The organism is Hyphomicrobium sp. LHD-15, from assembly GCF_031157355.1.
Lineage (GTDB): Bacteria > Pseudomonadota > Alphaproteobacteria > Rhizobiales > Hyphomicrobiaceae > Hyphomicrobium_C.
Genome location: NZ_JAVIFT010000002.1, coordinates 653192 through 709484 on the forward strand (window position 1 = coordinate 653192; position 56293 = coordinate 709484).

The following is a 56293-nucleotide window of genomic DNA, read 5'->3' on the forward strand; positions in this document are numbered from 1 at the left end:
CGAGGTTTGCGAGCACGAGGCCGATCAACGAGCGGCGCAGGGAAGGTCCAACGATTGCGATCGCGGCCAAAGCCAATGCCCCGGCTAGCAGCAGTGGCGGAAAGCTCAGAGACAAAGAGATCGCCGTCACCATCGTGTCGTCCGAGATCCCCCTCAATCCGGTGACGGAAAGAATGGAGAGTGCGATCAGAATAAATCCGGCAAAAGCGAGAGGCGCAATGCGATCGGACTTGCGGAGTTCGATACGTTCGAGCCCGAGCGCGGCCAGGAGTGCGACGGCGGGGAGCAGCGGGATCAGATAGTGAAGCTGCTTGCCGCTGACGAGGCTGAGGCCAATGAAGGCGGGCGCTGCCCAGGCCAGAAGGAAGTTCCTGGCGGGGCTTGCCTCGCCCAAGACATTGCGAAGACTGCTCAGGGCGGGACGCCAGAGCAGGATTGGCGTCAGGAGCATCAGGATGATCGGTAGATAGAACCAGATCGGGCGCGCATGCGCGAATGAGGAGGTGATGCGTCCGGCAGACTGCTTCCAGAACAGCATTTCCGCAAACTCCGGTCCGCCGAGGTAGGCGGCGCGGAGGGCCCAAGCCAATGCGATCGCCACGCCGAAGCTGACGGAGAGCGCGATGCGCCAAGTCCAGCCCCGCTTTTGCGTGGCATCGATCCACACCGGGCCGAGTAATGCAGCAGGCAGCGTGAACAACAGAGCGACCGGACCTTTTGCGAGCAAACCCAGGCCGACGCAAATCGCATACCCTACGAACGCGCGACGCGAGCCGGTGCGCCCGGCAATCCAGAGTGCGAGCATCGCTCCGGTCACGGTCGCGGTCAGCAGCATGTCGAACATGATCGAGAAGCCGAGCGCGACGAACAACGGCAGAGCGAGCAGCATTAGAGCGCTGGCCGCTGGCCCCGCGGCCGAGCGGGGGAGGAGCCGCTTTTCGAGCATGTGGGTTAGTACCAGAACGGCTGCCATCGACAGCGCGCCGATCAAGCGGGCGGGCCAGACCGCGAGACCGAAGATGGACCAGCTTGTATTGATCAGCCAGAACAACAGCGGCGGTTTGTGGGAATAGGGCTCGAAGTTGAGGGTCGGAAGGCTCCAGTTTCCCGTCGCGCGCATTTCCCACGCGACCGTAAGGTATCGGGTTTCGTCGATCGGCACGGCAGGGAGCAACGCAACGGCGACGCAGAGCGCCGCGAACAGGATAACGACGGCTGCGCATGTCGCGCGCGCTAGGACGGCCGGATCGCGTGCGAGCAAGGGACGGCTCAAGGGATCAGCCTGTCGCGGCGACTGTCGGTTGGGACTGCCGCCCGGCACCGGAAACGAAATAGAGATTGCGGCTATAGATGCCTATTCCGGAAGCTTGGCCGAGGATGAAGATCGGATCGGCGCGCCACACCGCGTAGGCCAAGAGAACCAATCCACCGGCGAGGCTGAAATACCAGAACGCCGGCGGGATCACGGATTGGCGCTTTCGCTCCGATGCAAGCCATTGCACGAAGAAGCGCATGAAGAACAGGCTCTGGCCGACAAGACCGATGCAGAGCCAGATGGTTTCGGACGATGGTTTCATAGCACGTCCTCCAGCTCCACATTGGCGATCTGTCTCCTGATCAGCCATTGCACGCCGATCAGATCGTGAATTCCGACCCACAGACGGTCCCACAGACCATACTTCGAACGCCCCGCCTTGCGGGGTCTGTGGCTGACCTCGACCAGCGCGACGGCGACGCCGGATGCCTTCATCATCGCTGGGATAAAGCGATGGATGTGATCGAAGAACGGGAGCGCGAGGAAGTCTTCGCGGCGGAACAGCTTCAGGCTGCAGCCGGTGTCGCGGACATTGTCGTTCAGGATGCTGGCGCGCACGCCGTTAGCAATGCGCGAGGAGAGGCGACGGACGAAACTGTCTTCACGCCTGGCGCGCTGACCGGCGACGAGAAGTCGGGGATAGCGTGCCTGACGGGCGCTGTAGGTTGCGAACAGCTTGCCGAAATCGGCGGGATCGTTCTGTCCGTCAGCGTCGAGCGTGACGATGAGGTCTTGAGAGGCGGCTTGGATGCCCGTGAGAAGCGCTCGGCTCTGGCCGAGGCGGCGGACATGGCGAATGATGCGTAAGGTCGAGTTGACGCCCTTCCATTCGGCGATGGCGCGCGCAGCTGTGGCGTCGGAGCTGCCATCGTCGACGAGGATGATCTCACGCACGGGAAGCTGATCGAGCGCGTTGCGGATTTCGCGCAAAAGAGCGCCGATGCTCTCTTCCTCGTTGTAGGCGGGCAAAACGACGGTCGCGTACATGTCTTCCCCCCGGACAGGCTTTTGCCTAATCGGGTTATCGAGTGTGAAGCTGAAAACAACCTGACAACGCGGACGCGCCGGTCTGTTCGCGTTGGAAAACCAGAAGCGCTCAGATTGCGCCTGGAAATGTCAGAGAAATCTCAAAGCCGTCGTCACGGTTCTCGGCCGGAGACCGCAGCGTCACGGTACCGCCGGCCTGCCGCATGATGGTGTCGATGATGGCGAGCCCAAGGCCACTGCCGGGCCCGTTCGGAAGAGCGCCGCGGCGAAAGCGGCCTTTGAGATCGGCGAGCATATCGGGCGCGATTGCGGGACAGGCGTTGACGACCTTGACCGTACAATTGCTCGCAATGTGCACTTCTATGAGTTCGGTTGCTGCTCCGTGGTTAACAGCGTTTTCGATGGCGTTGCGCAAAACAATCGCGAGCGCGTCCTGATCCATGGCCACCCAGCAGCTTTCGTCGCTTGCCGTTTCCAACCTCAGGCGTGGGCCGACATCCGAACGCCGCCGGTAGTCTTCGACCAGCAGAGTCGCGATGGCGAACAGATCGCTGCGATCGCGAGATTGACCGAGGCCAGCTTCGGCGCGCGACATTTGCAGCAGCTTCTCGATGCGGCGCCCAAGCTGGCCCAGCTGTGAAGCGATGTTGTCGGCGCGGGCCTGCTCGGGTGTGCCGAGGAGATTGTCGGCGAGAACCTGGATCTGCGCGCGCGCCGACGCGATGGGATTTCGCAATTCATGCGCCGCGTTGGCAGCAAAGGCCCGTTCGTTGTCGAGTGCGGCCTTGAGCCGGCTCATCAGCGTGTTGATGGCATCGGCGACAGGAGACAGCTCACCCGGCAACCCGGTTCCGTCGATCGGTTCCAGATAATCTCCGCCGCGCGTTTCGAGCTCGTGCGATACGCTGTTGATCGGGTCGGTCGCACGGCCGACCGTGCGCCAGATCGCGAAGGCGGCGATCGGCAGGAGGGCCAAAAGGGGTGAGGCGAGCGCGAGCCAAAGCCCGAACGCGGTTTCACGGCGCTCGTGCAACTCCTGTGCGACCTCGATCCACTTGCTCTCGGTGGGCAAGAAGCGTGCGTAGTAGCGAAAATTTCCGCGATTATCGAAGCCGTTCCGCGTGGGTGGGGGTAGTTGGTCTTTCGGCGCGCCGGTGGAGGCGACGAGGATCGTGCCGTCCTTGTCGCGCAGCAGGAAATGCATGTGCCCCCTGCTGAATGACAGGGATTGCTTGGCGTCGCCGAAAATGGCGGCCTCGCTGGATCTGCCGATCCGGTACTCGTGAAGTGCGATGGGAACGACCTGCCCGGTTGTTTCCCTCAACGCGCTGTCGAAGACTTCGTCGACCTCGTGGCGGACGACGAGGCCGGCGATGACGACGCCCGCAATCCAGAATATGGCGACGAAAGCGATGAGCGACTTGAGCAGGCGTCGCTTGATGGTCCATTGGGCCATGATCTAGCGATCCATCCGGTAGCCCAATCCGCGAAGGGTGCGGATCACGTCGCTGCCGAGCTTCTTTCTCAGGCGGCTGACGTAAACTTCGACTGCGTTGCTTTCGATGTCTGAGCCGAAATCGTAAAGCGCTTCTTCGAGCTTGGCCTTGGAGACGATGGTGTCGAGGCGATGGACGAAGCACTCGAGCAAGGCCCACTCGCGCGCGGTGAGAGTGACTTCCTCGCCGTCGCGCCAGACCTGGCGGGTGGTCTGGTCGATCTCGAGCCCGCGGATGGTCTGGCGGGGGTTCGGCATGGCGGTTGCGCGCCGCTGCACGGCCTGGATGCGGGCGGACAATTCGTCGAGGTCGAAGGGCTTCACGATGTAGTCGTCGGCACCGGCATTGAGGCCGTCGATGCGATCGCGAACCTGGTCGCGTGCGGTGATGACGATGACGGGGAGCGATTGCCCTAGCTTGCGGACCGCGCGCAGGAGGTCGAGGCCATGGCCGTCCGGCAGGTTGAGATCGAGAAGCAGAAGATCGTAGGCGACCGTGCGCATGGCTTCAGCGCCGTCATCCAGCGATTCCAGCCAGTCGACCGCATGTTGCCGCTTCAGATGGGTGGCCACCGCTTCGCCCAGCAGCGGCTCGTCTTCGATCAGGAGAATTCTCATCCGGAAAGCCGGTTGGAGGATTTTGGTCGCCGGGGACCTATTCAGCCCAAGCTTACAACCAGCTGAATGATCCTCCGATAGGGCCAAAAGGGGGCAAGTCGGGTCTCCCGGGGAATTTGCAAGTCTGACAGGGCCGCTGATGCCCGGGCGGGCGATCCGCTCGATCGCCCGCCCGCGCTTTTGTCAGGCCGTCATGTGTTGGGGCGTGCGCCGGGCCTGGTCTGGCGTGGCCGCCTCCGGCGCCTTGACTCTCGGCGCCTCGCGCGGAACGCGAATGTTCCACCACTGCCACTGCTCGGGATGCTCGCGAATCCAGGCCTCAAACTGGCTGAAGATCATCTGCGTTGCGTGGCAGGCGTCCTCGCGCTTGTCATCGCTGGTTGGGAGATCGAGCTTCCTGGCGTCGATCCGGAAGCGGCTCTCCGTTCCGATGCGTATGGTTCGTGCCACCCAGACTTGCGCATTGGTGTGACGCGCGATGAGGGCGGGGACATGGGTGACGCGAATGTCCTGGCCGAGGAAATCGACGGGAATACCGCGCCGGTCGACATGGTCCGCGACAAAGCCAAGCCAGCCTCCGTTGCGCACGAAATCGATCATCACCTTCGCGGCGCGCGGCCCTTCTTCGGGGCCTTTCGCAAACAGGCCGCCGCTGAACAGCGCCGATCTGCGGGTCCGAACCAGGCGATCGATAAGGGGGTTCGAGAGGGGGCGATAGACCCCAGCCGGATCGCCACCCAGCTTCTTCACCGGCCAGATCGCAAGCTCCCAGTTTCCGGCGTGCAAGGTCACGCCGACCTGCGGCTCACGGTTTCTCACCGCGGTTTCGAGTTCTTCCGTGCCCGTAATTGCAACGCGTGCAGGATCGGCAAGGATACGATCGAGCAGGATCAACTCGGCGGCGACCCGCCCCATGTTGTCCCACATCGCAAGAGCAATACGCGCACGTTCGGTGGCGCTCTTGTGGGGGAATGCGATCGCAAGGTTTCTCAGGCTCTGCTGGTGTCTTCTGGTGCGTGGTCCGATCTTGCGGCCGAGCCAGGCGAATGCATGGGCGGAAGCGTCGATGCCCGCCATCCGCATGACCCCGATGGCTAGTCTCGACAGGGCATATTCGACCCAATGCCTTAGGGTTTTGAGTGGCACGTCACATCCTTTCGCGACCTGATGAGGTCTGCGTCACGTTTGATGGTCTCCTCCCGGTTCGACGCGCACGTCGGCATGCGCTCACTGCCCCCAGAAAAGGGGCAAGCGTAACGGCGAGAGGAACTGAACTGACTAGGCGCTCAGGGTGCGAGAGGGCGGCGCGCGCGGTGCGCACGAGTGAAGAAACACGACAGGTTTCAATAAAGCCCGCCGCGGCGGGGCTATCGTGATCGCGAGTGATGCGCTGTGATGGTGCTGTGGCGCGGCTGCGCCAAGGTCGAGAGCTGCTTTGCCACCGCCACTCCGGGCGCTGACGCAGGGCTGGCGTTCGACGTCTTCAGTATCCTGGCCCTGATGGGCGGGCGCTGGTTTGAAAACCTTGGCGGCTTGCGCAACGTGTTGGGCCAGCGCCATGCGCTCCGCGCCGGAAACCGCCGCGGATGACACGAGGACTGCTAAGATCAAGGCGAGCAACGCTCGCAACATCGGCCTGATCCTTCGAAGCTGGCGTCGCGGAGATCTTAGCAACAATCCAGCGAGTCCAACGAGCAAAAGGACAGATGTTTCCACAGTGGACTGAAAGAGCGCGGCGATATGATCGCTGTTCGGCTTTCCGTTCTCCGGCGAGCGAGTACTCGGGCGCGAGGGAGGCCTGTCTTGCCAGCAGGCGTGTTAGTGCGCGTAGCCGGGCAGACGCGCTGCCATCCGCGACTTGCACAGCTTCAGTGCTTGCCTCACGGCTTCCTTCGGATCGCGGCGGATCGTCGACTGCGCGATGTGATCGCGGAAGAAGTTTGCCCAGCGGAATTCGGCATAGGGCTCAGAAACTTTGTGAAAGCCTTCCGCCTCGCGCACCTCCCAGGCGAGATCGCGATAGGGATCGTGTCGCAGCGCGTGGAGAGAGGGCGGCAGCAACGCGGGTTGGATGCGCCGGCCGAATTCGTCGTACAGATAAAGGCGGCCAGCGTCTTCCATGCGCCGCCAGAACGCCGCGCGCGAGAGGCTGGAAATATCCTCGATGACGCGGACATAGGCGGTCTCGACTTCGGCCAGACACAAGGCCATTCCGAAATGGTGGTGGTCGACGATGAAGAAGTCGCCGCCGGGACCGCAAACTGCCGGGATCGGCCGATTGAGAAGCAGCTTCTCGAACTTTCGGCGTTTGCCGACGCGCCGCTCGACCTTGCGCATCTTACGCGTTACCGAGCGCATGCCGACGGTCATTTGGGTCGGCCGCAGGGAAGCCAGGGGAGCTTCGATAAGGATGGCATTGCGACTGCTGCGATGAGATCCACGATCATCTCGCGCTTCCGCATCGCGCATGTGCATCCCCCGTCTCGCGCCGATTGTTGTGGCAACTCCCTAAAAACTAGCGAGACTTTGGTAAACGCGAGGTAAATTTTGCGGTGATGTCCAGGGCTGAGCAGAGCAGGGGTGCGTGTCTCGGTCGTTCCGCTCGGGTTACCTGCGGATCGGCTATTCGGACTCCACGGTGGCGGCAATCGGTACCCGCAAGACTTCCGTGTTGTTCGTGCCGACAACCAACAACGACCAGCCTTTCCATTTTTCGAGCTTGCTAAGCTCACGCGCTGCTGCGGTGGCGTGATCTTTCATGCTTTTGGCATCCGGAAATTCTTGGCCCATGTGATCCAGGTGGACACTGGTCGCGTGTTCCAAATGAAAATAGTAGCGCATGATCTATCTCGATCTTGGTTGTTGTGTTGATGATCCCAACGGCAGCGCTCGCCCTCACTTGCACGGAAATTTGCAAGGTGATGTTCAATGCGCGGACGCTGGGGAAACTCGGCCCTTCGGGACGGCGCTCAAGGACGCGATTTCGCGTCCGGCGCTTTTGGATGCGTTTGCATCCGGAGGTCGTGCTTTGCCGGAAACTCGCCGACTGCGAAAGTTTGCGGAAAGTAGGCCAACTGATCGTAAGCCGGGTAGTATGACACCGTTAAATACCGTTACATCCGTCGTTACGTCGCGATGGGCGGTTCGATAAAATCTCTATACGTCAATAGCTTGTCCGGCCTGCTCCTATCGGGTGGCCGGCACAGTGTATTTTGCCCGTGGTGGGTTGGGTTTCGATCGGATCAAAGGGGAAATGGCTCCAGAGCGCGCCGCCATCGAAGAGCAGCTTGAGGCGATTTTCGCGTCGGAGGCCTTTTCCTCGGCGCCGAAAATGAGATCTCTTCTGCGCTATCTGGTCGATGCAACGCTCGCCGGCGATGTGGATCGTCTCAAGGGGTATGCCATCGGGGTTGATGTGTTCGAGCGCGGCGAGGCGTTCGATCCGGGAACGGATCCGATCGTGCGCGTGCAGGCCGGCCGCCTGCGCAAGCTGCTCGAGGCCTACTACCACGCACATGGCGGAACCGATTCCATCCGGATCGAGATTCCGAAGGGTGGCTATGCCGTCGAATTCCTGACCTCAGGGGCGGAGCCCGCGACGGCTGCAGTGTCCGCTTCCGAAGGCCCTATCCAGCCCAAGACAAGTCGTTGGAACGTGTGGAGTAGGGCTGGGCATTTGCCGCTCGCCGCTCCGATCGGCGTATCAGCGCTCGTCCTGCTTGTTTTCTTGTCTGTTTTCTTCGGCAACAAGGATGCCGCCGAGCGCGGCTCGCCAAGCAAAATGCCGGCCGACTACACCGCCAATACGGACGCCATTACGTTCGCGGTTCTGCCCTTCGCGAACATGTCCGAGGACGCGTCGAAGACTGGTTTCGCCGATGGTTTGACAGATGCGCTCACGACCGCATTCGCGCGGGTCAAATCCATATCGCTCGCGTCGCGGACATCCGCGTTCCAGTATCGCGCGGCCGCCGATCTTCGCCAGGTCGGGCGGGAGCTTGGGGTGAGGTATATTCTCGAGGGCGGCTTGCAGCACGACGGCGAGCGGATGAGCGTGAACGTTCAGCTGATCGACGCTCTGACAGGCGCGCATCTCTGGGCGCAGAAATTCGATCGGCCGGCAGGAGACGATCTGATCAATCAGGGCGAACTTGTCGCGATGATTGCGGCCGAGGTTCGCCCACAGCTGTTTGGCGCTGCGAAGAGGGCGATACGGGCAAATGCCGGTCCACAGGCGACAGCCTGGCAGCTCTATATGCAATCGACCTGGATGCCGGGCGAGGCGCGAAACAGCCTCGCTTGGGAGAAGGAGCGCGTGGCGCTTGCGACGCGGGCTCTGGAGATCGATCCGGATCTCGGGGCGGCCAATTCGGTTCTTGCCGACAAGCTTTCCTACCTGGCGAATGTCGATCCGCCGTCGGATACGGAGGAAGCTCGTAACAAGGCGACCGAGCATGCGCGCCGTGCGCTGGAGCGGGCACCCGCTGACGCCGACGTGATGTTCAATCTCTCTGTCCATCATTGGCACGCAGGTCGTATCAAGGAGTCGTTCGAGGCGACGCAACGGACGCTCGAACTCGATCCTAATCACGTGCTTGCGCGTTTTCTCGTCAAGGCCATCCCGTTCACGTGCTCGGATGCGCCCCAGGGCGTCATCGACGAACTCGTCGCTTTCGATGCGGCGATCTCATCCGACAATCCGGTGCGTTGGGTTACGCTGACCTGGATTAGTCTCCTCTATTTGAATAATGGAGATTTCGCCCGTGCAGCCGACGCAGCCCGGCGCTCGGATCAGGTTTTCCGCACTCCCAATACGTTTTACCGGCTCGCCGCCATTCTCGTGCAGCTCGGCGAGGTCAAGGCGGCCGTCGAGCAGATCAAGCAGCAGCAGGACAACTGGCCCAATCTCAGTCCGCGCCATTACGCCGACGTCGTCATTCCGAGGCGCTGCGGGGATGCGCCGAAGGCTGCGTTTCTCCGGCGCGTTTATGGCGATCTTGCAGATGCGTTCGAGGCGGCTCGGCGCGGAGGGTAGGGCGTATGGCGCAAATGCTCAGAAGAATGTTCGGCGCTTGCGCTCGATGAGCTGAAGGATCATCGGCGTCAGGATGAGCTGCATCGCGAGATCCAGGCTTCCGCCGGGGATTACGATCGAGTTGGCGCGGGACATGAAGCTGTTCTTGATCATCGACAGCAGATAGGAAAAGTCGATGCCGCGCGGGTTTTTGAAACGGATGACGACCATCGATTCTTCCGGCGTCGGAATCCAACGGGCAACGAACGGATTGGACGTGTCGACGGTCGGGATGCGCTGGAAGTTGATGTCGGTCTCGGTGAACTGCGGGCAGATGTACTTCACGTAGTCCGGCATCCGGCTGAGGATGACGTCGGTGATGGCTTCCGGTGAATAGCCGCGTTCGTCCTTGTCGCGATGGATCTTCTGGATCCATTCGAGGTTGATGACCGGCACGACGCCGATGCGCAGGTCCGCGTGGCGGGCGATGTTGACCTTGTTGGTGATGGCTGCGCCGTGCAGGCCTTCGTAAATCATCAGGTCGGTGCCGTACGGAATTTCTTCCCAGGGCGTGAACGTGCCGGGAGGGACATTGTAGATGTCCGCTTCCGCCTGGTCGTGGACGTAGTGGCGCGCGCGGCCGGTGCCGATCTCGCCGTAGGTTTTGAAAAGCTGCTCGAGCTCGGGAAGAAGGTTTGCTTCCTCGCCGAAGTGGCTCAGCCTTTGGTCGCCTTCGGCAGTTGCGGCGGCGGACGCGGCGATCATCTCGGCGCGGTTGTAACGATGAAACGCGTCGCCCTCGATGAAGACGGCGGTGACCTTCTCGCGCCGGAAAATCTGTTCGAACGTGCGGCGAACGCTCGTCGTTCCTGCGCCGGAGGAGCCGGTAACGGAGATGATGGGGTGCTTGGCGGACATTTAATTAATTTGGCCTGGTTCGCGTTCTGATTGTTGAGTGCGGGCGCTTTCGGATCAGGTTCTGAAGAGGCCACGGCGCCCGAACAGAGGCGAACGCTCGCCCAAGCCATGCGGATCGTGGTGGAGACGCGCAAGATACTCCACCTCGGTCTTCGATCCGCCAATGAAAGGCGTGCGTTGGTGAAGAGCGGTGGGCTCGTGGTCGAGAATGCGCTCGAAGCCTGAGGTGGCTGCGCCGCCAGCCTGCTCGATGATCCAGGCGAGCGGATTGGCCTCGTAGACGAGGCGCAAGCGGCCCATCGTGTAGTTGTCGCGGAGATCTCCCGGATAAAGGAAAATGCCGCCGCGAGTCAGGATGCGATAGATGTCGGCCACCGGGGAGGCGGTCCATCGCATGTTGAAGTTCTTGCCGCGTGGGCCCTCGCGGCCGCGCAGGCAGTCGTCGATGTAGGTGCGGATGGCCTCGTCCCAATAGCGATAGTTCGAGGCGTTAATCGCATACTCGCGCGTGGAGGTGGGAATCTCGACGTTGGGGGCGGTGAGAATGAATTGCCCGGCTGTCCGTTGCAGCGTGAAAATGTGCGTGCCGTTGCCGACGGTAAGAACGAGTGTCGTGTACGGCCCGTAAAGCACGAAGCCAGCCGCAAGCTGGGCGCTGCCCTTTTGCAGGAAGCTCGACGTGTCCACGCCGTTGGCGCGGGCGGGAAGCACCGTGAAGATGGTGCCAATCGAGACGTTGCAGTCGATGTTGGACGAGCCATCGATCGGATCGACGGCCACGGCCAGGGGTGCGCCCGGATTGATCGGCAGGGCCCACTCGAGTTCCTCGGACCCGAGCGACGCGACCGGAGCCTCTTTAAGGGCGGCGATGATCAGATCGTTGGCGCGAACGTCGATCTCTTTCTGGGCGTCGACACCGCTCTGGCGGCCGGTTTCCGAGCCAAGCGCGCCCGCGAGCGATCCAAGGTTTATCAGGCTGCCGATGCGGCAGCACGCTTCCGACAGGCGAACGACTGTAACGGCAACATCGGCTCGGGCTGGATCTGCCTGTGCCCAGCGATCAAGAAAGGCCCCTAAATCAATGGGGTCAGTCATTCGTCTTAATCCTCCCATGGCACCGCCCGGTCGTTGCGTGGGTCGTGAAGACCGCCGCGCGTTGTGCCTGTCGACATTCGAGGGGTAGCCGGACCTTCGCGCAAGGTTGAACTTTAGTCTGCCCCCTCCATAGCCTCCATCTGATGAACATTTCTTAGCAAATGCGCGCTTATATCCTTTGGCGTGTATATTTATTTCTTATGCAATTAAAGGATGTATATCTATGGAGAGCGCCAGACAGACCGGGTCGATGGGCGGTGTCCCGGGTTGGATGCCGAGCAAAGATGCGGGCGGGTATGAGCCTTTGGTGCGGGGAGACAGCGACGGGCTTGGCGTTTGGACTTCACTGCTCTGGCCGATGCTGGGGCTGTCGGGGATGCTCAACGGGCTTCAGCTCTCCGTTTCTCTCTATGTGATCGGTATCTACGATCACGTGCTGCCGACGCGGAGCCTTACTGCGCTCGCTCTCCTGACCGGCGCGGTGCTCGCGCTCCACGTCTTGTTCGCGCTGCTGGACTGGTTGCGGTCGCTCGCGCTGTTTCAGGCGAGCGCTTGCTTCCTACGGGTGCTCGATGGATATGCGCTTGGCGTGATCTGCACAGGTGCGCCGCGCCGAGGTCTCGCGGCGGTTCGCGATGTGGAACGAGTGGGGCGCTTTCTGATTGGCGGCGGTCCGGCTGCGTTTCTCGATGTTCTCTGGACGCCCATTTTCCTTGGTGCGGTGTTTTGGCTGAACCCGGCGCTCGGGAGTTTCGCCGGTGCGGGGTTTCTCCTCGTCGCGGGGCTCGGCATCGCGGCGGAGCGCCGATCGCGGGGTACGGCGCGAAGGATCTCCCGAAAACACTATCTGCGTTTTGCAGTGGCGCGCGATGCAGAGGCCGCGAAAGCGTCACGCAGCCGCGTGCCTGTGTCCCAGGTCTCGTCTCGCTGGAGCGCCGCGTCTCGATCCTACTACGTTCACAGATCGCGCGGCGCTCTTCGGGCGATGCAGTCCGCAGCGCTGGGAAAGGCCCTGCGCTTGATGTTTCTGTCGGGCGGGCTTGCGCTCGGTGCGTTGCTCTTCATCGAGGGGGCGATGAGCGCGGGCGGATTGGTGGCGTCGTCCGTCCTCATGGGACGGCTATTCATGTCGCTCGACGCCGCTCTCATGCATTGGCGCTCGTTCGTTGGGGCGCGGACGAGCTACACCCGGCTCGTGACAAAAACTAGATCTTGAACTCTTCGATGTTGGCGAACGCTCCGCGCAGAGCGTCGGACCACGACGAGGACAGCTTCTTGAAATACTCGTCGTCCTGGTAGATGCGCTTTTCGCGCCGGACGTCGAGGCTATCGCGATCGTAGATCAGGATGTCGATCGGCATGCCGACCGAGAGGTTCGAGCGCAACGTGGAATCGAATGAGAGCAGCACCAGCTTCGCGGCCTCTCCGAGCCGCATCTCCGGACGCGCAACGCGATCGAGGATCGGCTTGCCATACTTGTGCTCGCCGATCTGAAGGAAGGGCGTATCGTCGGTTGCCTCGATGAAGTTGCCTTCGGCGTAGATCTGATAGAGACGGGGGCGCTCGGCGCCGATCTGTCCGCCGAGAATGAAAGACGCCGCAAAGCCCGCCTTGCTCATCTCCAGCGCGGGGCCATCCTGACGGCGCACATCGCGCACGGCATCGCCGACGAGGCGCGCGGCGCGGTACATGGATGGGACGTTGAACAACGTCGTCCCGGTGTAGTCGGGCGTGGCGAGCTGTTCGTTCAAGTTGCTCACGACCGACTGGGTGACAGCCAGATTGCCCGCCGACAGCAGCACGATCACTCTGTCGCCGGGCTGGCGCCAGAAGTGGAGCTTGCGGTACTGGGCGATATTGTCGACACCGGCGTTGGTGCGGGTGTCGGCGGCAAACACGAGGCCGCCGTCCAGTCTCAGCGCGACGCAATAGGTCATCGCGAGCATTCCTTCTTTTGGGGCCGCAGGGCGCTTAAGCCCCCAGGAGCTTCGGTACCCCGATTTTTCTTTTTTGGCGGTCTTTCGTCGGAGGGCCGATATTTACCCTTCGCGGCACTCATTGCTGTTGCTGAGCGCCTTGCTGCTCAACTTCGACCTTTACGTCAAGGGCTTCGTTCTCGCCGCCGCGCTGGGTGCCTCGAATGGGGGAGGCCGATCCGGCGTCGAAACCGCAGGCGAGGCGCACGTAACGCTCGGTCGGGCACATGCCGTTGGCAGGATCGAAGCCGACCCAGCCAAGCCCGTCGACCCAGGCTTCCGCCCAGGCATGGTGGGCTTCCGACGGGGCGAGGGTGCCGGACAGGAAGTAGCCGTTGACGTAGCGCGCCGGGATGCCGATCACGCGGGCCGCCGAAATGAACACATGAGCGTGGTCCTGGCAGACGCCTTTTCCCTCGGCCAGCGCCTCGGCGGCGCTGGTGTGCTCGTGGGTGGCGCCGATCTCGTAATCGACGGCGTCGCGAACGGTGCGCATCAGGGCATGCAGGCAATCGAGGCTATCGGTCGGGATCTTGCCGTTGCTGACGCTGCGGGCAAGCTCGCGGATGGCCTTGTCGGGTGCGGTCCTCGGGGTCTCGCGGAGAAAGACGCGGCGGGGTGCCATTTCGCTCAGGCCGTGGATGATGCCGCAGGTGTCCTCGGTGTCGACTATCCCCGATGCCTCGATGGTGATGCCGTCGTGCAGCGCCCCTAACGAGGCGAGGTGGACGATGTTGCCGAAGCCGTCGCGATATTCGATGTGCTTATCGAAGCCCGGTGCGGAGATCGCCCAGCTCAAGACGTTCTGTCCCTCGAACGACGGCGGCGTCAGGCGCAGGCTTTGAATCGAATAGCGCGCCGGCGTGTCGTAGCTGTAGGTCGTTATATGGCGAATTTCGATCAGCATCCGCCCCTCACGAATTGAAGTGGTAAGCCTCTGAGATCTCGTGCGCGACCCTGTTGTTGCGTGCGATGAACTCGAGCAGGAATTCGTGTAGGCCCGACTGGAAAATTGTGTCGATGTCTCCCTTTTCGAGCAGGGCGAGGGTCGATCTCGCGGTCTCGGCGCAGGGCTCCTGCTCGCCGTAGAGACCCGAAAGATCGTCCAGCGTGTTGTCGATCTCGGTGTAGCAGGCGCGCAGCGAGCGCGGCATGGCGCGGTTGAGGATCAGATAGTCCGCGATCCGCCAGGAGCGATAACTGTCCTTGTAAACCCAGCGATAGCTACGGTGGGCGGATACCGAGCGCAGAATGGCCTCCCACTGCGCGTTGTCGACGCCGCTCCCGATCATGCTCGTGGAGGGCAGCAGCACGTAATATTTCACGTCGAGAATGCGCGCGGTGTTGTCGGCGCGCTCGAGGAAGGTGCCGAGCTGGCTGAAGAAGAAGGTGTCGTTGCGCAGGATGGTGTTGAGAAGCGCGCCGCGATATCCGGCCGAACGCTCCTTGATCCAGTCGAGGATGCGGGGCAAGGCATCTGGCCTGAGCGTCTCCGGGCGAATGGTCTGGAACTCGAGCCAAGAACCGTTGAGGCTTTCCCACATCTCGCGCGTCAATGCCGTGCGCTGGGCGCGCGCGTTGCGGCGCGCGGTTGCGAGGCACGTGTGGATGCTGGAAGGGTTGCTGGCGTCGAACAGCAGGAAATCAACGACGTTGCGTGTGTCGAGGACGCCGTGTTTGGCCTTGTACTGCTGCGTGCAGCCGGCGCTCTCCAACGTCGACGCCCATTCCTGATTGCGATCGTCTCCGGCTCTCGGCAGGAGCGCGATGCGATACCCCGCTTCGATCAGGCGGGCCATGTTCTCGGCTCGCTCGATGTAGCGCGATAGCCAGAAGAGATCGTTTGCCGTGCGCCCTAGCATGTGTTTCGTGCGACCTGTCTTGTTCTCGGACTTTTGATCTTTTGTCGGCCGTGCGTGTTGGTTGAAAGCGCCCCTAGTCTTGGAGCACCCACGTGTCTTTGGTTCCGCCTCCCTGGCTGGAGTTGACGACGAGAGATCCTTTTTTGAGCGCGACGCGCGTCAAGCCGCCGGGGACGAGGCGGACCTCGTCGCCGATCAGCACGAACGGCCGCAAATCGAGATGGCGGGGCGCAATGCCTTCGTCGACGAGCGTCGGGCATGTCGAGAGGGCCAGCGTCGGCTGTGCGATGTAGTTATCGGGCTTGGCTCTGACGAGTGCCCGGAATGTCTCGACCTGCTCTTTCGTCGAGGTCGGGCCTACCAGCATTCCGTAGCCACCCGAGCCGTGGACTTCCTTGACGACAAGCTCGGCCATGTTCTCGAGCACGTACTTCAAGGCGTCGGGCTTGCGGCAATTGTAGGTGGGCACGTTCTTCAGGATCGGCGGGCGACCCATGTAGAACTCGATGATCTCTGGGATGTAGGTGTAGATCGCCTTGTCGTCGGCGATGCCGGCGCCTGGGGCGTTGACGATGGTGACATTGCCGGCGCGATAGACGTCGAACAGACCCGGCACGCCGAGAACGGAACTCGGATCGAAGGTCAGCGGATCGAGGAAGGCGTCATCGACACGGCGATAAAGAACATCGACGCGGCAGAGCCCCTGCGTCGTCTTCATGTTCAGGTAGCCGTCCATGACGACGAGATCCGATCCCTCGACCAGCTCGACACCCATCTGGTCGGCGAGGAACGCGTGCTCGTAATAGGCGCTGTTGTAAATTCCCGGCGTCAGCACCGCGATGACCGGATCCCCGTCGAGCTTGTGAGGCGCGACGCTTTCCAGCGTCTTCAAGAGATTGTCCGGATAGGTTTCGACCGGAGCGACGCGGTTCTCCGCGAACAGGTGCGGGAACATGTGCATCATCGTTTCGCGGTTCTCCAGCATGTAGGAGACGCCGGACGGCGTGCGCGTGTTGTCCTCGAGAACGTAGAACTCGTTCTCCGCGGTTCGCACGATGTCGATGCCGATAATGTGGGAGTAGATGCCGAGCTCCGGCTCGACGCCGATCATCTCGGGCACGAAGGCGCTGTTCTGGATGACCAGCTCTGCCGGGATGCGCCCGGCTTTGATGATCTCCTGCCGGTGGTAGATGTCGTACATGAAGGCGTTCAAGGCTTTCACGCGCTGCTCGATGCCGGCGGAAAGGCGCCGCCATTCGGCGGCGGCGATGATGCGGGGCACGACGTCGAACGGGATCAGCCGCTCGGATGCCTCCGCGTCTCCATAGACGTTAAAAGTGATGCCGGTTCTCCGAAACAGGAGTTCGGCTTCGGCGCTCTTTTTTCGAAGATCCTCGACCCGGACCGAGTCGAGCCATCCTGAAACTGCAGAGTACGGCTCGCGGACGCCCTGTCCGAAGCCGTTCATTTCGTCAAACGCTGGCTTCAATTCGGCGGCCCTGATTTGCTCCATGCTTCACTTATGGCAAGAGACGGGCCAATCGGGAGGCACGAGAAAAACCAAGCATTGCCGTGCTTTTCTCCAAGAGGTCCTGCCTATCCGATGATCATGTGCCCGGTGGCTGAGCGCGACGTGATCAATCTGTGGTCAATCGTATCGGCTCAACGCGGCTTGCCTCGCGCGGAGCATTGAATCACGAAACCCGGCTGTGAGCCACTGGCCGCGTTCCGTCGGTGCGGAATTTGTTGCGGGCAACCGGGGCGGGCGTCGAGCGTCTTTCACAACGGGGCTTTGGCGGCGCGTCGGTGCACCTGCTCGTGCGGGTTGCACCTTTCTGTCCGTGGCGGGAGCATCCTGGCGGGTGCCTCTTGACGCGGGCGGGTTTCTGTTCTTTTATTTCTGTCATGACAGAAATAACAGTAAGACAAGAACCGCTGCCTCCCGCGATCGAGCGGTTCGTGGTGGCTTGGGGCGAGATGGGCGAGGTGTGGGGCGTCAACCGCTCGGTCTCGCAAATCCATGCGCTCCTCTATGTTTCCGACCGGCCGCTTTCGGCCGAGGAAATCGCGGAGCGGCTCCGCCTTGCGCGCTCGAACGTGTCGACGTCGCTGCGCGAGCTGATGTCCTGGTCGCTGATCCGGCGCGTCTCGGCGCTCGGCGACAGGCGCGATTTCTACGAGGCCGAGGCGGACGTGTTCGAGATGGTCCGGCGGATCGCGGCCAACCGCAAGACGCGGGAGATCGATCCGGCCATTGCCGCGCTGCGCCAGTGCGTGGCGTCGGCCGAGGGAGATGCGCGCGTCTCCGCCGAAGTGCGCAAGCGGTTCCAGTCGATGCTGGACTTCACGGAGGGTGTGGCGCGGAGCTTCGATGAGATTCTGCAACTTCCCACCCCTGTGCTCCAGAGGCTGATCAAGATGGGGGGAGCGATCGCGCGGTTCGCGGGGCTCACCACGGGGCGGAAATCGAAACGGGGGCCGGCCGCCGATCCGTGATCGCTCCGCGCAGAAAGTTCAGCACGTCGCGTCGAGGAGTTTTCGATGGTCCCGCTCAAAGCCGGTACTGCTGTTCAACTGGGGATGCGTCCAGAAGGTGCGATCCTTCCGGCTGAGGACGGCGTGGTCGACCTCCGCTTTAGGGCGCTGGTGGGTGAAGCGGGCTGGAGCCGGTTGCCGGTGGCAGTCCAGCGCCGCTTTTCCAAGCGGCTCGGGCCGGGGGATGTCACGGTCTACGCGGGGGAGGTTCTGGAGACGCGGCTTTCGCGCGTGGGCAGGCTGCTCTCGTTCCTGGCGCGTGCCATCGGCGCGCCGCTGCCGCTCGACGACGGCATGACGGGTGGCGCCAGCGTGGTGGTGATGGAGAACGCAGGGCTCGGCGGGCAAAGCTGGACGCGGACCTATGCGCGGGCCGGCAAGTTTCCTCAGGTGATCCACTCGGCCAAGCGATTTTCCGGGCGCACGGGGCTCGAGGAGTATGTCGGGCGTGGCATCGGCATGACGCTTTCCGTCTCGGAAGAGAGAGGCACGCTGGTGTTTCGCTCGGCCGGCTACTTTCTGGATTTGCGGCGCGTGCGCCTGCCGATACCGGATGTGCTGGCGCCGGGCGCCATGGAGATTGTGCACGAGGACGAGGGAGACGGCAGGTTTCTGTTCAAGCTTTCGCTCGTGCATCGCGTGTTCGGAACAGTCGTGCGTCAGACGGCGCGATTCCGGGATGCGTGAGTGTGGAGCTGCTGGCCAGCAGTCTTGCGATATCCACTGCGGTTTCTGGACGCCCTTCGGCTGCCTTGATTTGGATTTGTTCTTGCTTTCCACGGGGGATAAGGTCCGCGCCTTCGGTGCGCGGTGGTTTTTGGTATGAGCGACGCCCGGCGGAAAGTTTCACGACAGAGGACGCCACGATGATTGGATCTCCGAAGGAATGGGCTTCGTTGCTGGGGTTCGATCGGGATACCGACGAGAAGACGATGGCCGCCCGCGCGCGTGTGCTCGGCAAGACGCTCGCCTATCTGGAGACGCATTTTTCCGATCCTGACGGAGCACGGCCATCGGAAGAACTCGTGATCGAACTGGGTCAGTTTCTGATCCTTGCCGAGGGCATGGAGTCCAAAGGGCGAAGCGTCAAATTCAAGGAACTCTACGAGACGATCGGCGAGCTGCACTTGCATTGGGATGAGATCGATCGCGACGCGGCGTTTCGGGCCATCGCCAAGAAGGTTGCTGTGATCAAGGGGATCGTGGCGTTCTCGGATGCCTGGCTGGGAACGGCTTCTGCGGTCGCCGCCGCGCCGCCGGCGGAGCTGCCGCAGGTGAGTCCGCCGTTCGTATTCGCGGAGATCGACGAGGCCGACGTCAAGACGCGCCTCGTGCGTCCCTCTCATTTGCGGTAGCACCGCGTCGGATCAGGGCTTCGGCTTTGATCAAGATTTGCACTCGCCGTCGTGATCCTTGCGGGCGGCCGCAGCGATGCGTTCGCAGTCGTTGCCGTAGGTTTTGCCGTCGCAGCCGCAAACGGGCTTGTAGATCTTGGTGCACATTTCCGTGCGCACGATGCAGGAGCCTTCGGGCTTATCCTCGCGGCATTGTCCGGCGGGGGCTTCGCAAAGAAACCCGTGATCGCAGGACGGGCCGGCTTGTCCTCCGCACGCCTGATCGAGGCCGGCCTGGGCGGCGGCTTGTGGGGTCCATGCATACAAACTGCAGAGCAGAACGGCGGAAACTGTCGCGATGCGGCGGCGCGTGAGCATTTGAACTCCCATCGTTGGGTCTTGGGATCTTTGCGGCTCGCGCACTCCGCTTCGCCGCTATTTCTTTTCGAGAAGGACCTGTCCCTTCGATTGGATCGCGCCCTGGATCATCTCGGCGAACCGCTGGAGCAGCCAGGGCAGAGTGATCTCGATGCGCACGTCCTTGTCGGCGACATCCACGTTCCCGAACGCCTCCTGGCCCATGGCGCGAAGCTTGAAGGTCATCCTGTCACCGGTCCAGACCTCCTCTTCGAAGCTGAGCATGGGAAGGGTGGACGTGGCGCGGGCGAGCCCGTTCTTGAGGCGGTTGGTGGCCTCCTCTTTGCCGAGGCTGTGCGGGACGGTTACGATCAGCGGCTTCGACATGACTTTCCTCTCGGCCCGTGTCGCCTGCCCTGACGGTGTGATGCAGGCCTAGCGGGCATGGTTCGAATTCAACGCGAATGCCGTTCGGGGCGTTCCGCGCGTCGGCGGGGTGGAGCGGCCGGCGGGTTCAAGCCGGCTAATCCTGCGCCGTTGCTTATTCTGATCGAATTGGCCTGCAAAGCCCGTCGGAAAATCCCGAGGTACGGGAAATTTTTTCCTGAGCGTATTCAACGGCCCGGCGTTTCGCAGGGGGCGTTCAAGCGGGCTTGGTGGGGAGGGGTGCGCCCTGTTTGGGGGGACGCGCTCAGCGCACTTGCGCCCGGGGCGATCACCGGCTATTCAGCTGCGCTCGGTTCGCAAATACCCGATGATTTGACCACGGTCATCCGGCGCGAAGCGAGACAAGGCCGGAGAGGTGGCAGAGTGGTCGATCGCGCCGCACTCGAAATGCGGAGTACGGGCAACCGTACCGGGGGTTCGAATCCCTCCCTCTCCGCCACTTTATTGCTCACGCGCCCATGGGCGCTCCGCATGGGCGGCGCTCGCGCCGGGTCGCCTTGCTTCCGAGCCCTTCGGGCTTAAGCAGAGTTCGAATTCGCTCCCTTCCTACCGGGCATGTGATCGCTGACGCGTCTATCGGCACTTCGCATTGGCGACAGATCTCCGCTAATATTCAGATATCGCTAGCAATATTCTGGTGTGCGTCGTCGCGAAATTGCCGTGGACGCTGTCACGACGGTACGCGTCTAGTTTACAGCCAGAACTGTGCGGCGGTGAGGCTGGTGACGTTCAGGATCCAGACGCCAAAGTCCGATGCCCCGTCGCCGTTGACGTCGGCGCTCAGAAACCCGTTTGAAAAGCTGAGCTGACCGGCGACGCCGGAGAAACTCGATGCGCCGATGAACGCGAAGGCCTGATTTCCCCGAGAGCCGGCATTGGCGTCGAGCTGGGAGAGATCGATCTTGTCCGACTCGGCTGCATTGAAGTCGGTAATCGTGTCGTACGACAGGGTGTTGCTGTCGCTAAGGGCGCTGAAGCGGAAGACATCGGCGCCGGCTCCGCCGGTCAGCGTATCGGCGCCCGCTCCGCCAATGAGGATGTCGGCTCCGTCTCCGCCGATCAGGTGATCGTTGCCGCCGTTTCCTGACAGTACGTCCTTGCCGGCGCCGCCCGTGATGACGTTATCGAGGGCGTTGCCGCTGGCTTTGAAGGCTCCGGAGCCGATGAACGTCAGGTTCTCGACATCGGCGCCGAGCGTGTAAGAGCGAAGCGTGGTCAGGATCGTGTCGGTGCCGGCGTTGGCGCCTTCAGTTACGAGGTCGCGTGCGTTGTCGACGACATAGGTGTCGTCTCCGGCTCCGCCGAACATCTTGTCGGTTCCGGCTCCGCCGTCGAGCACGTCATTACCGCCCGCGCCATAGAGGATGTCGTTGCCGGCCAATCCCTTCAGCGTGTCGTTCTGATCGCCACCGGTCAGCGTGTTGACGAGGGCATTGCCGATGCCATCGAAAGAGCCCGTGCCGATGTAGACGAGGTTCTCGAGGTTGTTTGCGAGCGTGAAGGTGGAGACGTTGGCGTGGACCGTATCGGTTCCGGCTTTCGCGGATTCGACAATTGTGTCGGACGCGTTGTCGACGACGTAGGTGTCATTGCCGAGGCCACCTTGCAGGAGGTCGGTGCCCGATCCGCCATCGAGCAAATCGTTGCCGGCGCCCCCGATCAAAGTGTCGTTGCCGTTTCCGCCGAAAAGCTGATCGTGAGACGCGCCGCCTTTGAGGACGTTGTCCTGCGCGCTGCCGAAGCCGACAAACGATCCGTTGCCGATGTAGGTCAGGTTCTCGACGTTGTTGGCGAGCGTGAAGGTGGCGAGCGCCGTCTGCACGGTATCCGACCCGCCGTTGGCGCCTTCGATGATGGCGTCTCCTGCGTTGTCGACGGTGTAGAGGTCGTTGCCGGCTCCGCCGAGAAGCGTGTCAGCGCCCGTACCGCCATCAAGCGTGTCGTTGCCCTCGCCACCGTAGAGCGTATCGCTTCCGTCGCCGCCGATCAGCGTGTCGTTACCATCGAGGCCCGACAGCACGTTGTCGATGGCGTTTCCGCGCAGGATGTCGTTCTGCGCCGTGCCGATGGCATCCTCGATCCATGTGCCGAACGCGATCGAGATGTTCGAGGTCATCATGTCCGAATTCGAGAACGAGCCCGGATCGAGATTGATGACGCAGGCGTAGCTGGAGCCCGACAGATCGAGCGTGTCGATCCCGTAGCTGTCGTAAATGCAGAGCACCGGATGCAGGTTCTGGGTGAAGTCAAAGACCGCATCGCTCGCCGTCGAATTGTAGCCGTAGGTGGTGTTGCCGTCGCGGGTTTCGGTGTCCTCGCCGTAGATGTTCTGGATGGTCAGGATGTCATAAAGCATCGGCGTCTGGGCGTAGTACCGCTTGCCGTCGCTGGCGATCCAGTCCGCGCCGGTCTTGTCGGCGGTGAAGTACGACATCACCGTGTATTGCTGCGAATCCTGCTGGAAGAGCGCGTGTTTCTGGTAGGTCGGCGAGCCGCCGTTGTAATTTCCGGGATGCTCGAGCCCAAGGGCGTGGCCGATTTCATGAACATAGGCCTGGTAGCCCCACTGGCCGACTTGGGGATCGACGAGGTTGTTGGTTCCGGAGTTGGCGCCGTAGTTCGGGTTTAGCCACACGCTTCCCGAGGTGAGGGACTGCCCGGGAAAGTAGGCATGGGCATAGCCGATGCTGGTGGTCGTGTTGGCGAACTTGATGTCGGCCGTGTCGGACGCTGTGAGCGTGAATTTCGGGGCGATGAGGCTGTCCCACATGCCTATCGCCGAAGTGGCGGCGGTTTGCTGGGCGGAGTTTAGCGCCGAGAACCCCGCTTTTTCTCCGTAGGCAGCCCAGCTGGCGTTGGTCGGAAAGCTGTAGGTGAGGTTGCCGCCTGACCAGTGAGCACCGGAATCGAGCTGAGCGACGATTTTGTCGCTGGTCCAAACTGGTTTGGCCATGTGTTCGCGTGCGTCCCCTGTTCCCCTGCGAGGAGACTACGGACACGCTTTTAAATTTGCGGCCGGCAATTCGTTCGAATTTTATGGAATGGGGGCGTCGTCGCGCGTTTTAAGGATCTGTTAAGCTGGCGAATCAGCGAGCGAGGGCGGTGCGGATGGCGTCGAGGCCATCGGTCAAAGCCGCAGGGCCTGGCTGCAGGATGAGCGGAGACTTTATCTCGAAGATCCGGCCGGATGCGACGGCAGGTACGACGCTCCAGCCGTCACGCGTCTTGAAGCTTTCGGTCTTGACCTTTTTTCCGCACCAGGACGCGAGGATGACATCGGGGGCGCCGGCGATGACCTGCTCCGAGGTGACGATCCGGTCCTTGGCTTCGGCCCGGTTGCCAAGGTCCGCAAAGATATCGATGCCGCCGGCGATCTCGATCAGCTCGGAAACCCAGCCGATGCCGGAAATCATCGGGCTGTCCCATTCCTCGAAATAGACCCGCGGCTTTACAACTCTCGCTTTCGAGGCTTCGGCGATCTCTCCAATGCCAGCTTCGAGCCTGCGGGCGAGCGCTTCGGCTTTCTCGGTGCAGCCGATCAAAGCTCCGACAGTGCGGATCATCGCGAAGATGCCGGCGATGCTGCGCTGATTGAAGAGATAGACGGGGAGGCCCTTCTTCGCGAGATCGGCGACGATCGGGCCTTGGATATCGGAGAAGGCGAGGATCAGGTCGGGCTCGAGCGCGGCGATGCGGTCGATGTCGGCCGACAAGAAGGACGAGATGCGCGGCTTTTCCTTGCGCACTTCAGGCGGGCGTACCGCATAGCCCGAAACGCCGACAATGCGATGTTGCTCACCGAGGAGGTAGAGCGTTTCGACGGTTTCCTCGGTGAGGCAGATCAGGCGTTCGGCGGGGTAGCGCCGCAACGGGGCGTCCTGCTCAGGCCGCCGCTTGCGCGGACGGCTGAGCCGGCTTCACCAGCGACAGTGCAACCGCCGCGCGGTGGATCAGCACGAAGCCGACGTAGGCGACGAGGTTGATGGTCAGCACTTCGGTCACGATGGCGGTCGAGAACGCATCGCCTTCATAGCCGAAAGCAACTCCGGCTGCGTAAAGGCCGATCTGATAGACGACGAACGCCACAGCGAAGGCGACAACGAGAGCGACCGGCTCGGAGAGGCTCGCCTGTGTTGCGGCGCGAGCAGCGAGGTAGCCGAGGACGGCCGAAACGCCGATGGCCGCGCCCCAGGCGTAGCTGTCGGCAGTGTGCGGGTAGCTCAGCAGCACGAAGCCGACGAACTGGTTGGCCAGCCAGGAGACGATGACAAGGGCGAGGCCTTCGCCGCGTCCCATCTTGAGGGCGGCGAGAGCTGCGACGGCGGCCAGTGGCGCCGCGCAGGCGTAGGCGAAGCTGCCGACGACCGTCAGTCCCGCGATAAGAGCAATCCAGATGGCCGATCCCGTCTGGGAGGTGGTGAGGCTGCCGGTGGTTGCGGTCCTGTCGGTCACGGGTGCGGTCCTTTTGTAAATTCGGTTTTCGCGTCGCTTTCGCCGGTTATCGGGCTTTCGGCCGATTGGCGCAAGCTGGCGCGCTGTCATTTCGTTTTCTACCGATACGACGCCGAGAAGCGCTGTCAATCACGAAAGGGTGCGACAGGCCGTTCCCGCCGGATCCGGCGGGCAATTTAACCGGCGAAAATGGGGGCGTGTTCCGCCCGCCCTCTCAGGCGGCGAGGGCGGTTCGGGCGGCCGTCAGCCAACGCTTGATCCGCTCGATGTCTGGCACGGCGCCGTCGCGTAGCAGACGCTGGCCGGCGGGGGTCGCGGCGAAAGCGAGCACGTCGGCGCACAGTTTGGCTTCGTCTGCCTCGGCGAGGCGATCCTTGGTGCGATAGCCGGCCTGGGCAAGCAGCTCGGCGTGGGTGCCGCGAAGCTCGGGAATTTCAAGCATCAGCCGGCACTGGTCCTGCCAGAGCTGGATCGTGTCTGCCTTGACGTTGCGCGAGCGCAGCGCGTCGGCGGTCAAATAGGCCGATGCGGCGAGGAAGTCCGCGACGGTCTTGATGCCAAGAGGCGCCAAGCGCTCGGCCATTTTGGGGCCGATGGACGGCGCGCGCTCGATGTTGTCGCTCGTCGTGAGGCGGAATTTCGATGCTGCTTGACTGGGTGCGGGCGTATCCATCGTCGTGCTGGCGATGGCGATTTGGGGCTTCGAAACCGGGCTCGCCGCCTTCTTCGGGGTGGCGGAAATGGCGGCGGCGCGCTTCTCGGCTTGCGCCGCCCGGCGCGGGGCTTCGATTTCGGCTTCGTAGAGCTTGCGGACGACGCGGTCATCCTCGGGGAGGGTTGCCTCGACGCGGCCGGTGGCGTTGAGCTCGTCGTACATGGCGGTGACGATGCGGCGGTCCTCGGCATCGGCGAGGCGTTTCGCGAGCATCTTGGCCGGGATTTTCACGGCGGCGAGCACCGTATCGAGCGTGAGGTCCACGTCGGGCGGGGTCACGGCGGCCTTCGCGAAGGCGCGATCCAGAACAGTGGCGAACGCGCCTGCGGCGTAGACAATCAGTTCGGCCAGGATCTTGCGGCTCAGCGCGTCGAGGCCGGCGGGCGGGTCGGAGACACCGGCGTTCAGATCGTAATGCGCGATGAGGGATTCGTAGTGCGGGTTGGCCTTCTCGGCCCCCCGGCAGACGAGATCGCGCAGCCAGGTTTCGCTGGTGTCCGCCGCGACGGCGATCTGGCCATGGGCGGCGACGCCTTGCTCCCGGAGGGCGTCGTAGCTCCGCGAGATCGACCATTCGGCGGCGCGATGAATGCTGTTCTCGGCGTCCGACTGGCCGGTGTGAAAAGGCTGGATCGGGTCGGTGACATAGTGAGAGAGCACGCCGGCGTTCCAGACCGCCTGCTCCCAGTCCTGACGCGCGAGGGCTTCCGTCAGCTCGCCGAACCACTTCTCGGCCTTGTCGAGCGCGCCACCCCAATAGCCGTCGCGGACGTGAAGAACGTGATTCTTGAAGTCCTTGAACTGGTCGTCGGGGGCTTTCGAGCCCTCCATGTAGAGGCTTGCGTGCTTCAGGAATAGCCGTTGCCAGCCTTCGGCATCGGGGCCCTGCAACTGGCGCAGCGCGTCGAGCGCCAACTTGTGATGCGTGCCCTTGGCATGGGCGGCATAAACGATGCGAAACAGCAATGACATGCGGGCGTCCCCGGCGGTGATCTCGGTCACGGGAAATTGGGCCGAGTCGGCTTTGGGGAGAAGGCGCTGGGCGATAATCGCTGTGTATGAGACGGTACGCGGACCTTACAGAAAGCCCAGGAGCGCTTTCAGTGTGGCTTCGGGGGCTTCCTCGGGGAGGAAATGGCCGCAGTCGATGGCGTGCCCTTCCACCGAGGCCGCCGATTTTTCGCGCCAGGTGGCGAGCACGTTGAATTTCCGGGCGACGATCCCGCGTGCGCCCCACAGCGCCAGTAGTGGCATCGCGAGCTTGAGGCCTGCGGCATCGCTTTCCGCATCGTGCGCGAGATCGATGGTGGCGGCGGCACGGTAGTCCTCGCAGGCGCCGTGGATCGCTGCCGGGTCGAACAGGGCTTCCTCGTAGTGGCGTAGGATCGCTTCGTCGAACGCACCTTCGGTACGACACCAAGAGGCGATGGTGTGGCGCAGATAGTGGCGCGTGTTGTTGGCGATCATGCGCTCGGGGAAATCCGCGGGCTGGATCAGGAAGAACCAGTGGTAGTAGGCCTCGGCGAAGACGCGGTCGGTCGCGGCGTACATGGTCGCGGTCGGCGCGATGTCGAGGAGGGCTACGCGCTCGACTGCATCTGGATGATCGAGGGCTAGCCGATGCGCGACACGGCCGCCGCGGTCGTGGCCAATCAGGCGGAAGCGGTCGAAGCCGAAGGCTTTCATGAGTGCGACCTGATCCGCGGCCATCGCGCGCTTGCTGTAGGCGGCATGATCGCCGCCGCCGGGCGGCTTGCTCGAACGGCCGTAGCCGCGCAGATCGGAGGCGATCACCGTAAAGCGTTCAGCCAGTTGTGGCGCGATCTTGCGCCAGCAGGCGCTGGTCTCGGGAAAGCCGTGCAACAGAAGCAGCGGCGGGCCGGAGCCGCCTTTCCAGGCTGCGATCTCTATGCCGTTGCCGACGGGAACAGTGTGTGATGTAAAGCTCTCGAACTTTTCAAACATCGGGGCGGCCTGCGTTAACTTTTGCGCCGATCCTACGACAGCTCGTCTCAGATCAGGGGGACTTTATCCATGAAGCTTGTGCGGTTCGGCTCCAAGGGCTCGGAGAAGCCCGGTCTCGTCGACAAGGACGGGAAGATCCGCGATCTCTCGCAGCATGTCGCCGACATCACCGGCGAGACGCTGTCGCCGGAGAGCCTGGCCAAGCTTAAGGCGATCGACCCTGCCTCGCTGCCGCTCGCTCCGGAAGGCGTGCGGATCGGGCAGCCGGTTGCGCGCCCGTGGAGCTTCATCGCGATCGGTCTCAACTATGCCGACCACGCCAAGGAAGCGGGCCTCGAGATCCCGTCCGAGCCGATCATTTTCAACAAGCTCGGCAACACGGTTTCCGGGCCGTTCGACGACGTGATCTACCCCAAGAATTCCGACCGCATGGATTGGGAACTCGAGCTGGCGTTCGTCATCGGCAAGCGTGCGCGCTATGTCGAAGAAAAGGACGCGATGGATTACGTCGCAGGTTATGCGATCTGCAACGACGTGTCGGAGCGGCGCTTCCAGATGAAGCGCAACGGCCAGTGGTTCAAGGGCAAGGCCGCGGAAACCTTCGGACCGCTCGGGCCGTGGCTCGTCACCACGGACGAGGTGCCTGATCCCTCGAACCTCGCGATGTCGCTCGCGGTGAACGGGGATGTCAAGCAGCAGGGCTCGACCGCGACGATGATCTTCTCAATCCCGTATCTCGTCGCCTACATCACGCAGTTCTGCGTGCTGGAGCCGGGCGACGTGGTGACGACGGGTACGCCGCCGGGTGTCGGCTCGGTGATGAAGCCGCCTCAGTATCTCAAGGCGGGCGACGTGATGGAGCTCACCATCGAAGGGCTCGGTGTGCAGCGCCAGACCGTGGTGCCGTTTACGGGGTGAGGGCGTTCGCAGCCCCTATCTTTCGTCTTCGAGCGGGCGCACCGAAAAAGGTGTCGATCCGGGCGCGGCTTCCCGATATGCAGGCGGGATGACGACAGACGGCCATTTCGAGATCTTCCTGGCAACCTCCCCGGGTCTGGAATCCGCGCTTTGTGCAGAGGCGCGGGCGAACGGATTCAAGGGCGCGAAGACGATCAGCGGCGGCGTGACGTTCAAGGGCGGCTGGCCCGACGTCTGGCGCGCGAACCTCGACGTGCGGGGCGCCAACCGCGTGATCGCCAGCATCGGCGCGTTCCGGGTTTTGCATCTGGCGCAGCTCGACAAGCGTGCGCGCCGTTTCGCGTGGGGCGATATCCTGCGCAAGGATGTGCCGTTCCGCGTAGAAGCCACCTGCAAGAGTTCTCGCATCTATCACTCGGGAGCTGCGGCGCAGCGGATCGAAACGGCGATCCGCGAAGAACTCGGCGCGGCGGTTTCGCCGGATGCAGACGTTTGCGTCAGAGCGCGTATCGAGGACGATCTCTGCACGCTCGGCGTCGATACGTCGGGCGAGCTTCTGCACAAGCGCGGCTACAAGGAAGCCGTCAACAAAGCGCCGATGCGGGAGACCATGGCGTCGCTGTTCCTGCGCCAATGCGGATATGACGGGAGCGAGCCGGTTGTCGATCCGATGTGCGGGTCGGGGACGTTCGTCATCGAGGCGGCGGAAATCGCGGCTGGTCTCAAGCCGGGCCGTGCGCGGCACTTCGCATTCGAGCAATTCGCCAACTTCGATGCGGAAGCTTGGCAGCGGATGCGGGACGCAACCAGCGCCGCGACGCCTTCGATCCGGTTTTTCGGGAGCGATCGCGATGCCGGGGCGATCGAGATGAGCCGGGCTAATGCGGAGCGTGCGGGCGTCGCCGAACTGACCGAGTTTCGGCAACACGCGATCAGCGCGCTGGTTGCGCCCGCCGGGCCGCCGGGTCTCGTCATCGTCAACCCGCCCTACGGTACGCGCATCGGCGAGAAGGCGCGCCTGCAATCGCTCTACCGCTCGCTCGGGCAAACGCTGCGGGAGCGGTTTGCCGGCTGGCGCGTCGGCCTGATCACGAGCGAGGCCTCACTCGCCAAGGCGTGCGGCTTGCCGTTCAAGCCGCCGGGGCCGCCGGTCTCGCATGGCGGGCTGCGCGTGACGCTGTTCCTGACCGGTCCGCTCCCCTGAGGAGCAGCCGGTTGTCGCGCAATCAGCGCACCGAGAACTTGAAGGGGATGGAGACGACCAGCGGGCCGGCGTGGTTTGCTTCCGAAGGCATGGCCGGGAACGGCGCGGCGCGGTCGATCGAGGCGACAGCCGCGTCATCCAGCAGCTTCGAGCCTGAGCTGGTCGCGATCTCGCGTGAGATCAATTCACCCTGGGGGCCGACCGTGAAGCGCACCACGACGGTTCCCACCTCGCGCGAGCGCGGGTTCAACTTCTTCTTGGTGATGTGCGTGAAAAGCCGTCCGCGATAGGCGGACAGGGCGGTTGCGCTACCGCCGGATTGCTTTGCGCCGGCAGCTTGCTGCTCTTCGATCGGGACTTCGAGCTGCTCGACGGCCGCGACCTTTTCCTCGGGCTGGGGCTCCTTGAGCTCTTCCGGCTCCGGCTCGCGGACGATCTTTTCCTGCTCGGGGCCGGTTTCGGAGCCGATGACGTGCTGGACGTCTTCCTCGATCGGCTTCACCTCCTCGACGGGAGGTGCGGCCTGGAGCACAGGAGGCGGGGCTTCGACGGCCGTGACGTTGACCTCGGCCTCGCCCGTCTTGTCCAGCCCCTCGATCGAGATGCCCTGCTCGACGACGAAGGTGTCGTCACCCGACCCTTCGTCCAGCGCCGCGCCGCCAGGCGAGATCATGAAAAAGCCGGCGACGGCGCCATGCACCGCGAAAGAGACCAGCCATGTGACAGCCCGTAGTGACATCGAACGAGGCGGCTCCGTACCGATTTACTGTGCGCCTTTGGGTTTCGGCTGTGAGAGCAGCGACACGCGTCCGTAGCCGCTTTCGCCGACCCGACCCAGGACGTCCATCACATCGCCGTAGTTGCTCTTCTTGTCGGCGCGAACATAGACGACGGTATCGCCTTCGGCGGCGCGCAAGTCCCGCAGCCTCGACACCAGCGTGTCGTTGGTGACCTGCTCGTCGCGAATGTAGAGCCCGCCGTCGCCGGCGAGCGAAACGACCATGGCCTTCTTGGACTGGCTGACGCGGGCCGCTGACGTATTGGGAAGCTCGAGCGGAACCCCGGCGACCATCAAAGGTGCGGCGACCATGAAAATGATCAGCAACACCAGCATCACGTCCACCATCGGCGTAATGTTTATTTCGGCCATCGGCCGGTAGCTGACGTCATCGTCGTCGCCGCCCGGGGGCGCGGTATTTCCAGCCGCCATTCCCATCAGAGAGACTTTCCTGCGGCGCGCAAAGTATCCGTGCCGGTTGCGGCCCGACCGAAGCCTTCGGACTGCGGACGCGAGAGGCGCTTGGCGAGCTCGGCAATGGTGGTGCTGCCGCGATTGGCCCCGCGTCCGAGCGACACCGAGATCATGTTGTAAGCCATGACGGCGGGGATGGCGGCGGCGAGGCCGAGGGCTGTCGCGAACAGTGCTTCAGCGATGCCGGGCGCAACGACCGCCAGCGAGGTGTCCTTCTGCTGGGCGATCGACGTGAAGCTGTTCATGATGCCCCAGACGGTTCCAAACAGGCCGATGAACGGGGCTGCGGAGCCGACGGTCGCCAAGAACGGTAAGCCGACCTCAAGCCGCTGCAACTCACCCTTGAGGGCCGAGCGCATAGCGCGTTCGAGGCGGGCGCGCAGATCGCTGCGGCTTTCATTGCGGCTGGCGCCGTCGTCGGCCTCGTTATGGGCGGCCGAGAGCAGCGTGCGCACGAGACCGCGCGGAGCCTCGGCGAGGTTCTCGTCGCTCACTGTATGTTCGAGGCGCTTCAGGTCCCGGCCGAGCCGCATGAGGCGGATCGACTTTTCGAGAATGATCGCCCAGCATGCGACGGAAGCGATGACCAGCAGCGCCATCACCGTCTTTACGACGGGGTCGGCTTGCAGGATGAGGCCGTAAATCGAAAAATCGTGACCGGCTGCGGCAGTAATCTGCTCCACGGCGATACCCTTTACCTACTTCGACAACTGGACGCTGGTGAGCGACTTGACGGTCATTCCGGCGAGGCAATTCTCGATCGGACCTGCCTCGGCTTTGCACTCGACGATATCGTTGATCAGGAAGCTTCCGATCTTGTCGCAGGGGATGTTGTCGAGATCGAAAAGTTTCACGGTGCGCTTTTGCGGCTTGAGCGGGGCCAAATCCATGGCGAAACGCCGGCCGATCACGCCGTCCTGCTGAAACAGCACGATGTCGAGCTTGTAGGACTGGTAGGAAGTCGCTTCGTCGTTCTGGACGACGACGTAAGCGCGGCAGCCGGCCCCTTGCGGCTCCAGCTTGTTCAGCTCGACGGTGAGTTTGGGCGGCTCTGCCGATGCGGGGGCGGCGCACAAGGAGAGGAATGCGAGCGCTACAAAGCCGAGGGCAGTGCCTCTGGCACAAATGGGCCGGTTCAAGAAGTCCTCCTAAGACTTGGGAAACTTGGGCTCGCTTTTTCCGCCGTGCGCCTTGCGGTGCGCAGCGAACTGCTTGCTCTCACGTGCTTCATTATAACCTGACACAAGCCCGGCGTCGCCCAGAGTTCGGAGCGGTTCGAGCGCCCCGATGTCTTCCCGGCCTTTCAACGAGTTCCCGCAGGTTTGGTGTCGAATTCGCAGGTCACTATCTCCAAATTTTGACCGGAATCAACACGGGCGGTGACAGACATCCCGACCAGCTTAGCTGTTGAACTCGTTCGGTCCGTGTCGGAGGCCTGAGAGAAAGTGCGAAAAGTTCCTGACAGAGACGGGGCAAAATTCACGTGAGTCGATTGCGCAACCCTCGGGTGTTTTGAATGACACCGCCGCGTGAAATACCGAGTGTTCACTGCTCATAGAATGTAGGGAATAATTCCCTGTTCCAATAAGGATTTTGCCCGAAATACCGAGTTTTGCAAAAATCGGGAAAAATTCCCGGTGCAGGCCCGCCACATCAGCCTGCGAATCAAGTCAAATACGGCCAAAGCGAGACGTAACATTGTTGACCCTTTCCGGTCGTGGCTCATAGTCGCGCGGATGGGGAGGAGCTGCTGATCACGGTATCGGCAACGGGGGCGGCTCTCAGTCGACAAAGCAACGCGTAAAATTGCACTGGGGAGGTTTGGGGCGATGAATCTTGGTCGGATCGCATTGTGCGCCGGGGCGCTGATGATCGCGCCGCAATTGGCGAGCGCACAGCAGACAGGCGGCGCTGCGGCGCAGGGTGCGGCTCCGGCCGACACTGAGCTTCCTGCCGTCGATGTCGTCCAGGAGACGCCTGTTCAAAAGGCCGCTCGCGCGAAGAAGAAGGCCGTCGCCGTGTCGCCGCTCTCAACTGCGCCGGCGGCGCCGACACCAGACGCTCCTACGCAGGCGCCTCCGGTCACCGTGCCGAGCGCCGTGACGAACGTCACGGACACCGAAATCGAGCGTGAGGGTACTGGTTCGGTTCAACAGACCCTGCAGCAGCAGGTGCCGGGCATCATCATTTCCGATGCGGCAGGCAACCCGATGCGCGCGGAAGTTTCGTTCCGCGGTTTCGATGCCTCGCCGGTTAGCGGGCGCTCGCAGGGTGTTGCCGTCTATCAGAACGGTGTGCGCATCAACGAAGCCTTCGGCGATACGGTGCAGTGGGATGTGCTCCCGAGCAATGCCATCGCGTCGATGTCTGTCGTCAGCAACAACCCGTCGTTCGGTCTGAATGCGCTGGGTGGCGCGATCAGCATCCAGATGAAGGATGGCTTCAGTTACCAAGGTGCCGAGGTCGACATCATGGGCGGCTCGTTCGGGCGTCGTCAGATCGGCGTCCAGGCCGGTGGCTCAAGCGGCAACGCTAGCGTCTATGTCGCCGCAGAAGGCATCAAGGAAGACGGCTTCCGCGACTTCTCGGAAAGCGAGATCAAGCGCTTCTATGGTGACATCGGTCTCAAAGGCAGCCTGGCAGAGGTGCATTTCAGCCTGACGGCGGCCAAGAATGAATTCGGCGCTTCTGCCGCTGCTCCCGTCGAGCTGCTCGAGCAGAGCTGGAGCAATACGTTCACGACGCCGCAGACTACGAACCTCGAAGTGTTCATGCCGACGCTCTCGGCGACGGTGAAGGCGACCGACACGCTGACGGTTTCCAGCGCGGCCTATTATCGGAGTTATAAAAACCGCGTGCTCGACGGTAACGTGACCGAGCTTGAGGAGTGTGGTGTCAACCTCTGCCCAGAGGACAGCACAAACGTGATCCGCAACGCCGCCACGGGTGTGGCACTTCTCGCGGCTGACTTCGAGGAGCCCCTCGGTACGCTTGATCGGTTGCACACCGACAGCCAGAGCTGGGGCGCTGCGTTGGAAGGCCAAGAAAAGGCCAAGTTGTTCGGAAGACCCAACCTTTTTATTGCGGGTGTTTCCTATGATCACGGTAGCTCCAAGTACAAGACTTCGAGCGAGATTGGGACGATTGGCAACAAGTACGTCGTCGAGGGATCCGGCATCATCATCACGGACGACGACGGCAATCCTGCTACCGACGATGATATCGAAGTCGGTCCGCGCAATCTTAGCTCTACCAATACCTATTGGGGTCTCTATTTCTCTAACGCGCTCGAAGTTACCGACCGTCTGACCGTGACCGTCGGCGGTCGCTACAATAACGCGACGATCAAGCTTGAGGACAATACTGGCTTGTTTCCTGGTCTCAACGCGACCAACGGTTATGAGCGGTTCAATCCGATGGCAGGCGCCGACTACAAGCTGACGAAGGGCGTCTCTGTTTATGGCGGGTACTCGGAATCAAACCGTGCTCCGACGCCGGCAGAACTCGGTTGCGCTGAACCCGAAGCGCCGTGTCTCGTCGAGGGCTTCCTGACGGACGACCCGCCGCTTGATCAAGTCGTCGGACGTACCGCTGAAGTCGGCTTGCGCGGACAGGGGTTCTACAACGGTGGGCAGTACACCTGGGGTGCCGGCTTGTTCCGCACGCTCGCTTCCGATGACATCCTGCCGATCACGGACACTCAGGGCCGAGTTTATTTCATCAATGCGGGCGATACGCTGCGCCAGGGCGTCGAGCTTTCGGGCTCGTATCAGACGAGCAAGTGGAACGTGTATGCCACGTACGCATTCGTCGATGCGACCCTCGATACCTGCGATGATCCGAGCGGAGAGTGCGCTTTCCTCGAGGCTGGGGATCGTCTTCCCGGCATTCCGCGCCATCGCTTCAAAGCAGGCTTCGAGTATTGGCTGACGGGCAAGTGGAAGTTCGGCGCGGATCTCGTGGCGGCCAGCAACCAGCAGCTGTATCCCAACGAGGCGACCGAGGAGGCGGAAGACGACGGAATTTCTTCCATCCTCAAAGGCTACACCCGTGTGGATCTGCACACGTCCTACGACATTACCGACAACATCCAGGTGTATGGTCTCGTCAAGAACCTCTTCAATCAGAAGTACGGTCTCTACGGCACTTACTTCGAGGCTGATGAAGTGCCGTTCCTGGGAACGGGCGGAAACTTCGACGACCCGCGCACCATCTCTCCGTCGCAGCCTTTTGCGGCCTACGGCGGCGTGAAGTTCAAGTTCTAGGCCTCTCTTTCATTCAATAGCGCCGGGCCCCTAGAGTTCAGCGCTTCAATCAGACGGCCGGCTGTTCGACAGCCGGCCGTTTTGTTTTGCTCGAATCTCAAGCTGCTCGCGCGGGCGTGTCTGAAGGGCGGCTCTTGTCGGAGTGCAAGAGAGGCGGGCGGAGCGCCGCAATTCCGCAATTGAGGGCTGGTCGCTTTCAGGCGACGCGTGAATGCAAAGGTTCGAATCCGATCCAGGTAATCTCGGCACGGCATCGCGCGAAGAAAATACGTCGGTATAAATACTGATGAAGCAAGCGTAACAATACGGAGGTGTAATTACGCGAAAAGGGGAAGTTCTACCGTAGAAATCACGAGTTAAAGATGCGGACGTGCAACATCCTAAGAGATTTGATGTTCCCGAGAAGGATCGGGAAATAGTGCCATTGTCCGTGCTCCCACAGTTCGACATTCCTGAATTTAGCGAAAAAGAGGCCCGCCGGCCTCAGGTGTTGCCGGTAGGGACCAATCAGGGTGTATCGGGAGTGGGACGGGATGCAGACACGGACGCTTAAGGCAACACGCGTACTACTTTTGGCAGGTGTTTCCTGTCTGGCAGCTACCACAGCGCGCGCGCAGCAGGCGGCACAGCCTGCGGGCCAGGGTGCGCTTCCGGAAGTGGAAGTCATCCAGAAGAAGGCTCCTCAGGCTGCTCCGAAAGCCGCCAAGAAGGCACCGGCCAAGAAGGCTCCCGCCGCTCAGCCGGCCGTAGAGCCGGAGTTTACTCAAGAGGCGCCTGCCCAGGGCAACTCGCCCTATGGGGCGGCGAACAGCGGCGGCGCCAGGGCACGCGCAGAGAACGGCGCGACCGGTCCCGTCAACCCGTCGAACATCCTTCCCGGCAACCTCGAACAGTTCTCGTCGGCGGGCAGCCGGGTCGATACGGCTCAAATCGAGGAGTTCCAGCCGCGGCAGATCAACGACGCGTTCGCGCGCGTGCCGGGCGTGAACGTCATCAACGATGACGGCTTTGGTCGTCATGGCGGTATCGGTGTGCGCGGCTCGCCTCCGCGTCGCGGCCGCAAGGTGCTGCACCTCGAAGACGGCCAGCCGATCAACATGAGTGTCTGGATCGACCCCTCGGTCCACTACGTGCCGCCGCTCGATCGTCTCGAGAGCATCGAGGTTCTGAAGGGCGCCGTGTTCAACCAGGGGCCGCTCAACAACCACGGCATCGTCAACTTCCGCAACCTGTCGCCGTTCGGCGCAAATGAAACGGTGGTCGGCGCCTCGATCGGATTTACCGAAGACGGCGACAAAGGCGTTTCAAACACGCGGCACGTTCACACCCGGCAGGGCATCGGCAACGTCGGCGTCGTGTTCTCATACAGCGGCGCGGAAGCGGATGGCGCCTGGGATCTGGAGCGCTTGCGCTACAATGATTTCTACGGCGCGATCGGCTGGAAGGGCATCAACTCGGATCTCACGTTCTCGGCTGTGCATTTCCGCCAGCGCGACAACTACGACGAAGCCAACCTGGAGGGCGACGAGGAGGGGCCGAATGGCAACGCCGAGCAGTTGTTCTTCGAGACCGGGCATAAGAAATCGCTCGAAAACCCAGGCGCGCGCTTCAACACCTACAACGCCGACGTGACCAAGCTCCAGTTGCTGCACAACTACTATCTGGACGACACGACGACGATCACCTCACGGGTTTACGGCTTCGATCACCGTCGCGATCGCTACCAGAATTTCGAAGGCGATCCTTCCGAGGAAGATGATGGCTTCTCGCCAGTTATCGGCGTCTACGAAGGTGAGGAAGCTGTATTCGTTCCCGAAGGCACGATGCTTGGGCGCTTGAGGACATACCGACAGCTTGGTGCCGAAGTACGCGCGGAGTTTGCGGATCGTCCGTTCATCGGCGGTTTAAGACAGGATATTCAGGCGGGTATCCGCTACGAGTACAACGACTTCACAAACCGGAACTTCTTTGGCGATCAGGGCGAAATCCTGAAGGACGGCGACAAGGAAGGGACGTACATCTTCAATACGGACAGCGATGCAAGCGCCTATTCCGCGTTCCTGCAGACGACGATCCATTTGACGAAGACCTTCACGGCGACGCCCGGGCTTCGGCTCGAGCATTACAAGGTATCGCGCCTCACCACGGCATCGACGGAAGAGGAAGGCGAGGGCGAGGAGCTATCTGAAGCCGAGTGCGACGCCGCTACCGGAGGATTGATCGACGACGAATGCGTCGTTATCGAAGGCTTCAGCAGTGAGCGTTCCACGGATTCGTTCGACAAGACTCACGTACTTCCGGGCGTGGCGTTTGCCTACACCGGCTTCAATAGGTCGACTATCTACGGCGGCTACCACCGGGGTCTGACGACGCAGGTGCTGCGCGAGGCGATCGCCGGTTTCCCGCCGGATGATGAGATCGGCGACAACTTCCAGATCGGTCTACGCTCGACGGCAATCCGCGGCGTGACCTTCGACATCGCGGCGTTCTACAGCAACATCGACAATTATCAGGTGAAGGGTGCCGGAACCGACGGTAGTGGCAACAACGTCTATCACACGATGGACGAGGTGGAGATCAAGGGCTTCGAGGTCTATGGCCGCGTCGACAGCCGGCCCTTCACCGGCAACCCGTTCAACTTCTTCTTCGAAGGTAACTACACGCTCTCGGATGCGAAGATCAAAAAGGGCACGCTATTCAGCTGCGATGAAGATGACGATTGCCCGCCGGATCCGCTTGAGGTGGATGACGTTTCGGGCAACCGGTTGCCCGAATCCTACAAGCACTTCGCAAATCTTACCGTCGGCGTCGAACATCCGTCGGGCTGGGACGCAAGCGTGACGTGGACCTATCGCGGCAACTTCTACACGGACGAAGAGAACACGCCTTACGGAGGTGATCCCGAGGGTGAAGATGGTCTCGTGCCGGATGTTTGGCTGCTTTCGGCTCGCGCCAACTATCATATCCCGAACAGCGGCCTCAGCCTGTTCGTTGCCGGCGACAACCTGCTCGACAAGCTCTACATCGCCGACCGCGAGGATGGCATCAAGGCAGGACAGGGCCGAACCATCTGGACCGGCTTCAAATACAAGTTCTAGAGCGCGGTTCGCGCTCTAGCTCGTTTGCTAAACCGATGATTCACGCTTCAGGCTGATAGGGCCTGAAGCGATCATGGTCTAATCGCGACCTTCTCCCGAACGTGCGATTTGGCTCGGCGCGGCATCTCGAAAGGGTGCCGCGCTGTTGCGTTTGAGGGGCGATGTCGCGTCTACGAGCGAGTGATTTCAGCCGTCTGGCTCAGGAGGTCGTAGGCGCAGGATAGCTTCGCGCGCTCGACCGACAGGATCAGATACGGCTGGCGAAAGCGGGCATTCCATTGCTCGTGCTCGAGCTGCCAGACGCGGACGGGAATTGCGGGATTGCCGACCGCGACGTGCGGCTCGGCTTCCGACGACCAATCCACTGCCTTGTCCTGGTTCGGCGCCGGGGGCATCACGGAAGCACTTTTCGCGCACGCATCGGCCGCGAGAGCGCGATAGGCCGCAACGAGGGCTTCCTCGGTCCCGGCCCGATAGATGCTGTCCTGGAACCAGATCTTTCCGGCGGCCAGCAGCGCCAATGCGAGGATGAGGGCCCTCATGACGATTTCATACTCTCGCAGGTCCGGTCCGCGCGCCGGGAGGCTAGCCGGTCGCAAGCGGGCGGCCTGCTGCGGCTTTTAATCTCAGAAGCTGCTCAAAGAGTGCGACGAACTTGGTGAACAAAGGGTTACACGGCCGGTCGGGCGGCCTGAGGGTGGGGAGGGCACTTTTTCGCACTGCGGCAAGCAATTAGAACGGCCGGAATTTCCCTGAAAGGCTTGTCAGAGCGCGCGCCATGCGGCATGGATCGCGGCCAGTCGCACCACCAAAGTCTAATCCCGGGGAGAACACACGACCCATGGCAAAGAAAAAGATCCTGATCACCTGGCCCCTGCCGGAGGCCGTCATGGCCCGTGCGCGCGAGACCTATGACGTCATTGCGCATGGCGACAACCCGAAGATTACGGTCGACGAGATGCTGGAGACGGCAAAGTCGGTCGACGCAGTCTTGCTGACGCTGAACGAGAAGTGCCCGAAGGCGGTCATCGACCGCGTTCCCGAGAACATCAAGTGCATCTCGACGTTCTCGATCGGCTTCGACCACATCGATCTCGAGGCGTGCAAGGCGCGCGGCATCAAGGTCGGCAACGCGCCGCATGGCGTTACGGTCGCAACTGCTGAGATTGCGATGCTGCTGTTGCTCGGGTCCGCGCGTCGCGCGTCGGAAGGCGAGCACATGATCCGCACGCGCTCATGGCCCGGCTGGCAGCCGCTGCAACTCGTCGGTCAGCGGCTCGACAACAAGAAGCTCGGCATCTACGGCTTCGGCAAGATCGGCCAGGCGCTGGCGCAGCGCGCGCGCGGCTTCGACATGGAAATCCATTACTACGATATCTACCGGGCCAAGCCCGAGGTCGAGGCGAAGTACAACGCCACCTATCACGACAGCCTCGACAGCCTGCTCAAGGTCTCGCAGTTCTTCTCGATCAACGCGCCTTCGACGCCGGAGACGCGCGGCTTCTTCAACAAGGCAACGATCGAGAAGCTGCCGCAGGGCGCGATCGTCGTGAACACGGCACGCGGCGATCTCGTCAACGACGAGGACACGATCGCAGCGCTCAAGTCGGGCCGTCTCGCTTATGCCGGCCTCGACGTGTTCGCGGGCGAGCCCAAGATCAACGAGGGCTATTACGACCTGCCGAACACATTCCTGTTCCCGCATCTCGGCTCTGCCGCCATCGAGGCGCGCAACCAGATGGGCTTCGAGGCGCTCGACAATATCGATGCGTTCTTCGCCGGTAAGGATATGCCGTTCAAGCTGGCGTAATCTTCTGAAATGAAAACGGGCCGGGAAGCGATCATCCGATCCGCTTCCCGGCCCGTTTTTTTTTGTAAGACCGTTGAGGCGCTACTGCTTGAGTTCGGCCTGCTTCTTCAGCTCGGCCTGGTCGGCGCGAACGCGGGTGAGCATGTCGCGCACCATGTCGCGGGCCGCGAAATCGCAGGCCTCGGGGCTCGAGTAGCTTTTATTGTAGTCGCGTGCGAGCTGCGGAAAGAGCGTTTCGCCGAGGCGCTGATTGGCCTTGCTCGCCGTCATGAACGCGGTCTGGCGCTCGTCGATATAGGTGTCGAGCTCGGTGATTTCCGCCGGTGTCAGAGGGCCCGAGCACTTCACCGCAATGATGCGTGCCGCGATGGCCCCGCCGATGGATGCATTCGTGCCCGGCCAGCGTTCCGTATTTGCGGACGCTCCGGTGGCAGCGAAAACCGAGAGGCCGAGCGCCAAGGTCGAGGCGCGAACCCATTTGGTCGTCATGATCGTCTCCGTCGTTGAATGGCCGACTGAGCTTGCGATTTCCGCATTCCGCCTGGCGAGGGAGCCGAGGCACGCTCTTCGATCGGTCATAGAACTTTCAGGCGGTCCGTTTTGAGGGAAACGGATTTTGTCCGGGCTTCGGACCCGCCTATGATGCGCAGAGAAGATATCTCTGAGGCCTGATCATGGCAGACGGCAAAGCGCGGCGCATTGCGGCAAATCGCGGCCAACCTCCGGTGAGTGTGGATGGGACTGTGCCGTCGATCGGCCTTGTTCTCGGCGGCGGAGGCGCGCGTGGTCTTGCTCATATTCTTATGCTCGAAGTTTTCGACGAGCTTGGAATCAAACCGAAAATCATTGCGGGAACTTCCATCGGCGCGATCTACGGCGCGGCCTATGCTGCGGGTCTTTCGGCCCGCGACATTCGCGCGCACACCGAAGAGACGTTAACCAAGCGCTTCAGCCTGGTGCGGGATCTTTTCGCGGCGCGCGTGCAGAGTTCAGGCCGCTTCTGGAATTTCTTCTCGGATCGCGCGGCCATTCTGGCGCCGGAAGCACTGCTCGAACTTGTGCTGCCACCGGGTGTGCCGTTCGCATTCGAAGATCTCGCAATTCCGTTGCGCGTCGTTGCGAGCGATTTCTACGCGATCGAGCCCACGATTTTTTCGAACGGACCGTTGAGGCCGGCAGTCGCGGCAAGTATGGCGCTGCCGGTGATCTTCGAACCCGTGCTGATCGGCGGGCGTAGCCTGATCGATGGCGGTCTCACCAACCCGCTGCCGTTCGACATTCTCGCGGGCGAAGCCGACCTGCTGGTTGCGGTCGATGTATCGGGAACGACAGTGCCGTCTCCCTCGCGATCGCGGCCGACGGCGCTCGAAGCGCTGTTTGCGTCGTCGTTCCTGTTCGAGCATTCGATCGTGCGCGAGAAGCTGAAGTGGAGCCGTCCCGACATCTATATCGAAGCGGGAACGGGACATTTTCAGGCGCTGGAGTTTCTGAAAGTGCGGGAAATTCTTGCGGCGGCGGAGCCCGCTAAGGAGCAGCTGCGTACGAAGCTTCTGCGTGTGCTTGACGCTCCGCGCCTCAAGGAGATCGCGGGACCGGAGAAGCGGGCGGCCTTGCAATCACCCGACGAGCTGTGAGCGCGGCTTGCAGTCGACGCTCTACTCGGGGCGGCGTGAGGCGAAGAAAGATTTGAGAAGGACCGCTGCCTCTTCCTCGCCGAGGCCGGGGTAAAGTTCGGGCCGGTGATGGCAGGTCGGATGGCTGAACACGCGGGGTCCGTGCTCGACACCGCCGCCTTTCGGATCGGGAGCGGCGTAGTAAAGGCGGCGGATGCGGGCAAAGGATATGACGCCCGCGCACATCGGGCACGGCTCGAGCGTGACGTAGAGATCGTGGTCGATCAGGCGCTCGCTGCCGAGCTTCTGGGCTGCTTCGCGAATGACCAGCATCTCCGCATGGGCGGAGGGATCCGATAGCTCGCGGGTGCGGTTGCCGGCGGTGGCGACGACGGTGCCAAAGGGATCGGTCAGGACGGCGCCAACCGGCACTTCGCCGCGGGCTGCGGCGGCCTTGGCTTCGGAAAGAGCCAGTTCCATGTGGCCGAGGCGGGCCGGTGGTGCCATAAGGTCGTCTTCCATTTCAGAGCTAGAGCCTAAGCCCATGCGCAAATCATTCTTCGGCCATCGTCCGCTCAGGGGCAAGTCTCAAGGCAGCAAGCGTGGAGATCGGCCTGGCTCCAGGGGGCCACGCAGCGAAGGTAAGGGCGATCACGAAAAGCGCGAGGGGCGCGGTGCGTCTGGGGGAGCGCGGTTCCGGGAGCGTCCAGCGGGCGGCGGTTCGCGCGACGAGCGCAAGGGCGGGCAGGCCACTCGCGGCGGCGGCGGCGAATCCGCTTCGAGGATGCGGTTCAAGAAGCGCATGGCTCACAGCGGCGCACGCAGCGAGCACACACGAAACGAGCACGGAGGCGAAGTCCGCGGAGAACGTAGGGGTGAAGGTCGCGACGAACGCAAGGCGGGGCACGCTTCGCGTGGCAGCCGAAAAGTACCTTACGGCAGCCAATTCCGCGCGCGCCCTGCATCCGGTGCACCACGAGGCGAACGCGAAGATCAAGATAAGGCCCGTCGTGGGCGCGGCTCGCCTTCGGGCACGCGGTTCGGCCAGCGGTTGACCGGTCGCGGATCGCGTGGCGAGCGTAACAAAGATCGCAACGAGACGCGCGAAGGGCGCGGATCTCCGTCGGGCACGAGGTTCCCGAAGCGTCCGGCCGGTGGTGCTGCGCGAGGCGCACGCGAGCATGGGCCTGACGCTTATGCCGGACGCGGCGGACCGCCGCCGGGGGTTCGGTTTCGGGAACGTCCGGCCGCCAAAGGATCGCGATACGATCGTATGGACCGGCCGGAGCGGCAGCAGGCGCTCGCAGACGCTCGGGTTCGTCGCCGGGGTTCTGCCGGAAAACATGCGCAGCAGAAGGTGCCGTCGGTCTCGGAGCCGATGCGGATCGCGAAAGCGATGGCGCGCGCCGGGCTCTGCTCGCGGCGCGAAGCCGAGCGCTGGATCGCGGATGGGCGCGTCAGCATCAACGGCCAGGTGCTGAAGACGCCGGGTGTCGAGGTGAAGCCGAAGGATCGTGTGCTGGTCGACGGGCAGCCGTTACCGATTGCCGAGCCGTCGCAGCTCTGGCGCTACAACAAACCCAAAGGCCTCGTGACGACGCATGACGATCCGCAGGGGCGGCCGACGGTATTCGACAATCTGCCGGCGGGGCTGCCGCGGGTGATTTCGGTCGGGCGGCTCGATTTCAACACCGAAGGTCTCATTCTGCTGACCAACGACGGAGAGCTTGCGCGCCATCTGGAATTGCCGGCGACCGGCTGGCTGCGTCGCTACCGCGTGCGCGCGAAGGGGCGCGTCACACAGGCCGATCTCGACAAGCTCAAGGAGGGCATCGAGATCGAAGGCGTGCGTTACGGCGGCGTGGAAGCCGCCATCGATACCGTGCAGGGCGCCAACATGTGGCTGACGGTCGGCATTCGCGAAGGCAAAAACCGCGAAGTGCGCAAGGTGCTGACCCACCTCGGGCTCGACGTCAACCGGCTGATCCGCATCTCGTTCGGGCCGTTCCAGCTTTTGGAGCTGGAGCCGGGTGAAGCGGAAGTGATCAAGCGGCGCGTGCTTGCCGACCAGCTCGGCCCGCAGCTCGCGCAGGAATTCGGGCTAGCCGAAAAGGCAGAAGAGAAGTCCGGCAAGAAGAAGGCTGGTGGTGGACGTCCGCATCCGCGCGGCGACACGCGCAAAAACGACCACGAGGACGACTGATGCGCGTGGTCGGCGGTACGTTCCGAGGGCGTGCGCTCGCCGCCCCGCAGCACGACGGCTTGCGCCCGACATCGGACCGGGTGCGCGAAGCGGTGTTCAACATTCTTCTGCACGGCGTGCCGGACTTCGCGCTCGAAGGCGCGCGGGTGATCGATCTCTTTGCCGGCACCGGCGCGCTTGGCGTCGAGGCGCTGTCGCGCGGCGCAGGATACTGCCTATTCGTGGAAGAGGCGCCCGAAGCGCGTGCGCTTATCCGCACCAATGTGGAAGCGATGGGGCTGACCGGCACCACGCGCATCTTCCGGCGCGACGCGACGGACCTTGGTCCGGCGGGCAACATGGAGCCCTATCGAATTGCGTTTCTCGATCCGCCTTACGGCAAGGGGCTTGGCGAGAAGGGGCTGATCGCGTTGCGTGATGGCGGTTGGCTGGTGCAAGGGGCCGTGGTTGTGCTCGAGGAGCGCGAGAGCGCGGACGTGAAACTGCCCGAGGGCTTCACGGAGTTCGACCGGCGCAGCTGGGGCGACACGCAGGCGGTGTTCGGTATTTTCAACGGATCCGCTAGCTGAAGGGCGCTCGCGGTCGCGCCCACTCAGGCGCATCAGGCTCCCGGCCCGCGCAGCGATGACGTTAAAGGCTACTTACGGCCGAAGAGGCGCTCGATATCGGAGAGCTTCAGCTCGACGTAGGTCGGGCGGCCATGATTGCACTGGCCGGAAAAGGGTGTCGCTTCCATCTCTCTCAGAAGCGCGTTCATCTCCTGGCCGGTGAGGCGGCGGCCGGCGCGCACGCTGCCGTGACAGGCCATGCGGGAGGCAACCGCCTCCAGACGCTCCCGCAGCGGCTCGGCCGTGCCTTCCGCCATCAGATCGGCGGCGAGGTCCTTGATAAGGCCATCGACCGAGGAGGTGCCGAGGAGGGCGGGAACCTCGCGAACTGCGACGGCGTCGGGACCGAACTTCTCGACCACGAGCCCAAGCTCGGCCAGCTCGGCGGACTTCTCATCGAGGGCTAAGGCTTCCTCCTCGCCGACCTCGATGATGGCGGGGATGAGAAGTGATTGGCGCGCAACGCCGCCGTTCGACAAGCCCTTCTTCAGTCGCTCATAGACGAGGCGTTCGTGCGCGGCGTGCTGGTCGACGATGATGACGGAAGTTTCCGTTTGCGCCACGATGTAGGTTTCGTGAAGTTGTGCGCGTGCGGCACCGAGCGGGCGATGCTCACTCTCGGCGGCTGGGATTTCTTCAGGGGCAACGGTGGCGGCGGTCGGGGTCGCGAAATCGGCGAACGGAACCTGCTGTTGCTCGGTGAAAGCGGGGGCGGCTCTTTCGGGCCACGCGAATGATCGATCAGGAGCGCGGCTGTCCTCTGTGCGCGCCATCGTTTCCAGCGTTCGTGCGCCGCCCTGCGCGCTGGCCCGGAAGCCCGCGGTTTCAAGCGTGTGACGCAGGGCGCCAATGAGCAGGCTGCGGACGGCGCCGCCGTCGCGGAACCGCACCTCGACCTTGGCCGGATGGACGTTGACGTCGACCTCTGTCGTGGGAAGCTCGACGAACAGCGCAAGCAAAGGATGGCGGCCCTTGGGAACGAGGTCGCCATAGGCGGCGCGTACGGAGCCGACGACGAGCTTGTCGCGAACCGGGCGGCCGTTGACGAACAGGAACTGCAGCGTTGCATCCGGGCGATGGAGCGTCGGCAGGCCGGCAAAGCCTTTGACCGTGATGCCGTCTCGCCCGCCGGCAACGGGAACGGCATCTTCCATGAACTCGCGGCCCATGATGCGGCCGAGGCGCTGCAGCATGCCGTCCGCAGTTCTATCGAGGCGCGGCAGCCGCAGCCCGGTGCGTTCACCCATGGTGAGGGAGAACCCCACATGTGGGTGCGCCATGGCGAGGCGCTTCACGGTTTCCGAGACGGCGAGGTTTTCGGCGCGTTCGGATTTCAGGAACTTGAGCCGCGCCGGCGTCGCGGAGAACAGGTCGCGCACCTCGATGCGGGTTCCGGGATTGAGAGCGGCCGGTTTCAGCGGCTGCTTCGCGCCGCGATCGACGGCGACCTCCAACGCGTCGCGCGCGCCACGCGGGCGGGAGGCGATGGAGAGATGCGCGATGGAGCCGATCGAGGGCAATGCCTCACCGCGGAAGCCCAGCGTATGGATGGCGAGCAGATCCTCGCTGTCGAGCTTGGACGTGGCATGACGCTCGACGCAGAGCGCCAGATCGTTCGCGTCCATGCCGATGCCGTCGTCCGTTACGCGGATGAGAGACAGGCCGCCCGACACGGTGACGACCTCGATCTCGCTCGCGCCCGCGTCGAGTGCGTTTTCGACCAGCTCCTTGACCACGCTGGCTGGACGCTCGACGACCTCGCCCGCCGCGATGCGGTTGATGGTTTCGGGGCTGAGCTGGCGGATAGCCATCGGGAGCGGAGACCTGTTCGACTGGTTTTTGGCAGGAGGCGACCGGTAGGCGATGCCAAGCGTACCGACTCGTTTGCGATGGGCGAGGATAGCGCCTGCAACAGGCAGCAAAAAGGGGGCGAGACCGCCGGTCCCGCCCCCTTTGCGTTCAAACGGTTGCTTTGCTCAGTTCAGTCCCCAGACTTCGACGATGCCTTCGCCCTTGAGGCCTAATTTCGAGCGATATTTCAGCTCGATGCGATCGATACGACGGCCGCGGCCCTTGAGATCGATCGCGTCGGTATACTGGCCGTCCTTGAGCTTGCGCGCGAATGGCAGGTTCTCGGCCTCGCCGTTTTCGTAGACGATGCGCGCGCTGTAGAAGGTGATGTCCGAACGGCGGGCCGCGAAGCGAATGGCCTTGATGCGGCCCACGCGGGGATCGACGCGGATGGCATCGCGTTCCTTCGAGAACATCGAAACGCGCTCGGCGCCGAGCATCAGCCAGCCCTTGTTCCGGCCCTGATCGCCGATCCAGTTATTGGCGATGTCGCCGTAGACCTCGACGACGGCCGGCGTGCGGAAGTTCGGATTGGAGCGGTAGACGAGTTCGATTTCGCGGATGAAGCGATCTCCGCGCAGATCGATCGGGCGCGTCTGGCTACCGGCGGGGATCTGTGTCTCGATGACCTTGCGATCACGTTCGCCGTTCCCGTAAACGATCGTCAGCTCGCGCAGGTAGATGTCGTTTTCGGAAATGCGTAGCGCGAGGCGTTGGAAGCGGCCCTGCTGCTCGCCGACGCGGATGGTGTCGCGGTCGGTGCGGAAGCCCACTTCCTGCGCGCCGAACAGCACCCAGCCCGGCGGGATCTTGGGGCCAACGCCACTCCACTGTCCGGGCGGGGGGCCAGGAGGGGGACCGCCGGCATCGACCACGCCGATCAACTGGACGTTGGTGACGCCGGGGCGGAAGCCCGGACGTTTGGTAACGGATACTTCGCGGATCGGGCGGCGGCGATCGGTTTCGATGGAACGGCTCTGCTCGCCGGGTGCGATGCGGTCGAGGATCTGCGCCCGCTGGCGGCCGCCGTCTGCGTAAAGGATTTCGGCGGTCTCGATGAGCAAGGGAAGCTCACCGGAGCGGAAGCGGATTTCGGACACGCGCGATTGACGCGGGTCGATGCGGAAAGTGACGATCTGCTCGCGGTTGTTGACGCGAACGTCGCCGAGAATTTCGAGGTTGCGGTTGCCGGGCGGAGGGCCAGGAGGAGGTCCGGGCTGATAGCCGCCGCGGTCGCGTTCGCGGAGCTGCGCCATCTGCTGGGCGGGATCTGCGGCTTGGACGCTGGTGAGGGTGGTGATCGCAATCAATGCGGTGGCGAAAAATGCAATTCGATTGGAAATGTTGGGTCGGGCCACGGCGTATTCCCCTGTTGGGCCTGGTTCTTCGTCGGCAAATGCGTCCGGCCAGAGACGCCTTTGATCCGTTATGAGCCTATGCAGCGACCGGGCCTAAAAAAAGACGGAAGTCGGACCGGCGGCGCCTTAATCGTGCGCTGGAGCACGGGATTAGCTCCCGGTCAGTGCTGTCCCCAGATCTGGACAACGGCCGGGTGTCCGTCGAGCGCGTTCTTGAGACCCTTGCCGAGGTCGAAGCGCGAACGATAGCTGGCCTCGATGCTCTTGATCGGGGCCTTGCCACCCTTGAACTCCAGAGGCCCGTACGGTTTGCCGGGGTCCACACGCTCGCGCATGGTGAACACCTCGTCGGGCCCGCTCAGGTATTTGACACGGATTTCTTTAAGCGTGATGGCACGGTCCACGGCCTCGATACGAAGGCGCGTGAAGCCGCCCTCGTTTTCGCCGATGTTGATAACGTCTCGGTCGAAGCCGGTGAAGCCGGCGGTCTGGGCGCCGAGCAGCACCCATCCCTGGTGATAGTTGCGGCCTTCGCCCGTGACGCCGAGCCAGCCCTTCGCGTATTCGCCCGTCACCTCGACGCGGGCCTGGCCCTGCAAGTTCGGGTGCGAGCGGTAGGTCATCTGGATTTCGCGGATGAAGCGGTCGCCGTTGATCTCGAACCACTGCGAGCGGGAGTTGGCCTTGAGGTCGGCATCGACGGCAAGGTTCTGTTCCTGGCCGTCGACGAAAACGACCCGCAGCGCGTTGACGTGGACGTCGTTGCCGAGCACGCGCAGGCGAATGCGGTTGAACTTGCCGAGGTCGCCGCCGACCTTGATCACGTCGCGATCGATGCCGAAACCGACATTCTGGTAGCCGAACATCACGTCGCGGCCGTCCTTGAGGGTGCCGGGTGCGGCAGGATCGGGGACGGTGCCGGCAGGCTCGGCCGAAACGTCTCCCGACGCAGGTGCCGGGCGCTCCTTGGCGGCGCCTTCCTGGGATTGGATCCCGAGCACTTCCACGATGGCTTTGCCGCTGCCGATTTTGTTGACGATATTGACGGTGTCGATGAACGTGTCGGTGGAAGTTTCTGGAATGGCGCGCGTGCGCTCGCCTTTCGAAAGCGCGATCGGGCGCTGTTCGTTGTACACCTTGCCGTCGCGGTAGATGATCTGGATGCGGTCGAGTTGGGGTGCGCCGGATTTCGCGCGGATGCGGATGCCGCGATAGGCGCCCGGTGCAGCGCTGACGTCGATCGATACACCGCTGCCGGACAGATCGATGGTGTGGGTGCCGATGACGACGAGCTTTTCCGAAGGCGCGGCGAGCGAAAGGGTGCCGGGGACCGCCACAAACAATCCTGCCGCGACAGCCACCACTCTCAGCCTCGGAAACATGACGTGCTCTCCAATGTCAGGACGTAAACTCTGCGGCGCGTGCTAATCTCATAGTCGTGCGAAATGAAATTGTCTGGCAGGCGTTCGCGTCTCATTTGTGACGTTTCGCGCGAAGACGCAACGGGGTCGGGCAGTCCGATCTCCGGCGGGCGGCGCAAAGGTTTCGAGGCTTCAAGGATGCGGACCGATCCGACGGCGGCGATCGCCGAGCTCAAATCCCGGTTCGGGGACCGGGTCGAGACCGGCGAAGCCGTTCGCTGTGCGCATGCGAATACGCTCACCTGGATCGCGGCCGAGCCGCCCGATGCCGTGGTGTGGCCGCTCACGACCGACGAAGTCGCGGAGATCGTTGTCATTGCAGCGCGGCATCGCGTTCCCGTCATCCCCTTCGGGGCGGGGACGTCGCTCGAGGGGCATGTCAACGCGCCGTTCGGCGGCATTTCGGTCGATCTCGGGCGTATGACGCGGATCGTTCAGGTCGAGGCGCGCGATCTCGATTGTGTGGTGGAGGCGGGCGTCACGCGGCCCCAGCTCAATGCGTATGTGCGTGATCTCGGCTTGTTTTTCCCGGTCGATCCGGGTGCAGCCGATGCAACGCTCGGCGGCATGGCGGCCACGCGGGCGTCCGGCACGAACGCCATGCGCTACGGGACGATGCGCGACAACGTGCTGTCGCTCAAGGCTGTGCTGGCGAACGGGGAGGTGGTGACGACGGGTGGGCGAGCGCGCAAGTCGGCGGCGGGGCTCGATCTCACCCGGCTTCTGATCGGATCGGAAGGGACACTTGGGATCATCACCGAGCTTGCGCTCAAGCTTCACCCCATTCCGGAACGCGTTATCGCGGTGGCTTGCCCTTTCGCGTCGGTTGCGGGTGCGTGCGATGCGACCATCGAGGCCAACGAAACCGGGCTCGGGCTTTCAAAGGTCGAGTTGCTCGATGCCCTGCAGATCCGAGCGGTGAATTTTCATTCGAAGCTCGAGCTCACCGAACAGCCCCACCTTTTTGTCGAGATCGCGGGGGGCGAGGCTGCCACCGAGGAACAGCTTCGGCAGTTTCGCGAGATCGCAATTCGCTGTGGTGCAACGCGGTTCGAATGGGCGGCCGACGAAAGCGCCCGCCGCAGGCTCTGGCAGGCTAGGCATGACGCGTTCTGGTCGGTCAAGACGATGTGGCCGGGGAAGTCCGTGATCGTGACGGACGTATGTGTGCCGGTTTCGCAATTGGCCCGATGCGTTGACGAAACGGTGACCGATATCAAGGCAACGGGAATTCCGGCCCCGCTGGTGGGGCATGTGGGGGATGGAAACTTCCACGTCCTTCCCGTCTTCGATGCGGGAGACGCGGACAGCGTCGCGAAGGTCGAGGGTTTTCTCGATCGGCTGGTGGAGCGTGCATTGCGGCTCGGTGGCACTTCGACGGGTGAGCATGGGGTGGGACAGGGCAAAATGGCCTATCTCGAACGTGAACTTGGCGCTCCGGCGGTTGGCGCCATGCGGGCTATAAAGGCGGCCCTCGATCCCCTTGGGATCCTAAATCCCGGTAAAATGTTGACTGGTAGGAATACGAATTAATCGATGATTTATAATTGGGTATGTAATTGAAGGTCCTCAGAATTTATTCATACAGTTCTTTACATTTGTTAGCCTAAATTTTAATCACGCCATCCAAACTTTTGTCACATCGCTTGCAAATCCATTTCGTTTGATGTGAAATAAAAACTGCGAACGTGGCGCCGTCCCACCTATCCCCCCTAGGGGCGTCACAGTTCTTCAAGCCCGCGACCTCCCCCCGGTCGCGGGCTTTCCATTTCTGGGGTTGCCCTCACTCAGCGCATCCCGTCAGGAAGCCCGGCTCCAGCCGGCGGCCTTAGCTTCGGTCTCGCTGCAGAACCAACGCTCGCCCTTGGCTTTGCTTGGCTTGATGCTGTCGTAGGAGGTCGACCACGGCAGTACGTAGGTGCGCGAGCCGGAGCGAATGCGGCCCTTGATCGGGCAGCCGTCCGGGGCCGTCCTGGTGGCTTCTTCCCAGCGTTTGTCGCGATAGTCCTGGGGCCGGTCCGCATCGCCAGACCAAAGCCCGACTTTCTGTGCTTGCGCTTCGCTTTCGTCGCCCGCGTAGCGGCTCAGAAAGCCGCCGTTCGAGAAGACGCTGCCACCGCGCACCAGCTCTTTCGCGATATCGCTGCCGCGGCTGTAACAGCGCGCACGCTTTATATCTTCGCCGTCGCCGACGATGTCACACGAGATGCGCCGGCCGCGGACGATGTTAGCGAGCGCGTCTTTGGCGGCTGCTCCGCAGCGCCATTTGCCAGCTTTGCGCTGGCAGGACTGGGTGGCCTCGGGAGCTTCGATGCCGTCGAGCGTGACGAGCGTGCCGGCAATACGCAGGCTGTCGCCGGAGAGGGCGACAGCGCGCCCTTCGAGCTTCGAAGCATCGGCAGTGGGGAGCGCCCCGGTGGTGGCGGGCGCCGACATGACACCCGCGACCCGGCTGGGGGCACCAGAATAGAAGGCCGCGCCTGCAAGTGTGACGGCCGCGACGGTAGCCAGGAGACCTGCGCCGGCCGCGGTACCGGAGATGCGCCGGTCACCCGGGAGGGTGATCTCGGTTTCCCTGAGCTTCGCGAGCAGGCCGTCCCAAGCACGTCCTCCGGCGCGTCGGCCGCGATAGGGATCGGTCAGGTAAGCGAGTGCGAGTACGACGGAGGCGATTGCGGCGATGATGGCTGCGATCATCGCGTCGGTGTCGAAGCCGAATGACCAGGATCGGTAAAGCGCGCCAAGGGCCGTGAGGCCGGCCACGATCTTCAAAGCGAGGTTTGGTCTGGGCTCGCGGGCGACGGAGAGCACAGGCTCGAAAACGGGGCCGAGCGGTTGGCCGATGCGCGCCGCCAAAGCGGATAAGCCGCTTGCCAAGCCTCGCGCGCCGGTTGCGATCGCGGAGGCGGCGACAGCAGCGGCCTGTCGAACCGCAGACGCCGATGCCGCGGCAAATTTCTTGGCGTAGTACGCGGTGCCGGATCCGGCATCGCGCGCGCCTGCGACGCCAGCGTCGAGCCCGCGCCGTCCGGCGTCTTTGACATGGGCGGCTGCGGCGGCGTGAATGTCTTTTACGCGTTGGCGGCGCTGCTCGCGGCGCACCAGAATGGTGGTGCGCACGTAATCGCGCCACTCGAAGCCTTCATTGCGTTTTCGCCACCAGAACAATGATCTTCCTCGCGTCGTCACATCGGGGTGTTTGGAACGGGAACGGCCGGCGTGCGAGCCGGGTCATCGGCACTCTGGCAGTTTCGGCGATTCCCAATCCCGAAGCCCATGCGCTTCAATGATGGCAGGGCTTTGGCCGATAGAGATAATATGCCCATAATCCCCAGGTTCGGTGACGCATCCAATGCATGGACAGCGGGAGGCGCGAGGGATAAAATTCCCAACAAGCTGGGGTCGTTTGTTGGAGTGATTTCCATGGTCGTAACCGGTTCAAAAGTATTCGGGCGCGTGCTTTCAGGGGTTTGCGTCGCCGCATTCCTCGGTGGGACGGTTTCGGTGGTGGTGGCCGACGACGGGCCGGCCAAGCCGCGCATCGATTGCACAAAGCCCGAGAACAAGAAGAAGGCCGCCTGCAAACCGCATCGGGCGGCGGACGACGCGATCATCAACGGGGCGTACTGGCTCGCCCACGTGGGCAAGCTCACCGATTCCCTGGCGCTGCTCGCGACCGTCTCGGATCATGAAAATCCGCGTTATCTCAATGCGATGGGCTTTGCGACCCGCAAGCTCGGAAACGTCGATGCCGCGCTGCCCTACTACACGCGTGCACTCGAGATCGAACCCGATTATGTTCAGGCCCGCGAGTACATGGGCGAGGCTTTCCTGGCCAAGGGTGATTTGGCTCGCGCTGGCGTGCAGCTTCAGGAAATCGAGCGCCGGTGCGGATCGGGTTGCGTCTCGTTCGTTGCGCTCAAGCAGCAGATTGCCGCGTTCGAGGCTGCGCATCCCGTGCGTGGCTGAGCCGGACCGCTGCAAATCAAATCGAAGGTTGGAGTCGGGGAAAGGCCCGCGCTCTCTAAGGGGGATTTTATGACGAGACTTGCGTCCGGGACCGTGCGGCTCCTCATCGCGTCGTGTGTTGGTGCGGTGCTTGTGAGCTCGCCGCTGCTGGCCGATGGGCGGACGGTGTCAAAGGATGTCGGGCCGAGCAGCGCGCTCTGCGATTCGCTTGCCAAGGGCACGGCGGCGTGGATGGCGTGCGTCGGTCAGGCCAGCACTGGCATGGCGGACGAAGAGTTGTTCTATGCCGGCTATTGGCTGGCGAAGAACGGCCAGTACGACAAGGCGCTGGGCTATCTCACGCTCGCGCAGAAGAAGGATGAGCGGGTGCTCACCTACATCGGGTTTGCGACGCGCAAGCTCGGTCTGGTGGACGAAGCGATGCCGATCTACGAGCGCGCGCTTGCGCTCAACCCGGATTACGCGGTGGCGCGGGCTTATCTCGGCGAGGCGTTCCTGACCAAGGGCCAGCCGGAGCAGGCACGCATTCAGCTCTCCGAGATCGCGCGCCGCTGTGGCGCGACGTGCGCGCCCTATGCGGATCTCAAGGGACATATCGAGGACTACGAGGCGCGGGCTTCGAAGGGCTGATCGGAAGCCACACTTGTTATTGTCAGGGAAAGCCGGTGCGGGCAGTGCTCGCGCCGGCTTTCTTATATGCGGTGCTTCAGTTGGTGGCGGGGCGGATGACCGGATTCGCCCAAAGCCTGACAACGCCGTCCGCGCCGGCCGAGGCGAGGTGAGTTCCGTCGGGTGAGAAGCTCACGGCGTTGATGCCGCCGTTGTGGCCGGTGATGGTCCGCAGCGTCCGCCCGCGTGCGACATCCCAAATACGGAGCTGGCCATCGGCGCCGCTGGAGGCGAGCGTGGTACCATCGGGCGAGAACGAGAGGCTGCCGACGCGGCCGCGATGACCATAGAGGCGGCGCTGCAAACGGCCCGAGTTCGTCGACCACAGGCGAATGCCGCCGTCGAGGCTGGCGGAGGCGAGCATCTTGCCACTCGGTGCGAATGCGAGCGCGGAAATGAAATCCTGGTGTCCGCGGTAGGTGCGGATGCGATCGAGCGTGTCGAGGTTCCACAGCTTGACGGTCTTGTCGGCGCCGCCGGACGCGAGGCGGGGGCCCTTCTCAGTCGTGACGTAGGCGACGGCCTGCGCAGCGCTGGAATGGGCGTCGATGACCTGGACGGGGCCTGACGGCGTCGCGGTGTCCCACAGCGTCACTTTCCAGTCGTGGCTCGAAGCCGCGAAACGATCGGCGCGACCGGCGAATACGAGCGACCAGATCTCCGCTTCGTTGCGCTTGAAGGAGCCGAGCTTTTCGGCGCGCTGCCAATCCCACAAAACGATGTCGCCGCTGGCATGGCCGGTGAGGGCATGGGTGCCGAAGAGCGCGAAGGCGGTGGCCGGGCCGTTGTCCAGCTCGATGGTGCGGACGAGCGAGCCGGAACTCGGGTTCCAGATCTTGAGCCGTGCGTCGGCGCCGACGGTGGCGATCGCCGCGCCGTCGTTGGAGTAGGCTACGGCCGTCACTGAACCGACATGGCCCGACAGCTCGGCGACCGGACGGATGACGGGGGCTTCCTGAAGCGAAGCGGTTCGGATCGCTGCGTTGGTCGAGGTGGTCGTGGTGCCGGCGGTGGTTTCGCCACTGCCGCGACTTTCGAACTGGGGGAAACGGTCCTGCATGGCGACGGCGCCGCTCGCGACACCGACGCCGACCAGCAGCTTGAACAGGATCGGACGCCAACCGCCGGACCGCCGGTTGCGGATCGGGCGTGGGCGGCTCGCCGGTTTACGCTTCTCCTTCGCGTCGGCTTTGGGCGTCTCCTTGACGATGATCGCCGTGCCCGGTTGCTCTTTCTTGCGGAGCAAGCGGGGCAACTTGATCGGCTCGGGCGATTGGGCGAGCTTTTTGGTTCCGGCAGGGGCGGGTTCAGCCGGTGCAGGGGCCGCTGCCGCGGCCGGCTTTGCAGCTGCCTTCCCGGCCGCCTTCTCCTTTTCTTCTGTCGCCGGCTTCTTCTTCAGCCCCTCGAGGAAATCGAGCATGCTGCCCTTTGGGGCCGGTACGTCCGGGGGGGGCGGCGCGGTGGCCATGGCCGGCTTACGGACCGCGTTCGGCTCGGGGGCAACGGCGTTCGGATCTTCGCCGGCCGCGCCGCGCGCGGGAGATTTGGCGAACCAGCCGGCCTTGGCAGGCTGGGGCGCAAGCAGGGCGCCGCGCCAGGCCGCGATCGACTGGGGCCGGGCCTCGGTTTGCAACGCGAGCGCGTGGTCGATGGCCTGGAGAAAGCCCGGGCGATAAGCGGCGAGCGCGGTCTCGCGCGCTGGGACCAGCTCATCCTTGACCATGCGCGAGGGGCTGTCGGACGGACGCTTGCCGGCGACCGCGTGATAGAGCGTGGCGCCGAGTGCGTAGATGTCGGTCCAAGGGCCCTGCTGGCGGCTCGTTTCCGCGTATTGCTCGTAGGGCGAATAGCCGGGCTTCACCAGCGCGGAAACGGTCTTGGAATGGGCGGCGATCTCGCCGCGGGCCGATCCGAAGTCGATCAGGACCGGTGAGCCGTCCTTGCGGATGATGATGTTGTCGGGGGCGATGTCACGGTGCAGGAAGTCCTGCTTGTGGATGAGCTCGAGCGCATCGAGAAGCGGGGCGACGATTGCGTCCAGCTCTTTCTGGCGGGGCGCGCGGTTGAGACCCTTGAGCCATGCCTTGAGGCTCTGGCCCTCTTCGAAGTGGAGCACCATGTAGGCCGTGTTGTTGGCCTTGAAGTAGCGGTACACGCGGACGATGTTCGGGTGCGAGAACTTGGCAAGCGTCTGCGCTTCCTCGATGAATCGATCGAGGCCCCAGCGGTAGTCGGTGGCGCAATCCTGTGAGCGGGGGGCGGCGTCCGACGTCGACGTGCGGGCCGCGAAGTCCGACGGGAAATATTCTTTGATGGTGACGTTGCGGTCGAGCGCGATTTCCTTGGCGAGATACGTGATCCCGAAACCGCCCGCGCCGAGCACGCGATCGATACGGAAGTCACCGACAAGCTCCGTGCCGCTTTTTAGCGCGATCAGGTTCGTCATCAGCTCTCGGGCTCTGGGTTGGCTCGCGGCGGCAATAATGCGGGCACTCGTGAGACTCTATCCCGGAAACACTCTCTAGGTGCAAATCACCTCCGCCGCCTCTTGTGAAGCAGGAATGTGGCGGCGCCATGCGCTTCGCGGTCAAAGTTGTTCCAAATTGCGGGAGGGGCGATTATCGGCCATGTTGCTGCCGCAGAACACGAGGAAACACTAGGGTAGATTCGAGACCGAGCATATCTCATGCAACTTGCGACACTGGAGCCTGCCGGGCTACGCAGCTATCGAGCGCCGACGGTTGTGATGCTGGTTTGTGGATTGGCGCTTGCCGCGCTGGCTTTCCCTGCGTGCGCTGCGCCGGATGCTGCGTCCGTGGGTGATGGTTTGTCAGCGGTCGATTCGGGTGGCTCCTCCTTGTCGGTTTTCACGGACTGGGTCGCAGCGAGCTACGCGCGTGCGCCAGCTCTCGTGCTGGGGCTTGCGGCGCTGATCGCGGTTCCGCCGCTCGCCGTGCTCGGATGGCTGG

Annotated in this window: 51 protein-coding genes and 1 tRNA gene (2 of these 52 cut by a window edge); 19 read left to right on the plus strand and 33 right to left on the minus strand. The window is 63.0% G+C overall.

The window, feature by feature from the left end; all coding sequences use genetic code 11:
- The 6 genes from RCO24_RS09705 to RCO24_RS09730 all read right to left on the minus strand — a co-directional run.
- On the minus strand, positions 1–1273 hold the 5' portion of the coding sequence (locus RCO24_RS09705) for a glycosyltransferase family 39 protein (protein WP_308961676.1). 401 nt of this gene lie to the left of the window's left edge; only the first 1273 of its 1674 coding nucleotides appear in the window; the start codon lies at positions 1271–1273; the stop codon falls past the left edge of the window.
- Positions 1274–1277: 4 nt separating this feature from the next.
- On the minus strand, positions 1278–1577 hold the full coding sequence (locus RCO24_RS09710) for a lipid-A-disaccharide synthase N-terminal domain-containing protein (RefSeq protein WP_308961677.1): 300 nt from the start codon (positions 1575–1577) through the stop codon (positions 1278–1280).
- Positions 1574–2302 (minus strand): glycosyltransferase family 2 protein, encoded by a 729-nt coding sequence (locus RCO24_RS09715; RefSeq protein WP_308961679.1) that lies wholly within the window; start codon positions 2300–2302, stop codon positions 1574–1576. The genes RCO24_RS09710 and RCO24_RS09715 overlap by 4 nt, the downstream gene beginning before the upstream one ends.
- 109 nt (positions 2303–2411) lie before the next feature.
- On the minus strand, positions 2412–3758 hold the full coding sequence (locus tag RCO24_RS09720; RefSeq protein ID WP_308961681.1) for an ATP-binding protein: 1347 nt from the start codon (positions 3756–3758) through the stop codon (positions 2412–2414).
- A 3-nt stretch (positions 3759–3761) separates the two neighbouring features.
- Positions 3762–4415, minus strand: coding sequence for a response regulator transcription factor (locus RCO24_RS09725; RefSeq protein WP_308961683.1), 654 nt, complete (start codon positions 4413–4415; stop codon positions 3762–3764).
- A 183-nt stretch (positions 4416–4598) separates the two neighbouring features.
- Positions 4599–5561: a lipid A biosynthesis acyltransferase gene (locus RCO24_RS09730; protein WP_308961685.1), complete on the minus strand. Its 963-nt coding sequence runs from the start codon at positions 5559–5561 to the stop codon at positions 4599–4601.
- Between the two features lie 249 nt (positions 5562–5810).
- On the opposite strand from RCO24_RS09730, the gene RCO24_RS09735 reads away from it, so the two are divergent.
- Positions 5811–6005 (plus strand): hypothetical protein, encoded by a 195-nt coding sequence (locus RCO24_RS09735; RefSeq protein WP_308961686.1) that lies wholly within the window; start codon positions 5811–5813, stop codon positions 6003–6005.
- 228 nt (positions 6006–6233) lie between these two features.
- Here the strand turns inward: RCO24_RS09735 and RCO24_RS09740 are convergent, their stop codons facing one another.
- Together RCO24_RS09740 and RCO24_RS09745 are read right to left on the minus strand one after the other, a co-directional pair.
- Positions 6234–6890, minus strand: a complete 657-nt coding sequence (locus RCO24_RS09740) for a ParB-like protein (RefSeq protein WP_308961687.1) — start codon at positions 6888–6890, stop codon at positions 6234–6236.
- Positions 6891–7037: 147 nt separating this feature from the next.
- Positions 7038–7256: a DUF6894 family protein gene (locus RCO24_RS09745; protein WP_308961689.1), complete on the minus strand. Its 219-nt coding sequence runs from the start codon at positions 7254–7256 to the stop codon at positions 7038–7040.
- Between the two features lie 412 nt (positions 7257–7668).
- Between RCO24_RS09745 and RCO24_RS09750 the strand changes: the two genes are divergently transcribed.
- Positions 7669–9450 (plus strand): hypothetical protein, encoded by a 1782-nt coding sequence (locus tag RCO24_RS09750; RefSeq protein WP_308961691.1) that lies wholly within the window; start codon positions 7669–7671, stop codon positions 9448–9450.
- 18 nt (positions 9451–9468) lie between these two features.
- On the opposite strand, the gene RCO24_RS09755 is transcribed toward RCO24_RS09750, so the two are convergent.
- Entirely contained in the window at positions 9469–10347 is an 879-nt protein-coding gene (locus RCO24_RS09755; protein ID WP_308961693.1) for a phosphoribulokinase, read from the minus strand.
- A 54-nt stretch (positions 10348–10401) separates the two neighbouring features.
- Complete coding sequence (locus RCO24_RS09760) at positions 10402–11442, minus strand: class 1 fructose-bisphosphatase (protein WP_308961694.1); 1041 nt, start codon at positions 11440–11442, stop codon at positions 10402–10404.
- 223 nt (positions 11443–11665) lie between these two features.
- Between RCO24_RS09760 and RCO24_RS09765 the strand changes: the two genes are divergently transcribed.
- Positions 11666–12658: a hypothetical protein gene (locus RCO24_RS09765; RefSeq protein WP_308961696.1), complete on the plus strand. Its 993-nt coding sequence runs from the start codon at positions 11666–11668 to the stop codon at positions 12656–12658.
- Here RCO24_RS09765 and RCO24_RS09770 read toward each other — a convergent pair.
- From RCO24_RS09770 to RCO24_RS09785, 4 genes are all read right to left on the minus strand, one after another.
- Positions 12648–13379, minus strand: coding sequence for a proteasome-type protease (locus tag RCO24_RS09770; protein ID WP_308961697.1), 732 nt, complete (start codon positions 13377–13379; stop codon positions 12648–12650). The two genes, RCO24_RS09765 and RCO24_RS09770, sit on opposite strands and share 11 nt — an antisense overlap.
- Before the next feature lie 118 nt (positions 13380–13497).
- The gene (locus tag RCO24_RS09775) at positions 13498–14325 is read right to left on the minus strand and encodes a transglutaminase family protein (RefSeq protein WP_308961699.1); all 828 of its coding nucleotides are present in this window, start codon (positions 14323–14325) and stop codon (positions 13498–13500) included.
- Between the two features lie 7 nt (positions 14326–14332).
- Positions 14333–15280 carry an alpha-E domain-containing protein gene (locus RCO24_RS09780; RefSeq protein WP_308961701.1) on the minus strand — a complete coding sequence of 316 codons (948 nt, stop codon included), beginning with the start codon at positions 15278–15280 and terminating at the stop codon, positions 14333–14335.
- Between the two features lie 73 nt (positions 15281–15353).
- On the minus strand, positions 15354–16793 hold the full coding sequence (locus RCO24_RS09785) for a circularly permuted type 2 ATP-grasp protein (RefSeq protein WP_308961703.1): 1440 nt from the start codon (positions 16791–16793) through the stop codon (positions 15354–15356).
- A gap of 392 nt (positions 16794–17185) precedes the next feature.
- On the opposite strand from RCO24_RS09785, the gene RCO24_RS09790 reads away from it, so the two are divergent.
- The 3 genes from RCO24_RS09790 (at position 17186) to RCO24_RS09800 (ending at position 19170) form a co-directional block, all read left to right on the plus strand.
- Entirely contained in the window at positions 17186–17776 is a 591-nt protein-coding gene (locus tag RCO24_RS09790) for a MarR family transcriptional regulator (RefSeq protein ID WP_308961705.1), read from the plus strand.
- A 45-nt stretch (positions 17777–17821) separates the two neighbouring features.
- Positions 17822–18502, plus strand: a complete 681-nt coding sequence (locus RCO24_RS09795; RefSeq protein WP_308961708.1) for a DUF4166 domain-containing protein — start codon at positions 17822–17824, stop codon at positions 18500–18502.
- Between the two features lie 179 nt (positions 18503–18681).
- Entirely contained in the window at positions 18682–19170 is a 489-nt protein-coding gene (locus RCO24_RS09800; RefSeq protein WP_308961710.1) for a hypothetical protein, read from the plus strand.
- A 30-nt stretch (positions 19171–19200) separates the two neighbouring features.
- On the opposite strand, the gene RCO24_RS09805 is transcribed toward RCO24_RS09800, so the two are convergent.
- Both RCO24_RS09805 and RCO24_RS09810 read right to left on the minus strand, forming a co-directional pair.
- A complete protein-coding gene (locus tag RCO24_RS09805; protein ID WP_308961712.1) occupies positions 19201–19527 on the minus strand; it encodes a Kazal-type serine protease inhibitor family protein in 327 nt (108 codons plus the stop codon).
- Between the two features lie 57 nt (positions 19528–19584).
- Positions 19585–19893, minus strand: a complete 309-nt coding sequence (locus RCO24_RS09810) for a polyhydroxyalkanoic acid system family protein (RefSeq protein WP_308961714.1) — start codon at positions 19891–19893, stop codon at positions 19585–19587.
- Positions 19894–20302: 409 nt separating this feature from the next.
- Here RCO24_RS09810 and RCO24_RS09815 point away from each other — a divergent pair.
- Positions 20303–20392: transfer RNA gene (locus tag RCO24_RS09815), tRNA-Ser, on the plus strand.
- Positions 20393–20644: 252 nt separating this feature from the next.
- On the opposite strand, the gene RCO24_RS09820 is transcribed toward RCO24_RS09815, so the two are convergent.
- The 5 genes from RCO24_RS09820 to RCO24_RS09840 form a co-directional block, all read right to left on the minus strand.
- Positions 20645–22906, minus strand: a complete 2262-nt coding sequence (locus RCO24_RS09820; protein ID WP_308961715.1) for a M10 family metallopeptidase C-terminal domain-containing protein — start codon at positions 22904–22906, stop codon at positions 20645–20647.
- A 133-nt stretch (positions 22907–23039) separates the two neighbouring features.
- Positions 23040–23822, minus strand: coding sequence for a cobalamin-binding protein (locus RCO24_RS09825; protein WP_308961716.1), 783 nt, complete (start codon positions 23820–23822; stop codon positions 23040–23042).
- A 13-nt stretch (positions 23823–23835) separates the two neighbouring features.
- Positions 23836–24405: a hypothetical protein gene (locus tag RCO24_RS09830; protein WP_308961718.1), complete on the minus strand. Its 570-nt coding sequence runs from the start codon at positions 24403–24405 to the stop codon at positions 23836–23838.
- Positions 24406–24619: 214 nt separating this feature from the next.
- Positions 24620–26092, minus strand: a complete 1473-nt coding sequence (locus RCO24_RS09835; protein WP_308961719.1) for a DUF4332 domain-containing protein — start codon at positions 26090–26092, stop codon at positions 24620–24622.
- Positions 26093–26197: 105 nt separating this feature from the next.
- Positions 26198–27085, minus strand: coding sequence for an alpha/beta hydrolase (locus RCO24_RS09840; RefSeq protein ID WP_308961721.1), 888 nt, complete (start codon positions 27083–27085; stop codon positions 26198–26200).
- Between the two features lie 69 nt (positions 27086–27154).
- On the opposite strand from RCO24_RS09840, the gene RCO24_RS09845 reads away from it, so the two are divergent.
- The gene (locus tag RCO24_RS09845; protein ID WP_308961723.1) at positions 27155–28003 is read left to right on the plus strand and encodes a fumarylacetoacetate hydrolase family protein; all 849 of its coding nucleotides are present in this window, start codon (positions 27155–27157) and stop codon (positions 28001–28003) included.
- A gap of 88 nt (positions 28004–28091) precedes the next feature.
- Complete coding sequence (locus RCO24_RS09850) at positions 28092–29207, plus strand: THUMP domain-containing protein (protein WP_308961725.1); 1116 nt, start codon at positions 28092–28094, stop codon at positions 29205–29207.
- 22 nt (positions 29208–29229) lie between these two features.
- Here the strand turns inward: RCO24_RS09850 and RCO24_RS09855 are convergent, their stop codons facing one another.
- From RCO24_RS09855 to RCO24_RS09870, 4 genes are read right to left on the minus strand one after another with little or no spacing between them, the layout of a single operon-like run.
- Complete coding sequence (locus RCO24_RS09855; protein ID WP_308961727.1) at positions 29230–29946, minus strand: TonB family protein; 717 nt, start codon at positions 29944–29946, stop codon at positions 29230–29232.
- Between the two features lie 24 nt (positions 29947–29970).
- Entirely contained in the window at positions 29971–30423 is a 453-nt protein-coding gene (locus tag RCO24_RS09860; RefSeq protein ID WP_308961729.1) for a biopolymer transporter ExbD, read from the minus strand.
- On the minus strand, positions 30423–31142 hold the full coding sequence (locus RCO24_RS09865) for a MotA/TolQ/ExbB proton channel family protein (RefSeq protein WP_308961731.1): 720 nt from the start codon (positions 31140–31142) through the stop codon (positions 30423–30425). Before RCO24_RS09865 ends, RCO24_RS09860 begins: the two co-directional genes overlap by 1 nt.
- A 15-nt stretch (positions 31143–31157) precedes the next feature.
- Complete coding sequence (locus RCO24_RS09870; RefSeq protein WP_308961732.1) at positions 31158–31598, minus strand: hypothetical protein; 441 nt, start codon at positions 31596–31598, stop codon at positions 31158–31160.
- Between the two features lie 690 nt (positions 31599–32288).
- Between RCO24_RS09870 and RCO24_RS09875 the strand changes: the two genes are divergently transcribed.
- Entirely contained in the window at positions 32289–34724 is a 2436-nt protein-coding gene (locus RCO24_RS09875; RefSeq protein WP_308961734.1) for a TonB-dependent receptor domain-containing protein, read from the plus strand.
- A gap of 533 nt (positions 34725–35257) precedes the next feature.
- A complete protein-coding gene (locus tag RCO24_RS09880; RefSeq protein WP_308961737.1) occupies positions 35258–37822 on the plus strand; it encodes a TonB-dependent receptor domain-containing protein in 2565 nt (854 codons plus the stop codon).
- 170 nt (positions 37823–37992) lie between these two features.
- On the opposite strand, the gene RCO24_RS09885 is transcribed toward RCO24_RS09880, so the two are convergent.
- A complete protein-coding gene (locus RCO24_RS09885) occupies positions 37993–38364 on the minus strand; it encodes a hypothetical protein (RefSeq protein ID WP_308961739.1) in 372 nt (123 codons plus the stop codon).
- Positions 38365–38663: 299 nt separating this feature from the next.
- On the opposite strand from RCO24_RS09885, the gene RCO24_RS09890 reads away from it, so the two are divergent.
- Positions 38664–39632 carry a D-glycerate dehydrogenase gene (locus RCO24_RS09890; RefSeq protein WP_308961740.1) on the plus strand — a complete coding sequence of 323 codons (969 nt, stop codon included), beginning with the start codon at positions 38664–38666 and terminating at the stop codon, positions 39630–39632.
- 81 nt (positions 39633–39713) lie between these two features.
- Here RCO24_RS09890 and RCO24_RS09895 read toward each other — a convergent pair whose 3' ends face one another.
- Positions 39714–40121, minus strand: coding sequence for a hypothetical protein (locus tag RCO24_RS09895; RefSeq protein WP_308961741.1), 408 nt, complete (start codon positions 40119–40121; stop codon positions 39714–39716).
- A gap of 185 nt (positions 40122–40306) precedes the next feature.
- Between RCO24_RS09895 and RCO24_RS09900 the strand changes: the two genes are divergently transcribed.
- A complete protein-coding gene (locus RCO24_RS09900) occupies positions 40307–41266 on the plus strand; it encodes a patatin-like phospholipase family protein (protein ID WP_308961742.1) in 960 nt (319 codons plus the stop codon).
- Positions 41267–41287: 21 nt separating this feature from the next.
- On the opposite strand, the gene RCO24_RS09905 is transcribed toward RCO24_RS09900, so the two are convergent.
- Positions 41288–41752 (minus strand): nucleoside deaminase, encoded by a 465-nt coding sequence (locus RCO24_RS09905; protein WP_308961744.1) that lies wholly within the window; start codon positions 41750–41752, stop codon positions 41288–41290.
- Positions 41753–41789: 37 nt separating this feature from the next.
- On the opposite strand from RCO24_RS09905, the gene RCO24_RS09910 reads away from it, so the two are divergent.
- Positions 41790–43448, plus strand: coding sequence for a pseudouridine synthase (locus tag RCO24_RS09910; RefSeq protein WP_308961745.1), 1659 nt, complete (start codon positions 41790–41792; stop codon positions 43446–43448).
- Positions 43448–44017 carry a 16S rRNA (guanine(966)-N(2))-methyltransferase RsmD gene (gene rsmD / locus RCO24_RS09915; RefSeq protein WP_308961746.1) on the plus strand — a complete coding sequence of 190 codons (570 nt, stop codon included), beginning with the start codon at positions 43448–43450 and terminating at the stop codon, positions 44015–44017. Before RCO24_RS09910 ends, rsmD begins: the two co-directional genes overlap by 1 nt.
- Positions 44018–44085: 68 nt before the next feature.
- On the opposite strand, the gene mutL is transcribed toward rsmD, so the two are convergent.
- From mutL to RCO24_RS09930, 3 genes are all read right to left on the minus strand, one after another.
- On the minus strand, positions 44086–45867 hold the full coding sequence (mutL, locus tag RCO24_RS09920; RefSeq protein ID WP_308961747.1) for a DNA mismatch repair endonuclease MutL: 1782 nt from the start codon (positions 45865–45867) through the stop codon (positions 44086–44088).
- Positions 45868–46032: 165 nt separating this feature from the next.
- On the minus strand, positions 46033–47265 hold the full coding sequence (locus RCO24_RS09925; RefSeq protein WP_308961748.1) for a hypothetical protein: 1233 nt from the start codon (positions 47263–47265) through the stop codon (positions 46033–46035).
- A 161-nt stretch (positions 47266–47426) separates the two neighbouring features.
- The gene (locus RCO24_RS09930; RefSeq protein ID WP_308961750.1) at positions 47427–48647 is read right to left on the minus strand and encodes a DUF2541 domain-containing protein; all 1221 of its coding nucleotides are present in this window, start codon (positions 48645–48647) and stop codon (positions 47427–47429) included.
- Between the two features lie 177 nt (positions 48648–48824).
- Here RCO24_RS09930 and RCO24_RS09935 point away from each other — a divergent pair, with 177 nt between their 5' ends.
- Entirely contained in the window at positions 48825–50219 is a 1395-nt protein-coding gene (locus RCO24_RS09935; RefSeq protein ID WP_308961751.1) for an FAD-linked oxidase C-terminal domain-containing protein, read from the plus strand.
- 267 nt (positions 50220–50486) lie between these two features.
- Here the strand turns inward: RCO24_RS09935 and RCO24_RS09940 are convergent, their stop codons facing one another.
- On the minus strand, positions 50487–51854 hold the full coding sequence (locus tag RCO24_RS09940; protein WP_308961752.1) for a thermonuclease family protein: 1368 nt from the start codon (positions 51852–51854) through the stop codon (positions 50487–50489).
- A 255-nt stretch (positions 51855–52109) separates the two neighbouring features.
- Between RCO24_RS09940 and RCO24_RS09945 the strand changes: the two genes are divergently transcribed.
- The gene (locus RCO24_RS09945) at positions 52110–52655 is read left to right on the plus strand and encodes a tetratricopeptide repeat protein (RefSeq protein ID WP_308961754.1); all 546 of its coding nucleotides are present in this window, start codon (positions 52110–52112) and stop codon (positions 52653–52655) included.
- A 69-nt stretch (positions 52656–52724) separates the two neighbouring features.
- Entirely contained in the window at positions 52725–53285 is a 561-nt protein-coding gene (locus RCO24_RS09950; protein ID WP_308961757.1) for a tetratricopeptide repeat protein, read from the plus strand.
- A 76-nt stretch (positions 53286–53361) separates the two neighbouring features.
- On the opposite strand, the gene RCO24_RS09955 is transcribed toward RCO24_RS09950, so the two are convergent.
- On the minus strand, positions 53362–55770 hold the full coding sequence (locus RCO24_RS09955) for a serine/threonine-protein kinase (RefSeq protein ID WP_308961758.1): 2409 nt from the start codon (positions 55768–55770) through the stop codon (positions 53362–53364).
- Between the two features lie 240 nt (positions 55771–56010).
- Between RCO24_RS09955 and RCO24_RS09960 the strand changes: the two genes are divergently transcribed.
- Positions 56011–56293 carry the beginning of an FHA domain-containing protein gene (locus RCO24_RS09960; protein ID WP_308961760.1) on the plus strand. The gene runs 452 nt beyond the window's last position, so the window shows 283 of its 735 coding nt (coding positions 1–283); the start codon lies at positions 56011–56013; its stop codon lies off the right edge, out of view.

What these genes read in the sequence shown, in the direction of transcription:
- RCO24_RS09760 (WP_308961694.1), bottom strand. Translation starts at nt 11,442, where the DNA reads ATGACTGACCCCATTGATTTAGGGGCCTTTCTTGATCGCTGGGCACAG.
- RCO24_RS09885 (WP_308961739.1), bottom strand. Translation starts at nt 38,364, where the DNA reads ATGAGGGCCCTCATCCTCGCATTGGCGCTGCTGGCCGCCGGAAAGATC.
- RCO24_RS09770 (WP_308961697.1), bottom strand. Translation starts at nt 13,379, where the DNA reads ATGACCTATTGCGTCGCGCTGAGACTGGACGGCGGCCTCGTGTTTGCC.
- RCO24_RS09745 (WP_308961689.1), bottom strand. Translation starts at nt 7,256, where the DNA reads ATGCGCTACTATTTTCATTTGGAACACGCGACCAGTGTCCACCTGGAT.
- mutL (WP_308961747.1), bottom strand. Translation starts at nt 45,867, where the DNA reads ATGGCTATCCGCCAGCTCAGCCCCGAAACCATCAACCGCATCGCGGCG.
- RCO24_RS09800 (WP_308961710.1), top strand. Translation starts at nt 18,682, where the DNA reads ATGATTGGATCTCCGAAGGAATGGGCTTCGTTGCTGGGGTTCGATCGG.
- RCO24_RS09790 (WP_308961705.1), top strand. Translation starts at nt 17,186, where the DNA reads ATGACAGAAATAACAGTAAGACAAGAACCGCTGCCTCCCGCGATCGAG.
- RCO24_RS09905 (WP_308961744.1), bottom strand. Translation starts at nt 41,752, where the DNA reads ATGGCACCACCGGCCCGCCTCGGCCACATGGAACTGGCTCTTTCCGAA.
- RCO24_RS09950 (WP_308961757.1), top strand. Translation starts at nt 52,725, where the DNA reads ATGACGAGACTTGCGTCCGGGACCGTGCGGCTCCTCATCGCGTCGTGT.
- RCO24_RS09845 (WP_308961723.1), top strand. Translation starts at nt 27,155, where the DNA reads ATGAAGCTTGTGCGGTTCGGCTCCAAGGGCTCGGAGAAGCCCGGTCTC.
- RCO24_RS09855 (WP_308961727.1), bottom strand. Translation starts at nt 29,946, where the DNA reads ATGTCACTACGGGCTGTCACATGGCTGGTCTCTTTCGCGGTGCATGGC.
- RCO24_RS09750 (WP_308961691.1), top strand. Translation starts at nt 7,669, where the DNA reads ATGGCTCCAGAGCGCGCCGCCATCGAAGAGCAGCTTGAGGCGATTTTC.
- RCO24_RS09955 (WP_308961758.1), bottom strand. Translation starts at nt 55,770, where the DNA reads ATGACGAACCTGATCGCGCTAAAAAGCGGCACGGAGCTTGTCGGTGAC.
- rsmD (WP_308961746.1), top strand. Translation starts at nt 43,448, where the DNA reads ATGCGCGTGGTCGGCGGTACGTTCCGAGGGCGTGCGCTCGCCGCCCCG.
- RCO24_RS09780 (WP_308961701.1), bottom strand. Translation starts at nt 15,280, where the DNA reads ATGCTAGGGCGCACGGCAAACGATCTCTTCTGGCTATCGCGCTACATC.
- RCO24_RS09725 (WP_308961683.1), bottom strand. Translation starts at nt 4,415, where the DNA reads ATGAGAATTCTCCTGATCGAAGACGAGCCGCTGCTGGGCGAAGCGGTG.
- RCO24_RS09945 (WP_308961754.1), top strand. Translation starts at nt 52,110, where the DNA reads ATGGTCGTAACCGGTTCAAAAGTATTCGGGCGCGTGCTTTCAGGGGTT.
- RCO24_RS09805 (WP_308961712.1), bottom strand. Translation starts at nt 19,527, where the DNA reads ATGCTCACGCGCCGCCGCATCGCGACAGTTTCCGCCGTTCTGCTCTGC.
- RCO24_RS09720 (WP_308961681.1), bottom strand. Translation starts at nt 3,758, where the DNA reads ATGGCCCAATGGACCATCAAGCGACGCCTGCTCAAGTCGCTCATCGCT.
- RCO24_RS09775 (WP_308961699.1), bottom strand. Translation starts at nt 14,325, where the DNA reads ATGCTGATCGAAATTCGCCATATAACGACCTACAGCTACGACACGCCG.
- RCO24_RS09715 (WP_308961679.1), bottom strand. Translation starts at nt 2,302, where the DNA reads ATGTACGCGACCGTCGTTTTGCCCGCCTACAACGAGGAAGAGAGCATC.
- RCO24_RS09900 (WP_308961742.1), top strand. Translation starts at nt 40,307, where the DNA reads ATGGCAGACGGCAAAGCGCGGCGCATTGCGGCAAATCGCGGCCAACCT.
- RCO24_RS09860 (WP_308961729.1), bottom strand. Translation starts at nt 30,423, where the DNA reads ATGGGAATGGCGGCTGGAAATACCGCGCCCCCGGGCGGCGACGACGAT.
- RCO24_RS09755 (WP_308961693.1), bottom strand. Translation starts at nt 10,347, where the DNA reads ATGTCCGCCAAGCACCCCATCATCTCCGTTACCGGCTCCTCCGGCGCA.
- RCO24_RS09820 (WP_308961715.1), bottom strand. Translation starts at nt 22,906, where the DNA reads ATGGCCAAACCAGTTTGGACCAGCGACAAAATCGTCGCTCAGCTCGAT.
- RCO24_RS09890 (WP_308961740.1), top strand. Translation starts at nt 38,664, where the DNA reads ATGGCAAAGAAAAAGATCCTGATCACCTGGCCCCTGCCGGAGGCCGTC.
- RCO24_RS09740 (WP_308961687.1), bottom strand. Translation starts at nt 6,890, where the DNA reads ATGCACATGCGCGATGCGGAAGCGCGAGATGATCGTGGATCTCATCGC.
- RCO24_RS09835 (WP_308961719.1), bottom strand. Translation starts at nt 26,092, where the DNA reads ATGTCATTGCTGTTTCGCATCGTTTATGCCGCCCATGCCAAGGGCACG.
- RCO24_RS09910 (WP_308961745.1), top strand. Translation starts at nt 41,790, where the DNA reads ATGCGCAAATCATTCTTCGGCCATCGTCCGCTCAGGGGCAAGTCTCAA.
- RCO24_RS09765 (WP_308961696.1), top strand. Translation starts at nt 11,666, where the DNA reads ATGGAGAGCGCCAGACAGACCGGGTCGATGGGCGGTGTCCCGGGTTGG.
- RCO24_RS09930 (WP_308961750.1), bottom strand. Translation starts at nt 48,647, where the DNA reads ATGTTTCCGAGGCTGAGAGTGGTGGCTGTCGCGGCAGGATTGTTTGTG.
- RCO24_RS09935 (WP_308961751.1), top strand. Translation starts at nt 48,825, where the DNA reads ATGCGGACCGATCCGACGGCGGCGATCGCCGAGCTCAAATCCCGGTTC.
- RCO24_RS09880 (WP_308961737.1), top strand. Translation starts at nt 35,258, where the DNA reads ATGCAGACACGGACGCTTAAGGCAACACGCGTACTACTTTTGGCAGGT.
- RCO24_RS09785 (WP_308961703.1), bottom strand. Translation starts at nt 16,793, where the DNA reads ATGGAGCAAATCAGGGCCGCCGAATTGAAGCCAGCGTTTGACGAAATG.
- RCO24_RS09710 (WP_308961677.1), bottom strand. Translation starts at nt 1,577, where the DNA reads ATGAAACCATCGTCCGAAACCATCTGGCTCTGCATCGGTCTTGTCGGC.
- RCO24_RS09850 (WP_308961725.1), top strand. Translation starts at nt 28,092, where the DNA reads ATGACGACAGACGGCCATTTCGAGATCTTCCTGGCAACCTCCCCGGGT.
- RCO24_RS09735 (WP_308961686.1), top strand. Translation starts at nt 5,811, where the DNA reads ATGGTGCTGTGGCGCGGCTGCGCCAAGGTCGAGAGCTGCTTTGCCACC.
- RCO24_RS09895 (WP_308961741.1), bottom strand. Translation starts at nt 40,121, where the DNA reads ATGACGACCAAATGGGTTCGCGCCTCGACCTTGGCGCTCGGCCTCTCG.
- RCO24_RS09795 (WP_308961708.1), top strand. Translation starts at nt 17,822, where the DNA reads ATGGTCCCGCTCAAAGCCGGTACTGCTGTTCAACTGGGGATGCGTCCA.
- RCO24_RS09840 (WP_308961721.1), bottom strand. Translation starts at nt 27,085, where the DNA reads ATGTTTGAAAAGTTCGAGAGCTTTACATCACACACTGTTCCCGTCGGC.
- RCO24_RS09875 (WP_308961734.1), top strand. Translation starts at nt 32,289, where the DNA reads ATGAATCTTGGTCGGATCGCATTGTGCGCCGGGGCGCTGATGATCGCG.
- RCO24_RS09810 (WP_308961714.1), bottom strand. Translation starts at nt 19,893, where the DNA reads ATGTCGAAGCCGCTGATCGTAACCGTCCCGCACAGCCTCGGCAAAGAG.